At 62.2% G+C, this 56,437-nt stretch carries 52 protein-coding genes (2 of these 52 cut by a window edge); 29 read left to right on the top strand and 23 right to left on the bottom strand.

The features are described from left to right. The 3 genes from CK910_RS01170 to CK910_RS01160 form a co-directional block, all read right to left on the bottom strand. Window positions 1-275, bottom strand: the start of a protein-coding gene (locus CK910_RS01170) for an amino acid ABC transporter permease (RefSeq protein ID WP_043142248.1). Its footprint begins 388 nt before the window's first position; only the first 275 of its 663 coding nucleotides appear in the window; it begins with the start codon at window positions 273-275; its stop codon lies off the left edge, out of view. 92 nt (window positions 276-367) lie between these two features. Continuing rightward, window positions 368-1,033 (bottom strand): amino acid ABC transporter permease, encoded by a 666-nt coding sequence (locus CK910_RS01165; RefSeq protein ID WP_098980725.1) that lies wholly within the window; start codon window positions 1,031-1,033, stop codon window positions 368-370. Beyond that, window positions 1,030-2,241, bottom strand: a complete 1,212-nt coding sequence (locus CK910_RS01160) for a threonine synthase (protein WP_098980724.1) — start codon at window positions 2,239-2,241, stop codon at window positions 1,030-1,032. The genes CK910_RS01165 and CK910_RS01160 overlap by 4 nt, the downstream gene beginning before the upstream one ends. 239 nt (window positions 2,242-2,480) lie before the next feature. Between CK910_RS01160 and CK910_RS01155 the strand changes: the two genes are divergently transcribed. The 4 genes from CK910_RS01155 (at window position 2,481) to CK910_RS01135 (ending at window position 8,475) form a co-directional block, all read left to right on the top strand. After that, window positions 2,481-4,628, top strand: coding sequence for a prolyl oligopeptidase family serine peptidase (locus tag CK910_RS01155; protein ID WP_098980723.1), 2,148 nt, complete (start codon window positions 2,481-2,483; stop codon window positions 4,626-4,628). Between the two features lie 191 nt (window positions 4,629-4,819). Then, complete coding sequence (locus CK910_RS01145; protein WP_098980721.1) at window positions 4,820-6,973, top strand: AsmA family protein; 2,154 nt, start codon at window positions 4,820-4,822, stop codon at window positions 6,971-6,973. 195 nt (window positions 6,974-7,168) lie between these two features. After that, window positions 7,169-7,708 carry a GNAT family N-acetyltransferase gene (locus CK910_RS01140; protein ID WP_098980720.1) on the top strand — a complete coding sequence of 180 codons (540 nt, stop codon included), beginning with the start codon at window positions 7,169-7,171 and terminating at the stop codon, window positions 7,706-7,708. A 32-nt stretch (window positions 7,709-7,740) separates the two neighbouring features. Further along, complete coding sequence (locus CK910_RS01135) at window positions 7,741-8,475, top strand: SDR family oxidoreductase (RefSeq protein WP_098980719.1); 735 nt, start codon at window positions 7,741-7,743, stop codon at window positions 8,473-8,475. Between the two features lie 56 nt (window positions 8,476-8,531). Here the strand turns inward: CK910_RS01135 and CK910_RS01130 are convergent, their stop codons facing one another. From CK910_RS01130 to CK910_RS01115, 4 genes are all read right to left on the bottom strand, one after another. After that, a complete protein-coding gene (locus CK910_RS01130; protein ID WP_098980718.1) occupies window positions 8,532-9,626 on the bottom strand; it encodes a type I restriction endonuclease in 1,095 nt (364 codons plus the stop codon). Window positions 9,627-9,899: 273 nt separating this feature from the next. Continuing rightward, window positions 9,900-12,782 (bottom strand): bifunctional [glutamate--ammonia ligase]-adenylyl-L-tyrosine phosphorylase/[glutamate--ammonia-ligase] adenylyltransferase, encoded by a 2,883-nt coding sequence (gene glnE, locus CK910_RS01125; protein WP_098980717.1) that lies wholly within the window; start codon window positions 12,780-12,782, stop codon window positions 9,900-9,902. Between the two features lie 191 nt (window positions 12,783-12,973). Further along, window positions 12,974-13,420: a GNAT family N-acetyltransferase gene (locus CK910_RS01120; RefSeq protein WP_043142230.1), complete on the bottom strand. Its 447-nt coding sequence runs from the start codon at window positions 13,418-13,420 to the stop codon at window positions 12,974-12,976. Between the two features lie 246 nt (window positions 13,421-13,666). Beyond that, on the bottom strand, window positions 13,667-14,917 hold the full coding sequence (locus CK910_RS01115) for a methyl-accepting chemotaxis protein (protein ID WP_098980716.1): 1,251 nt from the start codon (window positions 14,915-14,917) through the stop codon (window positions 13,667-13,669). Window positions 14,918-14,948: 31 nt separating this feature from the next. Here CK910_RS01115 and CK910_RS01110 point away from each other — a divergent pair, with 31 nt between their 5' ends. From CK910_RS01110 to CK910_RS01065, 10 genes are all read left to right on the top strand, one after another. Next, window positions 14,949-15,770: a potassium channel family protein gene (locus tag CK910_RS01110; RefSeq protein ID WP_098984950.1), complete on the top strand. Its 822-nt coding sequence runs from the start codon at window positions 14,949-14,951 to the stop codon at window positions 15,768-15,770. A 153-nt stretch (window positions 15,771-15,923) separates the two neighbouring features. Next, window positions 15,924-16,529 (top strand): TIGR04211 family SH3 domain-containing protein, encoded by a 606-nt coding sequence (locus tag CK910_RS01105; RefSeq protein WP_043554990.1) that lies wholly within the window; start codon window positions 15,924-15,926, stop codon window positions 16,527-16,529. A gap of 318 nt (window positions 16,530-16,847) precedes the next feature. After that, entirely contained in the window at window positions 16,848-20,012 is a 3,165-nt protein-coding gene (gene putA / locus CK910_RS01100) for a bifunctional proline dehydrogenase/L-glutamate gamma-semialdehyde dehydrogenase PutA (RefSeq protein ID WP_098980715.1), read from the top strand. 208 nt (window positions 20,013-20,220) lie between these two features. Next, window positions 20,221-21,000, top strand: a complete 780-nt coding sequence (nudC, locus tag CK910_RS01095; RefSeq protein WP_098980714.1) for an NAD(+) diphosphatase — start codon at window positions 20,221-20,223, stop codon at window positions 20,998-21,000. A 156-nt stretch (window positions 21,001-21,156) separates the two neighbouring features. Next, a complete protein-coding gene (gene hemE / locus CK910_RS01090; protein WP_098980713.1) occupies window positions 21,157-22,224 on the top strand; it encodes a uroporphyrinogen decarboxylase in 1,068 nt (355 codons plus the stop codon). Between the two features lie 204 nt (window positions 22,225-22,428). Beyond that, window positions 22,429-23,358: an ROK family protein gene (locus tag CK910_RS01085; protein WP_098980712.1), complete on the top strand. Its 930-nt coding sequence runs from the start codon at window positions 22,429-22,431 to the stop codon at window positions 23,356-23,358. 46 nt (window positions 23,359-23,404) lie between these two features. Next, window positions 23,405-24,415: an erythrose-4-phosphate dehydrogenase gene (gene epd / locus CK910_RS01080; RefSeq protein WP_043142216.1), complete on the top strand. Its 1,011-nt coding sequence runs from the start codon at window positions 23,405-23,407 to the stop codon at window positions 24,413-24,415. A gap of 62 nt (window positions 24,416-24,477) precedes the next feature. Beyond that, window positions 24,478-25,641 carry a phosphoglycerate kinase gene (locus CK910_RS01075; protein ID WP_005318809.1) on the top strand — a complete coding sequence of 388 codons (1,164 nt, stop codon included), beginning with the start codon at window positions 24,478-24,480 and terminating at the stop codon, window positions 25,639-25,641. 116 nt (window positions 25,642-25,757) lie between these two features. After that, window positions 25,758-26,837 carry a class II fructose-bisphosphate aldolase gene (gene fbaA / locus CK910_RS01070; protein WP_042872748.1) on the top strand — a complete coding sequence of 360 codons (1,080 nt, stop codon included), beginning with the start codon at window positions 25,758-25,760 and terminating at the stop codon, window positions 26,835-26,837. Between the two features lie 287 nt (window positions 26,838-27,124). Next, on the top strand, window positions 27,125-28,429 hold the full coding sequence (locus CK910_RS01065) for an NAD(P)/FAD-dependent oxidoreductase (protein ID WP_098980711.1): 1,305 nt from the start codon (window positions 27,125-27,127) through the stop codon (window positions 28,427-28,429). Window positions 28,430-28,480: 51 nt separating this feature from the next. On the opposite strand, the gene CK910_RS01060 is transcribed toward CK910_RS01065, so the two are convergent. The 3 genes from CK910_RS01060 to cutA all read right to left on the bottom strand — a co-directional run bounded on the left by CK910_RS01060 (window position 28,481) and on the right by cutA (window position 31,123). Beyond that, on the bottom strand, window positions 28,481-28,894 hold the full coding sequence (locus CK910_RS01060; RefSeq protein WP_043142210.1) for a hypothetical protein: 414 nt from the start codon (window positions 28,892-28,894) through the stop codon (window positions 28,481-28,483). A 121-nt stretch (window positions 28,895-29,015) separates the two neighbouring features. Further along, entirely contained in the window at window positions 29,016-30,809 is a 1,794-nt protein-coding gene (locus CK910_RS01055) for a protein-disulfide reductase DsbD (RefSeq protein WP_098980710.1), read from the bottom strand. Beyond that, window positions 30,806-31,123, bottom strand: a complete 318-nt coding sequence (gene cutA, locus CK910_RS01050) for a divalent-cation tolerance protein CutA (protein WP_146047143.1) — start codon at window positions 31,121-31,123, stop codon at window positions 30,806-30,808. The genes CK910_RS01055 and cutA overlap by 4 nt, the downstream gene beginning before the upstream one ends. A 193-nt stretch (window positions 31,124-31,316) precedes the next feature. Here cutA and CK910_RS01045 point away from each other — a divergent pair, with 193 nt between their 5' ends. Next, window positions 31,317-31,658 carry a hypothetical protein gene (locus CK910_RS01045; protein ID WP_042872738.1) on the top strand — a complete coding sequence of 114 codons (342 nt, stop codon included), beginning with the start codon at window positions 31,317-31,319 and terminating at the stop codon, window positions 31,656-31,658. Window positions 31,659-31,753: 95 nt separating this feature from the next. Here the strand turns inward: CK910_RS01045 and CK910_RS01040 are convergent, their stop codons facing one another. Next, complete coding sequence (locus CK910_RS01040; RefSeq protein ID WP_043142200.1) at window positions 31,754-32,191, bottom strand: PACE efflux transporter; 438 nt, start codon at window positions 32,189-32,191, stop codon at window positions 31,754-31,756. Window positions 32,192-32,329: 138 nt separating this feature from the next. Between CK910_RS01040 and CK910_RS01035 the strand changes: the two genes are divergently transcribed. Then, window positions 32,330-33,217: a LysR family transcriptional regulator gene (locus CK910_RS01035; protein ID WP_098980707.1), complete on the top strand. Its 888-nt coding sequence runs from the start codon at window positions 32,330-32,332 to the stop codon at window positions 33,215-33,217. 21 nt (window positions 33,218-33,238) lie between these two features. Here CK910_RS01035 and ygfZ read toward each other — a convergent pair whose 3' ends face one another. Continuing rightward, complete coding sequence (ygfZ, locus tag CK910_RS01030; protein ID WP_172955195.1) at window positions 33,239-34,150, bottom strand: tRNA-modifying protein YgfZ; 912 nt, start codon at window positions 34,148-34,150, stop codon at window positions 33,239-33,241. 113 nt (window positions 34,151-34,263) lie between these two features. Between ygfZ and sdhE the strand changes: the two genes are divergently transcribed. Together sdhE and CK910_RS01020 are read left to right on the top strand one after the other, a co-directional pair. Continuing rightward, window positions 34,264-34,533, top strand: coding sequence for an FAD assembly factor SdhE (sdhE, locus tag CK910_RS01025; RefSeq protein ID WP_042033786.1), 270 nt, complete (start codon window positions 34,264-34,266; stop codon window positions 34,531-34,533). Window positions 34,534-34,551: 18 nt separating this feature from the next. Beyond that, window positions 34,552-34,929, top strand: a complete 378-nt coding sequence (locus CK910_RS01020; protein WP_172955194.1) for a protein YgfX — start codon at window positions 34,552-34,554, stop codon at window positions 34,927-34,929. 274 nt (window positions 34,930-35,203) lie between these two features. Here CK910_RS01020 and nadB read toward each other — a convergent pair whose 3' ends face one another. Next, window positions 35,204-36,811, bottom strand: a complete 1,608-nt coding sequence (gene nadB / locus CK910_RS01015) for an L-aspartate oxidase (RefSeq protein WP_043142188.1) — start codon at window positions 36,809-36,811, stop codon at window positions 35,204-35,206. 182 nt (window positions 36,812-36,993) lie between these two features. Here nadB and rpoE point away from each other — a divergent pair, with 182 nt between their 5' ends. The 10 genes from rpoE (at window position 36,994) to pdxJ (ending at window position 45,742) form a co-directional block, all read left to right on the top strand. Then, on the top strand, window positions 36,994-37,575 hold the full coding sequence (gene rpoE / locus CK910_RS01010) for an RNA polymerase sigma factor RpoE (protein ID WP_042033782.1): 582 nt from the start codon (window positions 36,994-36,996) through the stop codon (window positions 37,573-37,575). A gap of 22 nt (window positions 37,576-37,597) precedes the next feature. Beyond that, window positions 37,598-38,191, top strand: coding sequence for an RseA family anti-sigma factor (locus CK910_RS01005; protein ID WP_043142185.1), 594 nt, complete (start codon window positions 37,598-37,600; stop codon window positions 38,189-38,191). A gap of 21 nt (window positions 38,192-38,212) precedes the next feature. Next, window positions 38,213-39,193: a MucB/RseB C-terminal domain-containing protein gene (locus CK910_RS01000; RefSeq protein WP_098980705.1), complete on the top strand. Its 981-nt coding sequence runs from the start codon at window positions 38,213-38,215 to the stop codon at window positions 39,191-39,193. Between the two features lie 93 nt (window positions 39,194-39,286). Then, the gene (locus CK910_RS00995; protein WP_098980704.1) at window positions 39,287-39,748 is read left to right on the top strand and encodes a SoxR reducing system RseC family protein; all 462 of its coding nucleotides are present in this window, start codon (window positions 39,287-39,289) and stop codon (window positions 39,746-39,748) included. 118 nt (window positions 39,749-39,866) lie between these two features. After that, on the top strand, window positions 39,867-41,660 hold the full coding sequence (gene lepA, locus CK910_RS00990; RefSeq protein ID WP_043142180.1) for a translation elongation factor 4: 1,794 nt from the start codon (window positions 39,867-39,869) through the stop codon (window positions 41,658-41,660). 3 nt (window positions 41,661-41,663) lie between these two features. Further along, window positions 41,664-42,587 carry a signal peptidase I gene (gene lepB, locus CK910_RS00985; RefSeq protein WP_043142178.1) on the top strand — a complete coding sequence of 308 codons (924 nt, stop codon included), beginning with the start codon at window positions 41,664-41,666 and terminating at the stop codon, window positions 42,585-42,587. Next, entirely contained in the window at window positions 42,588-43,259 is a 672-nt protein-coding gene (rnc, locus tag CK910_RS00980) for a ribonuclease III (protein ID WP_043142176.1), read from the top strand. A gap of 58 nt (window positions 43,260-43,317) precedes the next feature. Continuing rightward, window positions 43,318-44,223 carry a GTPase Era gene (era, locus tag CK910_RS00975; protein WP_065401350.1) on the top strand — a complete coding sequence of 302 codons (906 nt, stop codon included), beginning with the start codon at window positions 43,318-43,320 and terminating at the stop codon, window positions 44,221-44,223. Further along, window positions 44,224-44,931 carry a DNA repair protein RecO gene (recO, locus tag CK910_RS00970; RefSeq protein WP_042872706.1) on the top strand — a complete coding sequence of 236 codons (708 nt, stop codon included), beginning with the start codon at window positions 44,224-44,226 and terminating at the stop codon, window positions 44,929-44,931. Between the two features lie 73 nt (window positions 44,932-45,004). After that, window positions 45,005-45,742: a pyridoxine 5'-phosphate synthase gene (gene pdxJ / locus CK910_RS00965; protein WP_042872703.1), complete on the top strand. Its 738-nt coding sequence runs from the start codon at window positions 45,005-45,007 to the stop codon at window positions 45,740-45,742. A gap of 84 nt (window positions 45,743-45,826) precedes the next feature. Here the strand turns inward: pdxJ and CK910_RS00960 are convergent, their stop codons facing one another. The 9 genes from CK910_RS00960 to kbaZ all read right to left on the bottom strand — a co-directional run bounded on the left by CK910_RS00960 (window position 45,827) and on the right by kbaZ (window position 54,998). After that, window positions 45,827-47,716, bottom strand: a complete 1,890-nt coding sequence (locus tag CK910_RS00960; protein ID WP_098980703.1) for an enterotoxin — start codon at window positions 47,714-47,716, stop codon at window positions 45,827-45,829. Window positions 47,717-47,840: 124 nt separating this feature from the next. After that, window positions 47,841-48,695 (bottom strand): tagatose bisphosphate family class II aldolase, encoded by an 855-nt coding sequence (locus CK910_RS00955; RefSeq protein ID WP_043554968.1) that lies wholly within the window; start codon window positions 48,693-48,695, stop codon window positions 47,841-47,843. Continuing rightward, window positions 48,686-49,885 (bottom strand): N-acetylglucosamine-6-phosphate deacetylase, encoded by a 1,200-nt coding sequence (nagA, locus tag CK910_RS00950; RefSeq protein WP_098980702.1) that lies wholly within the window; start codon window positions 49,883-49,885, stop codon window positions 48,686-48,688. Before nagA ends, CK910_RS00955 begins: the two co-directional genes overlap by 10 nt. Then, on the bottom strand, window positions 49,886-50,320 hold the full coding sequence (gene agaF, locus CK910_RS00945; RefSeq protein ID WP_043142160.1) for a PTS galactosamine/N-acetylgalactosamine transporter subunit IIA: 435 nt from the start codon (window positions 50,318-50,320) through the stop codon (window positions 49,886-49,888). A gap of 49 nt (window positions 50,321-50,369) precedes the next feature. After that, window positions 50,370-51,248: a PTS N-acetylgalactosamine transporter subunit IID gene (gene agaE, locus CK910_RS00940; RefSeq protein WP_043142157.1), complete on the bottom strand. Its 879-nt coding sequence runs from the start codon at window positions 51,246-51,248 to the stop codon at window positions 50,370-50,372. Beyond that, the gene (agaW, locus tag CK910_RS00935; RefSeq protein WP_043142155.1) at window positions 51,238-52,014 is read right to left on the bottom strand and encodes a PTS N-acetylgalactosamine transporter subunit IIC; all 777 of its coding nucleotides are present in this window, start codon (window positions 52,012-52,014) and stop codon (window positions 51,238-51,240) included. The genes agaE and agaW overlap by 11 nt, the downstream gene beginning before the upstream one ends. A 15-nt stretch (window positions 52,015-52,029) precedes the next feature. Then, the gene (gene agaV / locus CK910_RS00930) at window positions 52,030-52,503 is read right to left on the bottom strand and encodes a PTS N-acetylgalactosamine transporter subunit IIB (RefSeq protein ID WP_042872688.1); all 474 of its coding nucleotides are present in this window, start codon (window positions 52,501-52,503) and stop codon (window positions 52,030-52,032) included. Further along, window positions 52,503-53,672 carry an SIS domain-containing protein gene (locus tag CK910_RS00925; protein ID WP_043142149.1) on the bottom strand — a complete coding sequence of 390 codons (1,170 nt, stop codon included), beginning with the start codon at window positions 53,670-53,672 and terminating at the stop codon, window positions 52,503-52,505. Before CK910_RS00925 ends, agaV begins: the two co-directional genes overlap by 1 nt. A gap of 12 nt (window positions 53,673-53,684) precedes the next feature. Further along, on the bottom strand, window positions 53,685-54,998 hold the full coding sequence (kbaZ, locus tag CK910_RS00920) for a tagatose-bisphosphate aldolase subunit KbaZ (RefSeq protein WP_098980700.1): 1,314 nt from the start codon (window positions 54,996-54,998) through the stop codon (window positions 53,685-53,687). A 282-nt stretch (window positions 54,999-55,280) separates the two neighbouring features. Between kbaZ and CK910_RS00915 the strand changes: the two genes are divergently transcribed. Continuing rightward, window positions 55,281-56,078: a DeoR family transcriptional regulator gene (locus CK910_RS00915; RefSeq protein WP_043142143.1), complete on the top strand. Its 798-nt coding sequence runs from the start codon at window positions 55,281-55,283 to the stop codon at window positions 56,076-56,078. Between the two features lie 70 nt (window positions 56,079-56,148). Here CK910_RS00915 and CK910_RS00910 read toward each other — a convergent pair whose 3' ends face one another. Beyond that, on the bottom strand, window positions 56,149-56,437 hold the final stretch of the coding sequence (locus CK910_RS00910; RefSeq protein ID WP_098980699.1) for an N-acetylmuramoyl-L-alanine amidase. It continues 638 nt past the right edge of the window; the window shows 289 of its 927 coding nt (coding positions 639-927); its start codon lies off the right edge, out of view; the stop codon is at window positions 56,149-56,151.

The raw sequence follows: 56,437 nt of genomic DNA, 5'->3' as shown, positions 1-56,437 counted from the left end.
CACCAGAAGGCCGGAATATCGAGGCCGAAGAAGATAGGCAGCCCGAAGAAGAAGAGGTAGAGCCAGACCAGCACGGGCACCACCCTAAACAGCTCCAGATAAACCCGCAGCAGCCCCCGCACCAACCGGCCTCCCTGTTGCGCCAGCACGCCGTAAGCGACGCCGCCCAGGGTGGCGAACAGGATGGCGAGCAGCGAAATGGCGAGGGTCTGGCCTGCGCCAATGGCCAGCAGAGGCAGCGCTTGCGTCAACAACTCAGTAACCGAACCGGCCATATTGAACCCTCCTTTCCAATCCACGCAGGGCGAGTGATGACGATGATGGGGTGCTCTGCTTTCTCATCAGGATCCAAGCCTGTACCAGCGACTCAGTGACCGAACTGACCATGTTGCAGCCTCCTTTCAACGACCCGCAGGGCGAGCGACAGCGGCAGGAAGATCAGCACGCACATCAGGGTCAGCACAGCCAGCATCTCGTAGGTCTTGTAGTAGAGAGCTATGTAGTTCTTGGTGGTGTAGAGCAGCTCCGGCACGGCCACCGCCGAGGCCACTGTCGTCTCTTTCAGCAGAAAGATGAAATTGGCAAACAGCGCCGGCAGGCTGGCGAGCCAGGCCTGGGGCAGCTGCACGTGGCGCAGCAACTGCCAGCGGGAGAGACCTATGGCCCGGCCCGCCTCCAGCTGGCTGGTGGGTACGGCCTGTACCCCGGCCCGCAGCGCCTCTGTCAGATAGCCACCGCCGAGGAAGGTCATGGCGATCACCGCAGTGGCAAAACCTGACAGCGACAGCCCCAGGGCCGGCAGCCCGAAGTAGAGAAAGAACAGCTGGATCAAGAGCGGCGTGTTGCGGGCCAGCTCCACATAGGCGCGGATCACCCTGTTCAGCCAGGGCCTGTGCAGGCTCAGCAGGGTCACGTTGAGCAAAGCCACAGCGAGCGAGGTGAGGATCACTATGGCGCCGAGCTGCAGCGTGACCCAGATCGATTGGCCGAACGCCGGCAGTGTGGTGAGGACAAAGGACCAGTCGAAGCTCATGCCGGTATCCTCCCGTCACGGCGCAGCCGCTGGGGCAGCACTGTGATGGCGTCCGGGTACTTGATGCCGGCCCCCGTGTTGAGCACCACCACCCGCTCGCCCTCCCGGATCCAGCCCGCTTCGCGCAGCTGACGGGCGGCGGCGAAGGCGGCCGCCCCCTCCGGGCAGACGAAGCTGCCCTCCTGGGAGGCGAGCTGGCGGATCTCGGCGGTAATTGCCCGCTCATCCACGGCGATGGCGCAACCCTCGGTGCGATAGAGGGCGTCCAGCACCAGAAAATCCCCCAGCGCCTTGGGCACATTGATGCCGAAGGCCAGGGTCTGGGAGTCGGGCCAGAAGCGCGACTCGCGATCCCCCTGCTGCCAGGCCTGCACTATGGGGGCGCAGCCGCTCGCCTGTACCGCCACCAGCCGGGGCAGGTCGCCCTTGATCCAGCCCAGTTCCTGCAACTCCAGCAGCGCCTTGTAGATGCCGATGAGGCCGACGCCGCCACCCGTGGGGTAGAGGATCACGTCCGGCAGCGTCCAGCCGAACTGCTCGGCTATTTCCAACCCCATGGTCTTCTTGCCCTCGATGCGATAGGGCTCCTTCAGGGTGGAGGCGTCGAACAACCCCTGCTCCGCCACCGCCTGGGCGACCTGGCGACCGGCGTCGCTGATGAGGCCATCCACCAGATAGAGGCGGGCACCGGCCAATGAGGTTTCCAGCCGGGTGATGGCGGGGGCCGCCTGTGGCATGACTATGGTGCTGCGCAGGCCGGCGCGGGCACCGTAGAGCGCCCAGGCTGCTCCGGCATTGCCGTTGGTGGGCATGGCGAAATGGGTGACGCCGAGTTCGCGGGCACGGGAGATGCCGACCGCGGCGCCGCGGGCCTTGAAGGATCCTGTGGGTATGATGCTCTCATCCTTCATCCAGAGATCCGGTATGCCGATCTGCTTGCCGAGGGTGGGCAGGGGCAAGAGCGGGGTGAGCCCTTCCCCCAGGGTGACGACGTGAGCGGGATCGCGTACCGGCAGCAGCTCGTGATAGCGCCACAGGCTGGCGGGGCGACCCAGCAGATCGGCCGGTCGCCAGGCCTGCTTCAGGGCCTCGAGATCGTAGCTTGCCAGCAAAGGCGCCTCTGCCCGGCTCAGTTGCTGGGGCTGGTCGGCATCATGGATCTCGCCTGTCTTGCTGCAACGCAGATGTGATAGGTAGCTGTACGGCATGCTTTATCCTGAATGAGTCGTCTGAGTCAGTTGCTTATTCCATCCTGTGACCCAAGTGCCGGATAACAAACAAAATAAAGTGGCAAACCTAAGCGAAAAAATTCATATGACTCCGTTCAGCCATGCCAGTGTCGGCTCAGAGGGAAGTGGCATCCGCCAGCCAAGCCTGTGGGGGGTTGGGCCATCCGGCACTCTTTGCTACCCTGCCTGTTTCACCGATACCGCAGGGAGCCGCATCGATGCGAGCCATTGTCAGCCTGCTGGCCCTGTCACTGCTGAGTGCCTGCAGCGGCCAGTCAACCAAAGAGGATGCCATGTCAGGGAAAGCGCGCCTTCACTACCCCGTTACCCGCCAGAGCGAGCAGGTGGATCACTACTTCGGCCAGGCCGTGGCCGATCCCTACCGCTGGCTGGAGGATGATCGCAGCCCGGAGACCGAAGCCTGGGTCAGGGCCCAGAACCGGGTGACCCAGGATTACCTGGCGCAGATCCCGTTTCGCGATGCCATCAAGGGCAAGCTGGCCGCCTCCTGGAACTACGCCAAGGAGGGGGCGCCGTTTCGCGAGGGGCGCTACCACTACTTCTTCAAGAACGACGGCCTGCAGAACCAGAACGTGCTGTGGCGCCAGCTGGCGGGCAAGCCGGCCGAGGTGTTCCTCGATCCCAACCTGCTCAGCCCCGATGGCACCACGGCGCTGGATCAGCTGAGCTTCTCCCGGGACGGCAAGACGCTTGCTTACTCATTGTCGCTGGCCGGCAGCGACTGGCGCGAGATCCACCTGATGGACGTGGAGAGCAAACAGCCGCTGGAGACACCCCTCAGGGACGTGAAGTTCAGCGGCATCAGCTGGCTTGGCAACGAGGGCTTCTTCTACTCGAGCTACGACAAGCCGGACGGCAGCGAGCTGTCGGCCAGGACAGATCAGCACAAGCTCTACTTCCACCGGCTCGGCACGGCGCAGGAGGAGGACCGCCTGGTGTTCGGCGCCATCCCGGCCCAGCAGCACCGCTACGTGGGGGCGACCGTGACTGAAGATGATCGCTACCTGCTCATCTCGGCGGCGGACTCCACCTCGGGCAACCGCCTCTATGTGAAGGACCTGACCCGTGAGGGTGCCCCGCTGCTGACGGTGCAGGGGGATCTGGCTGCAGATGTGAGCCTGGTGGACAACAAGGGCAGCACGCTTTACCTGCTGACCAACCGGGATGCCCCCAACCGCCGGCTGGTGACGGTGGAGGCCGGCAACCCGGGCCCGGCTCACTGGCGCGACCTTATCCCGGAGCGTCAGCAGGTGCTGACGGTGCACAGCGGCAGCGGCTACCTGTTCGCCGAATACATGGTGGATGCTACCGCCCGGGTCGAACAGTTCGACCATGACGGCAAGCGGGTGCGCGAGGTGGCGCTGCCGGGGCTCGGTAGCGTGAGCGGCTTCAACGGCAAGCAGGATGATCCCGCGCTCTACTTCGGCTTCGAAAACTATGCCCAGCCGCCCACCCTCTACAAGTTTGAGCCAAAGAGCGGGGCCATCAGCCTCTATCGCGCCTCGGCGGCACCGTTCAAACCGGAGGATTACGTCTCAGAACAGCGCTTCTACCAGAGCAAGGACGGCACCCGGGTACCGCTCATCATCAGCTACCGCAAGGGGCTGAAGCTTGATGGCAGCAACCCGACCATCCTCTACGGCTATGGTGGTTTTGACGTGAGCCTGACCCCAAGCTTCAGCGTCTCGGTCGCCAACTGGCTGGATCTGGGGGGCGTCTATGCGGTGGCCAACCTGCGTGGCGGTGGCGAGTATGGCCAGGCCTGGCACCTGGCGGGTACCCGGATGAACAAGCAGAACGTGTTCGACGACTTCATCGCCGCGGCCGAATACCTCAAGGCCGAGGGTTACACCCGCACCGACCGGCTGGCCATCAGAGGCGGTTCCAACGGCGGCCTGCTGGTGGGGGCCGTCATGACCCAGCGCCCGGATCTGATGCGGGTCGCCCTGCCGGCGGTGGGTGTGCTCGACATGCTGCGCTATCACACCTTCACCGCCGGGGCGGGCTGGGCCTACGACTATGGCACCAGTGCCGACAGCGAAGCCATGTTCGACTATCTGAAGGGCTACTCGCCGCTGCACAAGGTCCGGGCCGGGGTCAGCTACCCCTCGACTCTGGTGACCACGGCGGATCACGACGACCGTGTGGTGCCAGCTCACTCCTTCAAGTTTGCCGCCACCCTGCAGGCCGACAACACAGGGCCCAACCCCCAGCTCATTCGCATCGAGACCAATGCCGGGCACGGGGCTGGCACACCGGTGGCCAAGCTGATCGAGCAGAGTGCGGACATCTATGCCTTTACCCTCCATGAGATGGGCTACCTACAACTGCCGCGCCAACCTTGACCTATGCGAGATGGGTTACCGGCAACTGCCGGTTACCCTGTGAGATCAGGGCCCTGCGGGGCCCTTTTCGTTGTCTGCCCCCGGCTGCGACCATCCCTGTCTCGCCGCGATCCGGTTTCGGGCGACGGGGGCCATCCGCCACGCCCCCGGTGGTATAGTCAGTCACAGGATCAGCATTCAAGGAGTCCATCGTGAAGAAGATCATCTACATACTGCTGGGGCTTGCGCTGGCAGCCCTGGTATCCATAGTCGCTCTGGTGAGCCTGATCGACCCCAATCAGTTCAAGCCCCAGCTGGTGGATCAGGTGCGCAAGAGCACGGGCCGCGAGCTGGTGATACAAGGGGATATCGGCTGGCGTTTCTGGCCAAGCCTGGGTCTCTCCCTCGAGCAGGTGGCGCTTCGCAACCCGGCCGGTTTTGCCGAGCCGGATCTGGTGCGCTTCGAGCTGGGACAGGCCTCGGTAGCCCTGTTGCCTCTGCTCTCCCACCGGCTGGAGATTGGCGAGGTGACGCTGAACGGGGCGCACCTCTTCATCCAGACCAAAGCCGATGGCAGCTCCAACCTGAGCGATCTCATCAAGACGCCGGAGACGGCAAAGGGCAGTGAGCCCGCGCCAAATGGCCAGAGCCAGCCCCCTGCGAGCAATGGCCAGACTTGGCAGATCAGCTTGCAGGGTGTGGTGCTGGAGCAGGCCAGCGCCCTGTTGCAGGACGATCGCGACGGCACCATTTCCCGCCTCGAACAGCTCGACCTCAACCTGGGTCAGCTGGTGGTGGATCAGTGGGTGCCTGTGACCCTGGCCGCCAGGGGCTCGCGCGGGGATCTTGCCTTCGATATCAAGGGACAGACTCAGCTCAAGCTGGCCCGGGAGGAGACAGCCAGCGAACTCAAGGAGCTCAGCCTGAGCGGCAACCTGAGTGCGCCGACGCAGCGACTCGATGCTTTCTCCCTCAAGGCTGACCGGCTGGCACTGGGGCAGTGGAGCAGCCTTACTTTGAACCTGAGCGGCGCACAGGGGGCTGCGGACAAACCGACCCTGGCCGGCACCTTGGAGGGCACCCTCAAGGCGCGGCTCGATCAGGGGCAGCAACTGCTGGAGGTGTCGGATGCGGTATTGGCCGCCAAGCTGCAAGGCTCGGCCCTGCCGCGCCCGCAACTGGATCTCAAGCTGGCCGGCTTTGCCCGCGCCGAGCTCGACAAGCAGACCATCACCCTGAGCAAGCTGGTGCTGGATGCCGACAAGACGCTGCTGAGCGGAGAGGGGGTTGTGCGGCTTGGCGCCGTGCCCAGGGTCGCGTTAGACCTCAAAGGGGAGAAACTGGATCTTGACGCCTGGCTCGGCAAACCGGCAGCGACCCAGGCGGTAGCGTCGGCTCCTTCGTCTCCCGTGAAGGCGATGGACAAGAGTGCAGCCCCCGCCACTGTGGCCCGGGCACTCTCGGCGGTGGAGCCCGATCTGAGCGCCCTCAAGGCGTTTGATCTGGCCGGTCGGTTGCAACTGGGCAGCCTGCTGCTGAAGGGACTGGACTTGAGCGACGTGGATCTGCAGCTGGCGCTGGCGGGTGGTCAGCTCAGCCTCAAGCAGTTCAGCGCAGGGGTGGCCGGTGGTCAGGTGACGGCGAGCGGCGTGCTCGATGCCCGTCAGCAACCTGCCCGCTACCAGGTACACAAGCAGGTGCTGGGGGTGAATGTGCGCCCGTTGCTGCAAACTCTGGCCCAGAGCGATCTGCTGGAGGGCAAGGGGGATCTCGAAGTGCAGGTGCAGGGCTCGGGACTGTCTGAGCAGGCGCTGCGCAGCCAGATGCAGGGCAAGGTGAGCCTCAAGCTGAGCGATGGTGCCCTGCACGGCATCAACCTGGCGGAGATGATCCGCGAGGCGCGGGCCACCCTCACCGGCAAGGGGGTCGAGCAGGTCAAGGAGGCTCGCAAGACCGACTTCAGCGCCCTCACCGCCAGCTTCCAGATTGCCAACGGCGTGGCCCGCACCAACGACATCCAGCTGTTTGCTCCGGCCCTGCGGGTGAAAGGCGAGGGCCAGACAGCTCTGGTGCCGGAGACCCTGGATTTCCTGTTCCTCACCTCCATCGTCGAGAGCAGCAAGGGCCAGGGCGGCAAGGATGTGGATGAGCTCAACGAGATCACCATACCGGTGCGCATCGGCGGTCACTGGCAGGCTCCCAGCTACCGGCTCGACGTGAAAGCCTTGCTCGGCAACAACAAGCTGCTGGAGGAGAAGGCCCGCAAGGAGGCTGAGCGCGGCCTGAAAAAATTGCTGGGGGACAAGGCCGACAGCGAAGGCGTCAAGGGGGTGGCGGATCAGCTGCTCAAGGGGCTGTTCAAGTAGTTATCCCCCTTTTCATTGTCATTCAGAGCCCGCCCCGTGCGGGCTCTTTGCTGCCGCTCGTCCGTGTGTCTGGGCCTGGCTGCTCACTGTTGAGTGGGGCTGGCAGCAAGAAAGACCGGTTGCTTCTGGTTAAAAATAGGGAGGTAGCCTTGGCCCAAAGGTGATATCACTGTTGGTTTACCAAGGAGTAGATGAATGAGTCGAAGTGAAGTCGTGAGAGAGATATCCCATCCGGACTGGCCTCTGGTCTGGCAGATCTATGGCAGCAGCTTCCCGCGCTACGAGCAACGCCAGCCGCAGCATCAGCAGGTCAAGATGGCGGATCCTCACTTTCACTGTCAGCTCTTTTATCAGGGCGAGCAGCTGCTGGGCTTTATCTTCTGGTGGGCCTGCGGCGAGCAGATCTATATCGAGCATCTGGCCATCAATCCGGCCCTGCGCGGCCAGAACCATGGCTCCCGCCTGCTCGCTGCCTTCTGCGAGACGGCGGGGTGCACCGTCATCCTGGAGATAGACCCGCCAGAGGATGAGATTGCCATCCGGCGGCTGCGCTTCTACCAGTCGCTGGGCTTTTGCCTCAACGACCATGACCATGTGCACCCGCCCTATCATCCCGACTATCAGGGGCACGGGCTGCGGGTGCTGAGCTACCCAAATCCCATCAACCCCGCTGAGTACCAGCAGTTCAACCGGATGCTGGTGACGCGGGTGATGGATCATGGCTTGACTGCCTGACCGGCAGCCAGGTTGAAGAACAAGGAGGTTCAATGAACAGGAATGTGCTGATCACGGGTGGCAGCCAGGGGATTGGAGCCGCCACAGCCCGCCATCTGGCGGGGCAGGGTTATCACCTCTGCATCAACTATCGGCGTGATCGGCAGGCTGCCGAGGCGCTGGTGGCCGAGATCCGGGCGCAACATCCGGTCGACTGCATAGCGGTGCAGGCGGATATCAGCGTCGAGGCCGAGGTGGTGCGCCTGTTCGAGGAGATGGACGCGCGGCTCGGGGTGATCACCCATCTGGTCAACAACGCCGGCATCTTGCAGCCCCAGATGAAGGTGCTGGAGATGAGCGCCGAGCGCATCAACAAGACCCTGACCACCAATGTGACCGGCTATTTTCTCTGCTGCCGGGAGGCGGTGCGGCGCATGACCCGTGGCGGCGCCATCGTCAACGTCTCCTCGGCCGCCGCTCGCCTCGGCGCGGCGGGTGAATACGTGGACTATGCCGCCTCCAAGGGGGCCATAGACGTGCTGACCAGAGGCTTGTCGCTGGAGGTGGCGGCGCAGGGGATCCGGGTCAACGGGGTGCGTCCGGGTTTTATCCACACTGAGATGCATGCCGACGGCGGTGAACCCGATCGGGTGGAGAGAGTGAAAAGCCAGATCCCGCTGCAGCGAGGCGGCCAGCCGGCCGAGGTGGCCGCCGCCATCGCCTGGCTGCTGTCGGATGAAGCCTCCTACGCCACCGGCACCTTTATCGACCTTGCCGGAGGGCGATAGGCATCTGGCGCAGACTTGGTTGAAGGGGGCTGAATTAATCCGCCCCCAAACCAAGATTATTCGTAGACGGCAGTGGCTGTCAGTAACTGGTCGGCAAAGGTGAATATTTCATCGATTGAGCCGATGGGATGCCGGGTTTCTTTTTTATCGGCATCAAATAATCCAAGATATTTCTGCTTCGAATTGAAATGTAACCGGCAAAGCGGCTTGCGGTTATTATCGTCGAGCAGGATGCCAAAATAACTCTGGGTGTCTCTTGCCGCGATCCTGGTTACATCAAATTGTTGTCTCAGGATAGCTTTGACGACGTTGAAGCCTTCTACTTCCTCAATGCTGGTATCTATCTTAGATTTTTCTTCATTATTCGTCTCAGGCTCATTGTTATCGCTTGATGTGGCACTATCAAATGCAGGTGGAATGGCCGAGGCGCTGACACTGCTACCAATCGCAGATTTCAATCTGGCATTGATGCTGTCATTGAGGAATTGGCTGAGAGCCTTCTTGGTGATATCGGTAAATGACTGTTTTACCCTTGCGGTAAGTACGCCGTCATAGATCCGGGATGCAAAGAACTTAACAAAATCCTCTTCTGGCGAGCCAAACTGCTCGGCTAGCAGTTTCTTGATCTGGCTGAGGTATTTTAGCTCTCCTGCTGCATCGACCACAGATTCAACATCGAAGGAGGTCTTGGTCAGCTTCAATACCTCAGGCACTATGTGTTCATCGATATCTTCCAGATCCAGCGTTAAAAATGGTTTTTCATCCATTTTGTTTGGCGCATCAAGATCTGTATAGAACTCATATTGTGCACCATTGGTCAGAATGCCGATCCGAGCATTGGTGACTGAAAAATAGCGAAAGAGTTGACCCGAGTGCTTGGCTGACAGCTTTTCACTATATTTTTTACACTCAACCAGGATTTGTACTTGCCCATCTTTGAGAATGGCGTAGTCAACTTTCTCTCCTTTTTTGATCCCCGTATCTGCGGTGAATTCCGGAATCACCTCCGTGGGATCAAACACATCATAACCGAGTACACGGTTGAGAAATGGCATGACAAACGCGTTCTTGGTTGCTTCTTCAGTGGTGATCATCGATGACTGTTGAGCAATCTTTTTGGCGAGACTCTGTAGCTGTTCTGAAAAATCCATTTTTTCCTCTCTGCATGGAGACTGGGGCTGGCACTGTTGAGTCGATATTCATCCCCGTCATATCGGGGCAGAAACAGGGTGATGACATAGACACAGGTTGTCTCTGCTTATATTCAGCAAAGTGCCATACGATGCCAAGGTTGGCATGCCTGAAACAGGATCCAGCTCACCGCTATTGAGTGTTATATGAAAGAAAGCTGGGCCAGGGGCTGACATTCATAATGAATAGGGGCGCCGCAGCGCCCCTTTTCATTGCTCCAGCCGAGCCTTGCTTCACTCTCCCAACAGCAGTTGCCAGACTGCCAGCACATGGCCGCGCTCGGGCTGCAGTTGGTCGTCGCCCACCTTGCGGGAGATCTCCGAGAGGTTGAGGCGATGGCCCCGGTTGCGGATCTCCAGATAGGCCTGTTTCAGCCCCTCCACCTGCTCCAGGGTCAGTACCCCCACCATGACGCACTCATCGAAGATGCGTACGTTATCGGACCAGCGGGTGAGGGCCTCTGGCTCGCCGCAGGCATGGGCCAGCACCAGATATTGGGCGATGAACTCTATATCCACCATGCCGCCGGGGGACTGCTTGAGGTCGAACTCCCCGGCGCCCGCCTTGAGCAGATGATCCCGCATCTTGTGGCGCATCTCGCGCACCTCGCGGGCGAGCGTCGGCAGGTCGCGCTCCTTGGCCAGCACGGCGCGGCGGATGCGGGCAAATTCGGCGATGACCGCTTCGTCCCCGTAGATGGGGCGGGCCCGCACCAGCGCCTGATGCTCCCAGGTCCAGGCCTCGTGTTGCTGGTACTGCTCATAGGCCGACAGCGACGAGACCAGCAGACCCGAATCGCCGGAGGGGCGCAGCCGCATGTCGATCTCGTAGAGGATCCCGGATGGGGTGCGGGTGCTGAACAGGTGCAGGATCCGCTGGGCCAGGCGCAGGTAGAACTGGCGGCTGTCGATGGGCTTGCGGCCATCGGTATAGCTGTTGGGATCGCCGCCGTGCAGGAAGACGAGATCCAGATCCGAGCCGTAGCCCAGTTCTATGCCGCCGAGCTTGCCGTAGGCCACCACGGCGAAGCCGCGCTGGCCGCTCACAGCCACTTCGGGCGGCACCCCGTAGCGTTCGCTCATCTGGGCCCAGGCCTGATTGACCACCTCCTCGGTGATCGCCTCCGCCAGCCAGGTGAGGTGGTCGCTCACCTTCATCAGCGGCAGGGCGCCGGCGATGTCGGCCGCGACTATGCGCAGCAGCTGCACCTGCTTGAACTGGCGCAGTGCCTCCATCTGCTGCTCCACGTCCTCCTCGGGGATGCGCAGCAGGAACTGGCGCAGCTGGGGCTTGTACTGATCGAGTGGGGTGGGGTGGTAGAGGTGCTGGGGATCCAGCAACTCGTCCAGCAGTATGGGATAGCGGGCCAGCTGCTCGCTCACCAGATGGCTGGCGTCGCACAGCCGTACCAGCTGGCGCAGGGCGGCGGGGTTCTCCGCCAGCAGCTGCAGATAGGCGCTGCGGGTGAAGATGCGGGTCAGCAGCTCGCACACCCGCTCGAACAGGCGGGCGGGTTGCTCACTGGCCACCACCAGACGCAGCAGCTCCGGCATCAGCCAGTCCAGCGCGATGCGCCCCTGCGGCCCCACCTGGCGGCGTTTGTACTCCTCCTTGAAACGCAGCAGGGCACCGCAGAGTGGAACCGGATCCTTGACGCCCTGCGCTATGAGCAATTTCTCCAGCTCGGCGGCATCGAGCTCGGTGCGCCAGAGATCGAGCCAGAGCTGCTCCAGATGGGCGGGCGCCTCCTTCTCTTCGCCCACCACGGCGGCAAACTCCTGATGGACGGCCGCCATCTCCTCGTCCAGATGAGTCATGAAGGCAGCCCAGTCGGTAAAGCCGAGGGCAGCGATGAGCCGCTGGCGATCCCGCTCCTCGGTGGGCAGGGTCTGGGTCTGCTGATCGCCTATCTCCTGCAATATGTTCTCGACCCGGCGCAGGAAGCGATATGCCACCAGCAAGCGGTCGCAATGGGCGGATTCGAGGGCGCCGCACAGGGCTATGGCGGCCAGCGCCTCGGGCAGGTGGCGCACCCGCAGGGCGGGCTCGCGACCGCCGCGAATCAGCTGCAGCGCCTGGGCGATAAACTCCACCTCGCGAATGCCGCCAGCCCCCAGCTTGATGTTGCCCTCCAGCCCCTTGCGGCGCACCTCGGCGGCTATCATCGCCTTCATCTGGCGCAGGCCGTCGATGACGCCGAAGTCGATGTAGCGGCGAAACACGAAGGGGCGCAGCATCTCGGCGAGTTCAACGGCGTGCTCGCACTGGGGCCCCAGTACCCGCGCCTTGACCATGGCGTAGCGCTCCCAGTTACGGCCGTGATGCTGGTAGTAATCCTCCATGGCGGCAAAGGAGATGGCGAGCGGGCCCGCGTCGCCGAAGGGGCGCAGCCGCATGTCGACCCGGAACACCTGACCATCCTGGGTGGGCTGGTGGAGGGCGTTGATCAGCCGCTGCCCCAGCTTGATGAAGAAGGGCTGGTTGGCCAGCTCGCGCCGTCCGCCGACCGTGTAGCCGTTCTCGGGGAAGGTGAAGATGAGATCGATATCCGAGGAAAAATTGAGCTCGCCGCCGCCGAGCTTGCCCATGCCGAGGATGAGCAGCGGCTGCGGGTTGCCATCCCCGTCCATGGGGGTGCCCAGCTCGCCGCACTGCTTCTCGTAGAGCCAGTCGCGGGCGGAGCAGATCAGGGCATCCGCCAGCTTGGTGAGGTGGATAAAGCTCTCCTCTACCGCGGCGTGCCCCAGCAGCTCGCGCCAGGCGATCACCAGCATGCGGCTACGTCTGAACTGGCGCAGGGTGCGCTTGAGTGCCTCTTCATCACTCACCTCGGCAAGCAATGCGGTCAGATCGCGCTGATAGGCGGGCCAGCGTTCGGACTGTTCGAGATCCCCGGAGGCGAGGATCTGCGTCAGCAGCTCGGGCTGCTTGATGAGCGAGTCGGAGACGAAGTCGGAGAGGCCGAGCAGGGTCAGCAGGGTCTGGCGAATCGCATCGGGCAGGGCATCATAGTCGGGCGCCAGCTCGACCAGCCGCTGCCACTGGCGTTGGGCCTGATCCTGCAGCAAGGGTGGAAGAGAGGAGGGGAGGAAGGGAGAAGCTGAATGCTGGGCCACGGTTGCCGTCCTTGTGGTTAACGGATCTGCAGGGTGAATGAAAATGCTGGCAGCCAATCTAGCACTGTCGAGCGGCTCGGCACAGTGCGACGGGCGAGTCGCTCGCAGGTACTCTCATCAGGCTCAGTCTCGCCCCTGCGCCACAGCGTAGGGGCGAGCTGCATGAATCGGCGAGTGCTGCGTGGTCCTGTTCAGGGGCGCAGATAGATCTCGGGATCGTATTTTTCCATCAGGCTGGCCGGTTTGCGCGGCGGCGCGAAACCAAAGTCGGCGTAGAGGCCGTGGGCATCCGAGGTCGCCAGGCTGAGGCGGCGCAGCCCCTGCAACTGCGGGTGAGCCAGGATGGCCGCCACCAGCGCCTTGCTGTGACCCCGGCCGCGATGGGCGGGCAGCACGAACACATCGGCCAGATAGCCGAAAGTCGCTCTGTCCGTGATGACCCGGGCGAAGGCCACCTGCTGACCGGCGACATAGCCGCCGAAACAGAGGGAGTGGTTGATGGCTCTCTGTACCGTCGCCAGCGGAATGCCGAGGCACCAGTAGGCCTCCTCGGACAAAAATCGGTGGATCAAGGGCACGTCGAGCCGCCCCTTGTCGTCGCTTATCTCAAGTTGGGAGTGATCTTGTGGGTGCTGCATCCTGGCTCCTTGCCGTGACATGAATAAGAAAGGCCCCTCGCGGGGCCTTCCAGTTTACTCAAATCACGGTCTCAGGCCAGTTTGAAAGCCTGGATGATGAACGCTGCCCAGGGTCTGGCTGTGGTGCGCCATCCGCTCCTGTGTCCTAACACCCGTCAGGCCAGCTTGAAAGCCTGGATATGGGTATCCAGGGTCTGGCTGTGGTACGCCATCCGCTCCTGTGTCCTGTCTGCGAGGTGACACCCGTCAGGCCAGCTTGAAAGCCTGGATGTGGGTATCCAGGGTCTGGCTGTGGTGCTCCACCAGCTCGGAGGCTTCCTGCAGCTCTCGCAGGACGACCACGGATCCTTCCACCACCTGCTTGACCTGCTCCAGGTTGCCGCTCATCTCCTCGGCCACCGAGCTCTGCTGCTCGGAGGCGGCGGCGATCTGGCGGTTCATGTCGGCCACCCCCTGTACCCGCTGCACTATGGTGGCAAGTTGGTCGCCGGCCTGGGTCACCTGCTCCACCCCCTTGTCGGCCTGCTGCACGCTCTTGGCCATCAGTTCGGCGGCCTGGCGGGCGTTGCACTGCAGTTGCTCGATCATCTTCTGGATCTCGACTGTGGCGGCCTGGGCCCGGTTGGCCAGTTCGCGCACCTCGGACGCCACCACGGCAAAGCCGCGACCCGCCTCACCGGCGCGGGCGGCCTCGATGGCGGCGTTCAGCGCCAGCAGGTTGGTCTGCTCCGAGATGCCGCGAATGGTATCCACGACGGATCCAATCTGCTCGACCCCCTGTTCCACCTGATTGACCACTGTGGAGGAGCGCTGAATGTTGCCGGAGAGGGTGTCTATGGTGTTGACGGTGGCGGCCACGCAGCGGCTGCCCTCCTCGGCCAGCAGACTGGTCTCGGCGGTGGCGTGGGAGGCCTGCTCCGCATGGGCGGCCACCTCGCGAATGGCGCCCACCATCTGGCTCATGGCGCTGGCCAGCTGCTCTATCTGGGTGAACTCCTCACTGATGGCCTCGTTGGCCTCCTCCATGCAAAGGGTGACCTGGGAGGCGATGTCGTTGAGCTCTTTGCAGGCGACGCGCTGGGTGCCGAACACCTGCTTGAGGTTCTCCTGGGAGTGGGCCACCGCCTTGGCGATGTCGCCGAACTCGTCGCGGGACTTGAGCAGCACCTTGTGGCTCAGATCCTTGCGGGCGAAGCGTTCAAGCAGGCCCACCAGGTAGTGCACCTGCTTGACCATGAGGCGGGAGCCGGTCAGCAGCAGCACCACGAAGATGACCCCCATCACGGCGGTTTCCATCACCCCGGTCCAGAGCAGGCGATCGGCAATGGCATTGGCCTTGTCGGCATCTATGCCCTCGCTCAGCAGGGTGGTTTCCAGATTGCTGGCGTCAAACCAGAGTTTGATCAGCAACAAAACAGTACTGAACACCATGAGCAGTACCACTTTGGGTACCAGCCGGATATTGCTCATTCGCCGCTCCAGCGGGTTTAACTGCATAATATTTCTCCTTTTAATGGCCGGTTTTCCTTTGTCCTCAGGACTATCGGCATTATCTTCTTTTTTATTAATTCGCACCGTGCCTAAAGTAGGAAAATGTATGCGACATCACTTAACTCACCTGCGCGCCATGGATCTGCTGATGGCGTTTCTGTCGGTGATCTCCGTTGCGCTGGTCTGCGCCCGCTGGTGGGGCCACTCGGACTGGACCCCCCAGACACTGCAGCTCTTCTATGACGTCGACAGTCTGATCTGCTACTTCTTCCTCGCCCACTTCGCCTATGGCTGGGTACGCGCCCGCGACAAGCGTGCCTTCTTCAAGGCGAACTGGTTCTATCTGCCGGGCAGCCTGCCCATGGTGGAACAGCTGCGCTGGGCGCGCCTGATCCAGCTGTGGCGTGTCTATCAGCTGCTGCGGGATCAGCCGGATCTGCTCGGCATGTTCCGCCGCGAGCGCAACGAGACCACCCTCTCGGGGATACTGTTCCTGTTCTTCCTGTTGCTGGGAGTGGGCTCGGGCGTCATGTATCTGATCGAATCGGGCCAGCCCGGCAGCCAGATCCAGACCCCTTACGATGCCTTCTGGTGGACGCTGGTGACCCTGTCGACCGTGGGTTACGGCGATCTGGTGCCCAAGACGGAGGAGGGGCGCTTCGTCGCCAGCCTGCTGATCCTGTTCGGGGTCGGTCTGTTCGGTGCCATCAGCGGCTTCATGGCCAGCCTGTTTCTGCAGCCGGGGCGGGGGGATGGCGAACTGGAGAAGTGGCGGCATCACCAGAGTGCCCAGCAGGATCTGCTGCTGCAGGAGCTGCGAGCCCTGCGTGCCGAGGTGAAGGCGCTGAAACAGAAGTAGCCTGCGGCGTCTGGAATGGTCGCGTGGGGGAGGGGACAAGTTGCGAGCCAGCTCTCAGCTCGGGGGGAGGCGCTTTTCTTTGCTTGTCCTTTGACCCGCTGGCGGCTTAACATTCGGCCAGTCACCTAACCAAATGAAGAGAATCGATCGACCATGCGCGCCCTTCTCGGGATCCTGATCTGCTTGTGTGCCCAACAGGCACTGGCCGATACCCGTTATGTCTCAGACAACATCTTTACTTTTATCCACAATGGTCCGGGTACCCAGTACCGGATCCTCGGCAGCGTCAAGGCTGGTGAACCGCTGGAAGTAAAGGCGGTGAACAACGAGGCCGGCTTCACCCAGGTGGTGGACGGTCGTGGCCGCGATGGCTGGATCAAGAACAGCGAGCTGCAGGGCGAGATCAGCCTGCGCGAGCGGCTGCCCCAGGTCCAGAAGGAGCTGGAGGAGCTCAAGGCTCGCCTGCAGAACCTCAACGGTGACAACGAGAAACGCTTCACCGAGAAGGATGGCAAGATCGCCGAGCAGAGCAAGGAGATCGCCAGCCTGAAGGCCCAGCTTGCCAGCCAGAGCGAGGAGATGGGGAACCTCAAGGAGCAGAACGACGCCCTGACCCAGAGCTATGACAACCAGGAGCACGACATGCAGATGGACTGGTTCATCCGCGGTGGTGCCATGGTGGGCGGCGGTATACTGCTCGGTATCCTGCTCCCCATGCTGCCCCGTCGTCGCAGCCGCGGCGAGCGCTGGATGAACTGATCCAGGTTCTGCCCCGCTGTCGCAGTCGTGGTGAATGCAGGACAAACGGACCGTTTCTGTCGGTCGGATGAAGAAGGGTCGCAATAGCGACCCTTCTTTTTTGCTCCGCATAAAATTGTATACAAAATAAGGCGATGAAATTGCCCACCTCGCCAGCTCCCGGCTTTAATGTGCGTCAAATGAGCCAATCAGCGATATTTGTTAATATCAGGCAACAATTTCATTTCATCTATGGGTCGATATTGTATACATTGTCGGCGTTTCGGCGGCACGGCCGCCTTCGTCGATATAGCCTGCGGGCGTACAGGAAGACCCCATATGTTCAAAGCCACTCAAGTTCTTGCAGCTGACTACCTTCCCTCCGATCTGGCCGCCCTGCGCGAAGCCATCACCCAGAATTACGTGGTGGATGAAAACGCCTATCTGGCGGAGCTCTCTGCCATGTTGCCGGGGGATGGCGCCTCGCTGGAGCGGGTGACCCAGCGTGCCCGTACCCTGGTGACCAAGGTACGCAAGGAGAGTGGCTCCGGCGACGGCATAGACGCCTTCCTGCAGGAGTACAGCCTGGACACCCAGGAGGGGATCATACTGATGTGCCTGGCTGAGGCACTGCTGCGCATTCCCGATGCCGAGACCGCCGACGCCCTGATCAAGGACAAGCTCTCCGGCGCCAACTGGTCGTCCCATTTTCGCAAGAGCGACTCCACCCTGGTCAACGCCTCCACCTGGGGCCTGATGCTGACCGGCAAGATCATCAAGCTGGACAAGAAGCTGGACGGCAATCCGGCCAACATGCTGGGCCGCATGGTCAACAAGCTGGGCGAGCCAGTAGTGCGCTCCGCCATGTACGCCGCCATGAAGATCATGGGCAAGCAGTTCGTGCTGGGGCGCGACATGAAGGAGGCGCTGAAGGCGAGCCGCAAGTCCCGGGAGAAGGGTTACACCCACACCTATGACATGCTGGGGGAGTCCGCCCTGACCCTGGCCGATGCGGACAAGTATTTCGGCGACTACCAGCGCGCCATCGAGGCGGTCGGCAATGAGCGCATCAGCGACGGCGGCCCGGCCCCCTCCATCTCCATCAAGCTGTCGGCGCTGCATCCGCGCTATGACGTGGCGAACCGCGAGCGGGTGCTCGGCGAGATGAGCGAGCGACTGGTGGGGCTGGTGCGTCTGGCCCGTGACAAGGACGTGGCCATCAGCATAGATGCCGAGGAGATGGACCGCCTCGAGCTCTCCCTCGATCTGTTCGAGCAGCTTTACCGCTCCGAGGCCAACCGTGGCTGGGGCAAGCTCGGCATGGTGGTGCAGGCCTACTCCAAGCGTGCCCTGCCGGTGCTCTGCTGGTTGACGGGGCTGGCCCGCGAGCAGGGGGATCTGATCCCGGTGCGGCTGGTGAAAGGAGCTTACTGGGACAGCGAGCTGAAATATGCCCAGCAGGCCGGTCTGCCCGGCTACCCGCTGTTTACCCGCAAGGCGGGTACCGACATCTCCTACCTCGCCTGTGCCCGCTACCTGCTGAGCGAGCCGACCCGCGGCTTCATCTCGCCCCAGTTTGCCACCCACAACGCCAATACAGTGGTCAGCATCCTGGAGATGGCCGGCGATCGCCAGTTCGAGTTCCAGCGCCTGCACGGCATGGGGGAGGAGCTGCACAACGCCGTGCTCAGCGAATGTCCCGGCCTGCACTGCCGCATCTATGCGCCGGTGGGTGCCCACAAGGATCTGCTGCCCTACCTGGTGCGCCGCCTGCTGGAGAACGGAGCCAACACCTCCTTCGTCCACAAGCTGGTGGATCCCAACACCCCGGTGGACAGCCTGGCCGAGCACCCGCTGCGCACCCTGAAGCGCTATGGCAGCCTGGCCAACGACCGCATTCCGCAGCCGGTGAACCTGTTCAGCGACCGCAAGAACTCCAGCGGCGTCAACATGAACATAGTCTCCATCCAGCGCCCCTTCTTCGCCAAGCTGAAGGAGCTGGAGAGCAAGCAGTGGCTGGCCGGCCCCATAGTCGATGGGGAGACCCTCAAGCGCAGCGAGGCCCGTACCGTGCTGAGCCCGCAGGACGTGAGCCAGCTAGTGGGCAAGATCCACTGGGCCGACGAGCAGGCGGTGGAGCAGGCGCTGGCCTCGGCCCATGCCGCCTTCCCGCGCTGGCGCGAGACGCCGGTGAGCGAGCGCGTCGCCGCGCTGGAGAAGCTGGCGGATCTGCTGGAAGCGAACCGCGAGCAGTTCACCTCCTTGTGTACCCGCGAGGCGGGCAAGCTGCTGCAGGACGGTATCGACGAGGTGCGCGAGGCGGTGGACTTCTGCCGCTACTACGCGGTGCAGGCCCGTGGCCTGATGGGGCAGGCGACCCTGCTGCCCGGCTACACCGGCGAGCAGAACGAGCTGTTCCTGCAGGGCCGTGGCGTCTTTGTCTGCATCAGCCCGTGGAACTTCCCGCTGGCCATCTTCCTCGGTCAAATCGCCGCTGCGCTGGCCACCGGCAACACAGTCATCGCCAAACCGGCGGAGCAGACCGGCCTCATCGCCCATCTGGCGGTGACCCTGGCCCATCAGGCCGGCATCCCGGGCGATGTGCTGCAACTGCTGCCGGGCGATGGCGCCACAGTGGGTGCCAAACTGACGGCGGATGCCCGCATCGGCGGCGTCTGCTTCACCGGTTCCACCGAGACCGCAAAGCTGATCAACATGACCCTGGCCCAGCGTGATGGCGCCATACTGCCGCTCATCGCCGAGACCGGTGGTCAGAACGCCATGATTGTCGACTCCACCGCCCTGCCTGAGCAGGTGGTGCGCGACGTGGTGAGCGCCGCCTTCCAGAGCGCCGGCCAGCGCTGCTCCGCCCTGCGGGTGCTCTACCTGCAGGAAGAGATAGCTCCGCGGGTGCTGGAGATCCTGACCGGTGCGCTGCAGGAGCTGAAAGTGGGCAACCCGGCCGAACACAATACCGATGTGGGCCCGGTCATCGACGCCGAGGCCAAGGCAGGGCTGGATGCGCACCTGGTGCACATGATCCCGCGTGCCCGCCTGATCGCCCAGGCACCGATGCCGGCCGTGACCCTGGGGGGCCACTTCGTGCAGCCGACCGCGCTGGAAATCGGCTCCATCCGCGAGCTGGTGAAGGAGCAATTCGGCCCCATCCTGCACGTGGTGCGCTACGCCGCCAAGGAGCTGGACACTGTGATCGCGGATATCAACGGCACCGGCTACGGCCTGACGCTGGGGATCCACAGCCGCAACGAATCCCATGCCGAGGAGCTGGCAAGCCGCATCAACGTGGGCAACGTCTACATCAACCGCAACCAGATAGGCGCCATGGTCGGGGTGCAGCCGTTCGGCGGGCAGGGCCTCTCCGGCACAGGCCCCAAGGCGGGCGGCCCCCATTACCTGAGCCGCTTTGTGACCGAGAAGACCCGCACCATCAACACCACTGCGGTGGGCGGCAACGCCTCCCTGCTGGCGATGGGCGATGCCTGATCGGCATTGCGATTCCCAAAACCAAGGCCGCCTGCGGGCGGCCTTTCTATTGGCACTACCTTGCCCTCTGGGCAGCCATCTTGGGGTCGCCAGCGGGCCCGCGCGGTCGTAATATGGTCGCGACTCGTCACTTTTCACCGGGCCGCGTCCGGTGCATCATGCCGGACAAGCCATTCTCATCTGACGTCGCAACAAGAGTGTTCATCTGATGCCATTAACCGAACAGGCCCACTGGTTCGTGCTGGGGGGCGATCACCTCGTCCTGCTGGATGAACAGGGACGCATTCCACAAGGCCCCCGCGCCAGCTTGCCAGCCCATCTGCAATCCGCCACCTTTGAGCATTTTGATGAGTGGGACGGTCTGCCCTGTTATCTGCTGGATCTGGGGGCCGAGGCCGACCCAGGTCGGCTCATGCCGCTGCGCCAGCTGATGGTGGCTGGCGATGAAGAGGGTTTTCGCCTTGGGGGCCGTGCCTGGCAGCTGGCCACCTTTCGCCGCAGCCATCGCTTCTGCGGCGAGTGTGGCGCCCCCATGGCCCCCAAGAGCGGGGAGTGGGCACAGATGTGCCGGCAGGGTCACGTCGTCTACCCGCGCATCTCCCCCTGCATCATAGTGGCGGTGCGCAAGGGGCCGGCCGTCCTGCTGGCAGCCCATCGCCGTCACTATCAGGCGGACGATCCCATGTATACCGTGCTGGCTGGCTTCGTGGAGGCGGGTGAAAACCTGGAGCAGTGCGTGGCGCGGGAGGTGTTCGAGGAGAGCGGCATCCGGGTGCGCAACGTGCGCTACGTGGCGAGCCAGCCCTGGCCCTTTCCCCATAGCCTGATGATGGGCTTCACCGCCGACTACGAGAGCGGCGAGATCCGGGTGCAGGATGAAGAGCTGGTGGCCGCCGACTTCTTCGAGGCAGACCGGCTGCCAAGGCTGCCCCCCCACGGCACCATAGCGCGGCGCCTGATCGAGCAGAGTCTGGACGAGGCTGGCTGAGGTCGGGTTGAGCCCGGCAAAAAACGGGGCGCTTGTTTGCGCCCCTTCACATCTTTGCACTCCGGCGGCCCTGCGGCGCGTTTGGGCCGCCCGCCGCCGCTCACAAAGTGGTATCATATCCGCCATTTTATGCTGGATATGAACTCAGGAACTGGGATGAAAGAGCTGAAGAACGATCGATACCTGCGTGCCCTGCTGCGCCAGGAAGTGGACATGACCCCGGTATGGATGATGCGCCAGGCTGGCCGCTACCTGCCGGAATACAAGGCGACCCGCGCCGTCGCGGGGGACTTCATGTCCCTGTGCCGCAACGCCGAGCTGGCCTGTGAAGTCACCCTGCAGCCGCTGCGCCGCTATCCCCTCGATGCCGCCATCCTCTTCTCCGACATCCTGACAGTGCCCGACGCCATGGGGCTGGGCCTCTACTTCGAACACGGCGAAGGCCCGCGCTTCGAGCGCCCCATCAAATCCATGGCCGACGTGCAGGCGCTGCCCATCCCGGATCCGGAAGACGAGCTGGGTTACGTGATGAACGCGGTGCGCACCATACGCCGCGAGCTCAAGGGCGAGGTGCCGCTGATCGGCTTCTCCGGCAGCCCCTGGACCCTGGCCACCTACATGGTGGAGGGGGGCAGCTCCAAGGCCTTCACCAAGATCAAGCAGATGATGTATGCAGAGCCCATGACACTGCACCTGCTGCTGGACAAGCTGGCGGACAGCGTGATCAGTTATCTGAATGCCCAGATCAAGGCCGGCGCCCAGTCTGTCATGGTGTTCGACACCTGGGGCGGCGTGCTGACCCCGCGGGATTACCGCGACTTCTCCCTGCAGTACATGCACAAGATCGTCGATGGTCTGATCCGTGAAAATGAGGGCCGCCGCGTGCCGGTCACCCTGTTCACCAAGAACGGCGGCCAGTGGCTTGAGCAGATCGCCGCCACAGGTTGCGATGCGCTGGGACTGGACTGGACCATAGACATAGCGGATGCCAAGCGCCGGGTCGGTGATCAGGTGGCACTGCAGGGCAACATGGATCCCTCCATGCTCTATGCCGCGCCAGCGCGCATTCGCGAAGAGGTCGCCACCATCTTGGCGGGCTTTGGCAGCGGCAATGGCCACGTCTTCAACCTGGGCCACGGCATCCATCAGGACGTGGATCCCGAGCACGCAGGCGTCTTCGTCAATGCGGTGCACGAGCTGTCAGCTCAGTACCACGGTCGCTGAGACCGGTGAAAAGCACAGTGAGAACGGGGCCTGCGGGCCCCGTTTTGTTATCCGGCCCGCCCTGGTTTGGGGCTGCATCCCGGCCCCGGCTCGGGTTACACTGCGCCACACTCGCGGATAAATGAAGAGCAAGATGGGCGGTCGCAGCTGAGGCGGAAACGTAGCGTCCTCGCGGCAGCATCCTTGGTCATGGCAGGAGGCAAGATGAGCAAGAAGTCACTGGATTGGGGCATAGATCTCGGTGGTACCAAGTGTGAATGCGTGGTGCTCGATGGCGACGAGGTGCTGCTGCGCCATCGCATCCCCACCGAGCGCCAGGGCGGCTATCAGCACATGATCGGCCAGATCGCCAAACTGGTGGACGAGTGCGCCGCCAGGCTGGGTCAGCGGCCGACCGTGCTGGGCATGGGCACGCCGGGGGCGCGGGATCCCCAGACCGGGCTGATGAAGAACTGCAACACCACAGAACTCAACGGCAAGCCGTTCAAGGAAGATCTGGAGCGCAAGCTGGGCGTGCCCGTGCTGATCGCCAACGACGCCAACTGCTTCGCCTTGGCGGAGACCCACCTGGGGGCTGTGCGCCAGCACCATCCCTCTGCACGCGTGGTGTTCGGCATCATAATGGGTACCGGGGTCGGTTCCGGCATCGTCATCAATGGCCAGATCCTCAACGGCCACCACGGCATCGCCGGGGAGTGGGGCCACAACGTGCTCTCCCCCGACGGGCCCGAGTGCTACTGCGGCAAGCGCGGCTGCGTCGAGACCTTCATCAGCGGCCCCGCGCTGGAAGCCTGGTATCAGGCCAAGGCCAAGCGGCACCTGTCGCTCGCCAAGATAGCGGCGGCCAGCGCCCACGACCATGTGGCCAAACTCACCATAGACAGACTGCACCTGCTGTTTGGCCAGGCCCTGGCCAACGTGGTCAACATTCTGGATCCGGATGTCATCGTCATCGGCGGCGGGGTCGGCAACGTACAGAGTCTCTACAGCGCCGGGCGGCAGACAATTTTGCCCTTCCTCTTTAATCCCCGCTTCGCGACCCCCATTATTGCTCCAGCCCTGGGGGACAGTGCCGGGGTGTTCGGGGCCGCCCTGCTGGCCCGTGGCGTATTCCAGGATGCCCTGTTGTCGTGAGCCATCCATCTGCCCTCTTTGCCGTCGCTAAGGACACACTTTTTCCATGATCAAGATTGCCATCAATGGTTACGGGCGGATCGGCCGCAACGTGTTGCGCGCCCTCTATGAAAGCGGGCGCGATCAGACCATCAAGATAGTTGCCATCAACGAACTGGCGGCGCCCGAAGCCATGGTGCACCTCACCCGTTTCGACACCAGCCACGGCCGCTTCCGGTATCCGGTGCAGCTGGCCGGCAGCAGCATGCTGGTGGGGGAGGATCTCATCTCCCTGTTCGCCGAGCGGGATCCTGCCAACCTGCCGTGGCGGGCGCTGGGGGTGGATGTGGTGCTGGACTGCACCGGGGTATTCGGCTCGCGGGCCGATGCCGAGCGTCACCTGGGGGCGGGGGCGGGCAAGGTCTTGTTCTCCCATCCGGCGGATGCGGACGTGGATGCGACCATAGTCTACGGGGTGAACCATCAGGTGCTGACGGGAAGGGAGCGGATCGTCTCCAACGCCTCCTGTACCACCAACTGCGTGGTGCCCGTCATAGAAACATTGCATCGAGAATTCGAGATAAATTGTGGTACTATTACGACAATTCATTCGGCCATGCATGATCAGCAAGTCATCGATGCCTACCACAGTGACTTGCGTCGAACCCGTGCTGCCAGCCAGTCCATCATCCCGGTGGATACCAAGCTGGCAAAGGGGTTGGAGCGAATCCTCCCCCACTTCGCCGGCAAGTTCGAGGCGATCGCGGTACGGGTGCCGACCATCAACGTAACCGCAATGGATCTCAGTATTACTGTTCGTAAAAAAGTGACGGTTACTGACGTAAATCAAGCCCTGCAACGGGCATCCAGAGGTACATTAAGCGGTATTCTGGATTACACGGAAGAGCCATTGGTCTCCGTAGACTTTAATCATGATGCACACTCCTGCATCATTGATGGTACCCAGACCCGGGTCAGCGATGCCAACCTCGTCAAGATGTTGATGTGGTGCGATAACGAATGGGGCTTCGCCAACCGTATGCTGGATACCACCCGGGCCATGATGGCCGCAGGCTGAAAGCCTGCACCGGGCGCAAGGTTACTGTTTTTAACATTACCTGAAAATATAGAGGACTGAATATGTCTGTTATCAAGATGACCGACCTGGATCTGGCGGGTAAACGCGTACTGATCCGTGCTGACCTGAACGTGCCGGTAAAAGACGGCAAGGTCACTTCCGACGCACGTATCGTGGCGACGCTGCCGACCATCAAGCTGGCTCTGGAAAAGGGCGCCAAGCTGATGATCACCTCCCACCTGGGTCGCCCGACCGAGGGTGAATACAACGAAGAGTTCTCCCTGGCTCCGGTTGTCAACTATCTGAAAGACGCTCTGTCCTGCCCGGTCCGCCTGGCCAAGGATTACCTGGATGGCGTAGATGTCGCCGCCGGTGAGCTGGTTGTGCTGGAAAACTGCCGTTTCAACAAAGGCGAGAAGAAAAACACCGAAGAGCTGGCCAAAAAATACGCCGCCCTGTGTGACGTCTTTGTAATGGATGCATTCGGTACTGCTCACCGCGCCGAAGGTTCTACCTACGGTGTGGCTCAATTTGCCCCGATCGCCTGTGCTGGCCCCCTGCTGGCCGGTGAACTGGAAGCCCTGGGCAAAGCCATGCTCAAGCCCGAGCGCCCCATGGTTGCCATCGTGGGCGGTTCCAAGGTCTCCACCAAGCTGACCGTACTGGAATCCCTCTCCAAGATCGCTGACCAGCTGGTGGTCGGTGGTGGCATCGCCAACACCTTCATCGCGGCTGCCGGTCACAACGTCGGCAAGTCCCTGTGTGAACACGACCTGCTCGACACCGCCAAGAAACTGGCCGCCGAGACCAACATTCCGGTCACCACTGACGTGGTCGTGGGTACCGAGTTCTCCGAGTCCACTCCGGCCACCATCAAGTCCGTCTCCGACGTGACCGACGGCGACATGATCTTCGACATCGGCCCTGATTCTGCCAAGGCCCTGGCCGACATCATCATGAACGCCAAGACCATTCTGTGGAACGGCCCGGTCGGCGTGTTCGAGTTCGACCAGTTCTCCGCAGGCACCAAGGTGATCGCCGAAGCCATCGCTGCTTCCCCGGCCTTCTCCATCGCTGGTGGTGGTGACACCCTGGCCGCCATCGACAAGTTCGGCATCGCCGACAAAGTCTCCTACATCTCCACCGGCGGCGGCGCCTTCCTGGAGTTCGTGGAAGGCAAGGTACTGCCGGCTGTTGCGATGCTGGAACAGCGCGCCAAAGCCTAATTGACCCGAGACGGGGGGCAAAAGCCTCCCGTTTCGTTTATCATGTGGCCGCTGTGCCGGTTCATGATGAACCCCCCATTTTTTATTAACGGCATACGAGAACAGGACGATTAAACATGTCTAAGAAAATTTTCGACTTCGTAAAACCCGGCGTGATCACTGGTGATGACGTTCAGAAAGTATTCGCCATCGCCAAAGAGAACGGCTTCGCTCTGCCGGCCGTCAACTGCGTTGGTACCGACTCCGTTAACGCCGTGCTGGAAGCTGCCGCCAAGGTCAAAGCGCCGGTTATCGTTCAGTTCTCCAACGGTGGTGCCGTATTCACCGCCGGCAAGGGTCTGAAGCTGGAAGGCCAGAAAGCCGCCATCCTGGGTGCCATCTCCGGCGCCAAGCACGTTCACGCCGTTGCCGAAGCCTATGGCATCCCGGTTATCCTGCACACCGACCACGCTGCCAAGAAGCTGCTGCCGTGGATCGACGGTCTGCTGGAAGCGGGCGAGAAGCACTTTGCCGAAACCGGCAAGCCGCTGTTCTCCTCCCACATGCTGGATCTGTCCGAAGAGTCTCTGGAAGAGAACATCGACATCTGCTGCGAGTACCTGACCCGCATGGCCAAGATGAACATGACTCTGGAGCTGGAACTGGGTTGCACCGGTGGCGAAGAAGACGGTGTGGACAACAGCCACATGGATCAATCCGCCCTGTACACCCAGCCGGAAGACGTGGCTTACGCCTACGAGCGTCTGTCCAAGATCAGCCCGCGTTTCACCATCGCTGCCTCCTTCGGCAACGTGCACGGTGTTTACAAGCCGGGTAACGTCAAGCTGACCCCGTCCATCCTGGACGCTTCCCAGAAGTTCGTTTCCGAGAAGTTCGGTCTGCCTGCCAAGTCCCTGGACTTCGTGTTCCACGGTGGTTCAGGTTCCACTCTGGAAGAGATCCGCGAGTCCATCTCCTACGGCGTCGTGAAGATGAACATCGACACCGACACCCAGTGGGCTACCTGGGAAGGTCTGTTGCACTTCTACAAGACCAACGAAGCTTACCTGCAAGGTCAGCTGGGCAACCCGGAAGGCGCTGACAAGCCGAACAAGAAGTTCTACGATCCGCGCGTATGGCTGCGTGCCGGTCAGACTTCCATGATCGCCCGTCTGGAGAAAGCCTTCTCCGACCTGAACGCCATCAACGTACTGTAATTCGTTACCGTATCTTGATTGCTGCAAAGGCGCCCCTCGGGGCGCCTTTCGTGTTGGTGGGGGCCAGCGCCAGACCCTGATCGCAGCAAAGACCTCCTGCTGTATCCGGGGAAATGGGTCTGTCGATGGCCAGCCTCAAGCCACAAAAACAGCAAAAGGTGTCCTTTGGGACGCCTTTTGCATTTCTGTGATCCACGGAGGCTGGATTGGTGGCGGGGGGCTGGGTATTATCGATGACAGGTTGTTTATTTTAGTAAACGCATGGCTACCAAGGCAGGACGCTGAGTATGCAGGCAGGAAAGCACAACGGACATCAGGAACACGTGGCCTCCTATTACGCGGCCACCCGCAATGACAATCAGCAGTGGCCCGAGCTCAGCGGTGAGCTCAATGCCGACGTCTGCATCATAGGTGGCGGCTTCACCGGCCTCAACACCGCCATCAACCTGGCACAGGCGGGCTACAAGGTGGCCCTGCTGGAGGCCAATCGCATCGGCTGGGGGGCGTCCGGCCGCAACGGCGGCCAGCTCATTCGCGGCATAGGCCACGACACCGGCCAGTTTGCCCGCTGGATCGGCGAGCAGGGGGTGCGCGAGCTGGATCTGATGGGGCTGGAGGCGGTACAGCTGGTGCGAGAGCGCATCGAGCACTTCAACATCGACTGCGACCTCACCTGGGGCTATTGCGATCTCGCGACCCGCCAGCGCCATCTGGCCGGGTTTGAAGAGGAGGCGGCGCATCTGGCCAGCCTGGGCTATCAGCACGAGATCAAGCTGGTGCCACGGGAAGAGATCCACTCTGTGGTGGGGTCTGATCGCTATATCGGTGGCATGATCGACATGGGGTCGGGCCACCTGCATCCCCTCAACCTGGCCCTCGGCGAGGCGCGTGCCGCCGCCAGCCTGGGGGTCGCCCTGTTCGAACAGTCCAGGGTGGCGCATATCGATTATGGCGATCGGGTGCAGATCACCACGGCCCACGGTCGGGTCTGCAGCGATTATCTGGTGATCGGCTGCAACGCCTATCTCAACGATCTCAATCCCGAACTGGGGGGGCGGGTGCTGCCGGCCGGCTCCTATATTCTCGCCACCGAAGTGCTGGAGAAGCGGCTGCGCCAGCGGCTACTGCCGCAAAACATGGCGGTGTGCGATCAGAACGTGGCGCTCGACTACTACCGCCTCTCCGCCGACGGACGCCTGCTGTTTGGCGGCGCCTGCAACTATTCAGGAAGAGATCCGAGGGATATCAAGGCCTTTATGCAGCCCAAGCTGCAGCGGGTGTTTCCCGAGCTGGCGGACGTGGCCATCGAGTTCCAGTGGGGCGGCATGATAGGGATAGGGGCCAACCGCCTGCCACAGATTGGCCGCTTGCAGGATCATCCCAACGTCTTCTATGCCCAGGCCTATTCCGGTCACGGCCTCAACGCCACGCACATGGCGGCCAAGCTGGTGGCAGAGGCGATCAAGGGGGAGAGCCGGGGTTTCGATCTGTTCAGCAGCGTGCCCCACATGACCTTCCCCGGTGGCCCGGCGCTGCGCTCGCCCCTGCTGGCGCTCGGCATGCTGTGGCACCGGATGAAGGATCTGATGTAAGGGGCGAGAAAAACAGCCGAAGGGGTGCGGCTTTGGCCGGCGGGGAGGCGTTTACTGAGGGGGCTCGGCCAGGCGCCAGCCTTGCTCGGTTTTCATCATCCAGACGTCGGCCTGTTGCGGCAGCACCTGGCCCGCCTCGAACTCGCCGTATTTGCGCTCCAGCTCCATCAGTCCCATCTCCTGCTGGAAGGGGCCGACCCTGTCATAGACCAGGTCCTCGTCGTGCTGCACCCGCAACTGATCCAGCCCCTGCTTGAAATGGAGTTGGTAGCTCACCTTGATCAGATAGACCCCCTCCATCCGTTCCTCCTTGTCGATAAGGGTGAAGTCGCTGATCTCGAACAGATGGGTATCTGTCTCTGCCTGCAGCTTGGCGGTTACCTGGGTCTGGATCGCCTCTTCACCGGGACCTGCGTAACAGCCATATAGCCAGAGGGCCAGCAGGGGGATGAACCACTTTTTCATCAAAACTCCGGACGAACGAGACGGGAAAGGGCAAATTTTGCCACGGTGCCTGTCATATACAAGGGATTGCCAGAAAAATCAGCGGTTAACGGGCCCAGACGTCAGACCGGGCCTGCTGCCTTCAACGCAACTTGTCGAGCTGACCCAAAAACTCGGCGGGGCCCATGAAGCCGGTCACCCGCTGGCCGCTCACCTCGTTGCCGGTGCGGTCGAAAAAGATCAGGGTCGGCAGCCCCAGCACGTTGAGGCCGTTGAGCAGCTCCACATCGGCATCGTCGTTGGCGGTGACGTCAGCCTGCAGCAATACCATCTGGCCGAAGCGCTCGCGCACGGCGGGATCGCTGAAGGTCTTGTGCTCGAACTCCTTGCAGGCCACGCACCAGTCGGCATAGAGATCCAGCAGCACCGGCTTGCCGCGGGCTGCGGCCAGCTGCATCTTGAGATCATCCAGCGTCTTGATGCGGATAAACTGCGGCGACTCGCGCTGAGTGCTCGCGCTGGCATCCTGGCTTGGCAGCAGCAGATCCTTGCCCACCACAACTGCGCTGATCATCGCCAGCAGCAGCACGAAGCCGCGCAGGCTGCGAGCCACCGAGTGGCTCTGATGCTGGTTGTGATGGTAGAGGTAGCCGCACAGCACCAATCCCCAACCCAGCCAGGCCAGGGTGGCCATCTGATCGCTCCACAGCCGTGACAGCAGCAGTATGGGCACCGCCAGCAGCGCAAAACCAAAGAGTTGCTTGATCACATCCATCCAGGCGCCGGCCCTGGGCAGCAGCTTGCCGCCCGAGGTGCCAAGCAGCAGCAGCGGCAGCCCCATCCCCAAGGAGAGGGCATAGAGGGCCGCGCCGCCGAGCCAGAGGTCGCCGCTCTGGGCCACGTAGATCAGCGCGCCGGAGAGCGGAGCCGTGGTGCAGGGGGAGCAGACCAGGCCGGAGATCATCCCCATGATGCCGACTCCGAGCACAGAGCCGCCCTGCTGGCGGTTGGAGAGGCCGGACAGCCGGGTCTGCAGGCTGCTCGGCAGCTGCAGGGTGTAGAGCCCGAACATGGAGAGCGCCAGCAGCACGAACATGACGGAGAGCCCGATCAGCACATAGGGGTGCTGCAACGCCGCCTGGAATTTCAGGCCCGCCGACGCCACCACCAGCCCGAGCAGGGTATAGGTCACTGCCATCCCCTGCACGTAGACGAAGGAGAGCAGGAAGGCGCGGCGGGTGGAGAGGCTATGACCCGCCCCGGCTATGATGCCGGTCAGTATGGGGTACATGGGGAAGACGCAGGGGGTGAAGGCAAGCCCCAGCCCCAGCGCGAAGAAGGCGGCTATGCTGAGCCAGAATCCCTGGCTGCCGAGGGCGGCGGCCAGCTGATCCTGCTGGCTACTGGCCGGGGCACCGGCGGCTTCATCCATGCTGGCCTGCACGACATCGCTGGTGCTGGTCACCATGGGCTGCACCGCAATCTGTTTGTCGGTGGGCGGGTAGCAGAGGCCGTCGGTACAGCCCTGATAGCTGACGGTGAGGCTGGCCTGCTGGCCCGCCTCGGTCAGGGTGACGGGGATCTGCACCTCCCGGTAGTAGACCCGGGTCTTGCCGAAGAAGTCATCCTGATGCTCGTCACCTGCGGGCAAGACGGGTTCGCTGAAGGCGAGGTTCTCGCCCTTGAAACGGAAGCTGTGGCGGTAGAGGTAGTAGTCATCGGCGATGCGCAGGGTCAGCAGCAACTGCTTGCCCTGCTGTTCACTCTCGAGCACGAAGGCGTCGTCGACTTTCAGAAACTTGGGCTGGGCGTTGGCCTCGATGCCGAGAGCGCTCAGCAGACTGTCACTGCCGGCCTGAACCGGCGTCGCACTCAGGGTGGACAGCAGCAGAGCGGAGAGCACAAGCAGGGGGGAGAGCAGGCGAGACAGCGTCATGAGGTTTCCTGTGTTAACCAGTCGAGATAGGGCTGATGGCCCTGGCTTGTCGGGAGTGCCAGGATCTCCGGCACCTCATAGGGGTGATGGCTGAGGATGCATTGGCGCAAGAGTTCGAACAGGGAGGCCCGCGACTTGATGATGAGCTGGATCTCCCGCGCCCGCTCGATCTTCCCCTGCCAGCGATAGACGGAGGTGAGACCGGGCACTTGATTGATGCAGGCCGCCAGCCGCTGGTTCAGCAGTTGTTCGCTGATGAGGTCGGCACTGGCCTCATCCGGGCAGGTGCAGAGCACCAGAATGGCATCTGTCATGGTGAAATTTCTCGTCCGTGCGGGGCGGCCAGGCGCCCGTAAACCAGTGGCTACTATACCTAGCGACGGGGCAAATAGCATCTGGCGGCCTTTATCGGCTCGACATGAAAATAAGTGGGGGGCATGAGATAGACGCTGTCAAAGGGACAGGGCAGAATGAGCGGGCTTGTTCCCATTCGACGTAAGGAAATGTATGACCCAACAGAATGAGCAGCAGAGAAACCGCATGTTGAGCCTGTTGCGCGAAGGTGAGCGCCGTATGTTGGTACAACTGGCCGGTCTGCTGCGTACCAGTGCCGATGAAATCAATGCCGAACTGGAAAAAGAGGAGCTGCTGGCTGCCCTGGAGCAACCCGTCACGGTGGAGTATCTCAACGGCGTGGTGCAACACCATCTGTTCGAGCGTCTGCACAAGGGTGACATGGTGGCGGCCCAGCGTCTGCTGAACCAGTACCAGAGCGACCTTGAGGCCATGCTGACCCAGGAGTCGGCCGAGGCGGATGCCCCGACCGAAGAGCTGAAGGCGCAAGCCTGAAGGCTGCGGCAGGCCCGACTGGCTTGCCCTCCTCCAGCACCATCATGCCAGTCGCATGATGGTGCCTCCTTGTTCCTGCCCTGTTTTCCTGTCGTTTAACCCAGAGCGTTCTGCTGCACCTGACCCGGTATCGGGAACACCTTGTCATAGCTCCAGTTGTAGATGAAGGCGTAGACCAGGTAGAACAGCACGAAGCCGAGATCCAGCACCAGTGCCTCCAGCATGCTGATCTCGAGCCACCAGGCCATCACCGGCAGGGCGACAAACAGCAGGCCCCCTTCAAAGCCCATGGCATGCCATACCCGCTGCCACATCGTCTTGTGGGTGTGGCCCTGATACTTGAGCAGCAGTTTGTCCACGCCGATGTTGTAGACGTAGTTCCAGACGGTGGCGAGCACCGAGAAGAACAACGCCAGCGGCCCCATATGGTTGAGTCCTACGCCAGTGATCCAGCTTGCCAGGGGGGCGGCGATCAGCAGGCCAATCAGTTCGAAGCCAATGGCGTGGCGCAGGCGGTCACGGGTATTACGCATGGTCTGTCTCTCTCTATCTATCTGTGTCTGAGTGTTTATGGCGGCTAATTTACCGCGAATCTCTGATAGGTTCACGTTGGTATCTATCGCTAAAATAGATAGATTGGCGTGCTGCCAGGTCATGACAGGAGCAATCGAATGAACCCTTCACTGGAACAACTCAAGGCGCTGCTGGCGGCGGCAGAGACCGGCTCCTTCTCGGCGGCGGCCCGCAAGCTGGGCAAGGCGCAGTCGGTGGTCAGCACCGCCATCGCCAACCTGGAGATAGATCTCGGGCTGGAGCTGTTTGATCGCTCGGCCCGCTATCCCGTGCTGACGGAGGCGGGCACCCGCATCCACCAGGAAGCCTGCATCTTGCTGGCCCAAAGCGAGCGATTGCAGGCGATCGCCGGGGAGCTGGCCGCAGGCATAGAGTCGCGGCTCACCCTGGCCATCGACGACGACTCCCACCTGCCCTGGCTCGGCTCTTTGCTGGAGGAGTTTGCCACTCGTTACCCGGGGGTCGAACTGGAGCTGCTGTTTCCCCTGATGGAGGATGTGACCGAACTGCTCAAGAGCGGTCGGGCCCAGCTTGGCATCAGCTACCAGAAGGAGCTGCCGGAGCGGGAGATAGCCTCTCGTTCGCTGGGCTCCGTCGGCATGCCGCTGGTAGTCTCCCCCGATCATCCGCTGGCCCACAGGACGCCGCTGCGAGAGAGCGATCTGCAAGGGGCCCGCCAGCTGATGGTGACGGGGCGGCGGGAGGGCACGGAGCGCCACCGCTTCCGCCTCTCGCCCCAGGTGTGGTGGATCGAGGGGGATCTCGGCATTCTGGAGCTGGTCAAATTGGGACTGGGGTGGGCGGCGATCCCCGATTTTCTGCTGCATCGGCCGCTGGCGCGGGGGGAGGTGGTGGTGCTCAAGCCGGATTTCATCGCCAAGGCCGCGCTGGAGCTGGAGCTGGAATTGCAGTGGCATCGCGCCCGCCCGCTCGGGCAGGCGGGGCGCTGGCTCAAGGAGGCACTGCTGGCGCGGGTGCCTCGCTAGTGCCTCTTGTTGCCGTTCGGGTCAGTCGTTCAGAGGGTAGGGCAGGGCTTGCAGAGCGAGGCTGGAGGCCTCCTCCTGCTTGAAACGAAAACGGGCATCGGCCTCTGTATCCTTGGGCAGCACGGCCGTGATCCACACCTGACCAGCCTGTTGCCAGGCGTTGAGCACCATGCCGCTGCGCCGCCAGTTGTCACCGAGCTGGATCTCCAGGGCATCGCCACAGGCGACGGGCTCGCTGGCGGTGCCGGCCAGCACGAACAGGGCGCGATTGTTGGCACCGCGATACTTGGCGCGGGCGACTGTCTCCTGCCCCATGTAGCAGCCCTTGGTGAAGCTGATGCCATCCAGTGCCTGCAGGTTCAACATCTGGGGTATGTACTCCCCCTGATGCACGGCTTCCAGATGAGGGATGCCGGCCTTGATATCCAGCCCCCACCAGAGTGATTCGCTGCCGGCAGGCAGGTCCAGCTCCAGCGGTTGCTCGCTCACCAGCAGCCAGCGATCCGCTTCGACCCGTACCGCCATGCCCCCCTCGATGAGCCCGCTCTCGGTCAGGCCGAAGCGGGTGGCGATCCAGCCATCCGACCCCTGACCGGCCACGCCGACTGCCTGACCATGGTTCTCGCCTATCTCGACCTTGGCAAATACCGCAAACTTCTTGAGCTCGGGCAACTGACGCGTCAGCACTGAGGGCTTGGTCAGCAACAGCAGGCGATCGTTCAGGCAGAGCAGACGGAAGTCGCTCCACAGCTTGCCCTTGGCATCGCAGTGGCCGCCCAGCGTGCTTTGACCCGGCTGCAGGGCAGTGACGTCACAGGTGACCTGGCCTTGCAGATACTTGACGCGATCCGCACCGGTCAGGCTGGTGATGGCCAGGTCGGTCAGGGAGAAAAGGGTTGGCTCGGCAGGAAAAACAGGCGTTTGCAGGCTCACGATGGTATTCCAGAGACAGAAAGTATGTGACCTGCATGGTAAAGACGTAAGGAATGTTTGTCAGCCGGAAAATCCAGCTGTTACCATCCCCGGGTCTTTGTAAGGAGAGTTCCATGTTGAGCCCAATTGAAAAATCCCGCCTGAAGTGGGCCTGCCGTCGTGGCATGCTCGAGCTGGATGTGATCTTTATGCCGTTCTTTGAACACGAGTTCGACAGCCTGAGCGATGAGCAGCAGCAGACCTTCATCCGTTTGCTGGAGAGCGATGACCCTGACCTGTTCAAGTGGTGCATGGGCCACGGCGTTCCGGCTGACCCCGCTTTTGCCGCCATGATCCCGCTGATCCTGGAGCGCAATCAGGCGCGCCACGACAGCCTGAGCTGATCCCGGATGCGGGTGGTTATGCCCGTCATTCCCTCCCGGCAGCAGCGCGTCCTGCTGCTGATCCTGTTTCTGCTGTTGTGGTGGCCGGTTGCCAGTCTGATCCATGGCTGGCAGTGGGCTCTGTGGTTGCCCTGCTGGCTGATAGGGGGCTGGCTGGCCTGGCGCAGCACCCGTCACAGTGCCGGTTCGCTGGCGTGGGATGGGCAATGGCTGGAATGGCAGGGCCATCGCTACCAGCTAGGCGCGCGCAGCCGCATCCTGCCAGGGGCACTCTGGTTGCAACTGGTGACAGGGGATGGGCTCTATGCTCGTCTCTGGCTCTTCTCCGATGCGCTCGCGCCGGAACACTACAGGGCACTGGCCCGTGCCATCCGGCTCGCTCCGCCCGCCCGTTAATCGTGTCGCCTGTTTCTCCCCTTCTCCCTCATAACAAATGACCCCGCCGGTGCGAGGTCATCTGGGTGACGGCTAGCGGGCCATTACTCCCGCTCCGGGGTCAGCACCGTCGGCTTGGAGTCCGGCTGCATGTCCGGGTAGTCCGGGATATGGGGTGCAGGATCACTCCCGCTCCGGGGTCAGTACCGTCGGCTTGGAGTCCGGCTGCATGTCCGAGTAGTCCGGGATATGGGGTGCAGGTTGCGAATCTCCCTTGGCTCATCACTGGTGCAGATCACTCCCGCTCCGGGGTCAGCACCGTCGGCTTGGAGTCCGGCTGCATGTCCGGATAATCCAGGTTGTAGTGCAGACCGCGGGACTCCTTGCGCTGCAGTGCGCAGTTGACGATGAGCTCGGCCACCTGCAGCAGGTTGCGCAGCTCCAGCAGGTTGTTGGAGACGCGGAAGTGGGCGTAGTACTCCTGCACCTCCTGCTTGAGCAGATCGATGCGGCGCTTGGCGCGGGCCAGGCGTTTGTTGGTACGCACTATCCCCACATAGTCCCACATCATCAGCCGCAGCTCGTGCCAGTTGTGCTGGATCACGACCTGTTCGTCCGAGTCGTCCACCTTGCTCTCATCCCAGGCGGGCAGATGGGGCGGCTCCACGCTCATGGGCAGCTTGGCCATGATGTCGGCTCCCGCCTGATGGGCATAGACCACGCACTCGAGCAGGGAGTTGGAGGCCATGCGGTTGGCGCCGTGCAGCCCCGTATAGGTCACTTCACCTATGGCGTAGAGACCGGGTATGTCGGTCTGGCCGTTGTTGTCGATCATCACGCCGCCACAGGTGTAGTGGGCCGCCGGGACTATGGGCATCGGCTCCTTGGTGATGTCGATGCCGACCGCGAGGCAGCGCTCGTGGATGGTCGGGAAGTGCTTGATGATGAAGTCGGCCGGTTTGTGGCTGATGTCCAGATACATGCAGTCGGCACCGAGGCGTTTCATCTCGTGGTCGATGGCGCGGGCGACTATGTCCCGCGGGGCCAGCTCGGCCCGCTCGTCGAACTCCAGCATGAAGCGGCTGCCGTCGGGACGGCGCAGATAGGCCCCTTCCCCGCGCAGGGCTTCGGTCAGCAGGAAGTTGGGGTCATCGGGGTGGAACAGGCTGGTGGGGTGGAACTGGTTGAACTCCAGGTTCGCCACCCGGCAGCCGGCGCGCCATGCCATGGCGATGCCGTCGCCCGAACTCACGTCCGGGTTGGAGGTGTATTGATACACCTTGGAGGCGCCGCCGGTGGCCAGCGCCACGAAGCGGGCGCGGATCACCTCGACCTGCTCGGCGTTGCGGTTCCAGACGTAGGCGCCCAGCACCTTGTTGCCCGGCAGATTCAGCTTGCGGGTGGTGATGAGGTCGACTGCGTTGAAGCGCTCCATCAGCTGGATATTGGGGTGGGAGCGCACCTGATCGATCAGGGTGAGCTGCACCGCCTTGCCGGTGGCATCGGCCGCGTGGAAGATGCGGCGATGGCTGTGGCCCCCTTCGCGGGTCAGGTGATAGTGGGATTCGCCCTCGGCGTCCTCCTCCTGATCGAAGGGAACCCCCTGCTGGATCAGCCACTGGATGGATTCGCGGGCGTTGCGGGCGGTGAACTCTACCACGGCCGGGTCACACAACCCGGCCCCGGCGTTGAGCGTGTCGCTCACGTGGGATTCGATGCTGTCGGTTTCGTCGAAAACGGCAGCGATGCCTCCTTGCGCATAGAGAGTGGCCCCCTCACTGATGGGCCCCTTGCTCAGAACCAGGACTTTGGCCTGGTCTGCCAACCGCAACGCGAGGGACAGACCAGCGGCACCGCTGCCAATGATCAGTACATCGCAAAGGTATTCAACACTTGCTTTCATAAGTATCATTGGCCTGGATTAAGAACTGGCACCATGGTAGCCCAAGCGAGGGCGGTGATGCAGCCTGCGTCACATTTTTTTCAATGCAACCGAACTTTCCCTGATTCCTCCTGTCTGAACTTGTGCGCTTAGGAAGGGCCGGAAAAGAAAAACGATAACCTGATGGGGGTTTTACGGCTCTGATGAGCGACCAGAATCTACTGGACGAACAGCTGGTTGAACGGGTCCAGCGTGGCGATAAAAATGCATTCAACCTGTTGGTAAAAAAATACCAGCATAAAGTGGTCAACCTGGTTGCCAGGTATGTCAACAATCCGGGCGATGTGCCGGATGTGGCGCAGGAGGCATTTATCAAAGCCTACCGGGCGTTGCCGACATTCCGTGGCGAGAGCGCGTTTTACACCTGGTTGTACCGAATCGCCGTGAATACGGCCAAAAATTATCTGACCTCTCAGGGGCGCAGGCCGCCCAGCAGTGATGTAGAGGCGGACGAGGCAGAATACTATGGTGGTGGCGAAGCCTTGCAAGAGGTCGCAACACCGGAAAACCTGGCGCTGACCGACGAGATCAAGCGCACCGTGTTTTCCGCCATAGAAGCTTTGCCTGAAGACTTGAGGACAGCCATCACCCTTCGTGAACTGGAAGGGCTGAGCTATGAAGAGATTGCCGAAATCATGGATTGCCCTGTGGGTACGGTGAGATCCCGTATTTTCCGGGCGAGGGAAGCAATCGATAAAAAGCTGAAACCTCTGATCGAGAATTAACTGGGGAAAGACAGGTTAACTTATGGCAACTAAAGAGCAACTCTCGGCCCTGATGGATGGTGACTTGAGCGATGTTGAGGTTCTGAGCGAGCTGGGAATGGATCCGGCGCTGCAAGATACCTGGTCTCGTTACCACCTGATCGGTGATGCCATGCGGGGGGACCTGCCGGTCAATCTGCAGCTGGATCTCAGTGACAGCATAATGGCTGCGCTGGAAGATGAGCCCACCATACTGGCGCCCAAGCCGGTGGAGAGCAAGCCAGCTGCACCGCAGGTTCATACTGGCGCCAAGGTGGTTCCGCTGTTTCGTCGGGTCGGTCAACAGGTGGGGCAATACGCCATCGCCGCGTCGGTCGCCGCCGCCGTCATCTTCGGGGTGCAGCAGTATCAGGGCCATGACGGCATACCGACCAACCCTGTGCTCAACACCATTCCTGTCGGTGGCAGTGCCTCGCCGGTGAGCGTGCACTACCCGCAGGATGGCAACCGGGCGACCGCCCGCCAGCAAGGGTTGAGTGAGCAACAGATGCAGGAGCAGCGTGAGCGCATCAATGCCTTCCTGCGTGACCATCAGTTGCAACAGCGTCTGCTGCAAGACAAGCAGATTCAGGAATAACGCATTTTTAGGGATCAGATCGTGCGCCAGTCCAGCCGTATTTTGCTGGCCTCTCTCCTGCTGATTTGTGCCAAGGCCTCGGCCGACGATAAGTCGGCCGAGGCCTTGTTGCAGCAGATGCAGAGTGCCGTATCACAACAGAATTTCGAATTATCCATGGTCAAGGCCCGTCAGGGGCGCCTCGAACCCATGCGTTTCAGTCATGGGGTGATCGATGGCAAGGAGGTGGCCCACCTGAGTTACCTGGACGGCAAGACCATAGAGTACCTGCAGCGTCAGGACGAGTTCACCTTCTTCGAAAATACCCACGAACCCTACACCCTCAAGGGCGCCCGTTTCCCCGGTGTCTGGGCCACTCTGGTGAAGATGCCGCTGCCTCGTGTGCTGGAAAGCTATGACCCCGTGCTGGCCGGTCGCAGCCGGGTAGCCGGTCTGGTGGCGCAGGTGGTCAGGCTGGTGCCCAAAGAGGCGGACAAGTATGGCTTCGTGCTCTGGGTCGATGAGCAGAGCCAGCTGTTGCTGCGGGTGGACATGGTGGATCGGGAAGGCAACCTGGTCGAGCAGGTGCTGGGCGTGGATCTGGACAGGCAGAATGCCCCCGCGCCCTGGCTGGTGAAATTGGCCGGCAGCAAGCTGCCCCAGGCACTGGCGCTGGAGGATGCCTACCCGGCGCCGCAGCAGACGCTGAACTGGCATCTCACCTGGTTGCCGGATGGTTTCAAGGTATTGTCTCAGGACAGGCACCAGCTGGTGACCACCAGCCTGCCGGTGGATTACATGATGCTCTCCGATGGTCTGGTGGATCTCTCCGTCTATGTGGCCAGGGTCGATCCCAAGCAGGCGGTGCGCCAGCAGTTGATCCGCCAGGGGGCGACCTCGCTGGTGAGCTACGTCAACGACGTGGGGGTCGAGATTACCGTGGTGGGCGAAGTGCCGGCCGAAACGGCAAAACGCATCGCCGAGTCGGTGCAGCCTCTGGCCCGCAATGAGACTGTACAGTAGTCGTATTTGCACTCCCGCTTGCTCAAGCGGGGCAGTCATGTTCAGATTGGGTCAATCTGTCCCTCGTTATTGTGGAAACGTCTTGTGAGTGAAATGAGCGAAGAGCTGGCGACCGTGGTGGCCATTGATGGACAACATGCCTGGGTGGAGTGCGAACGGCGCTCCGCCTGCAGCGGTTGTCATCAACAGTCCAACTGCGGTACCGGCACGGTTGCCAAGGCGTTTCCGATGAAGCAGCAACGGCTGCGGGTTGCCCTTACCGCCGAGGTGAGCGTCGGTCAGCAGATCCGGCTCGGCATTCCCCAGGCGAGCATACTGCGGGGCGCCGCCCTGGTTTATGTGTTGCCACTGTTCTGTCTGCTGGCGGGCGCCCTGCTTGGTCAGCTCTGGTTGGCACCCTTGTTGGCGGGCGGGGAGGGGATCACCATCCTCAGCTGCCTGCTGGGTGGCCTAGTCGGATTTTCACTGGTTCGTTACTTTTCCACTCGACTCGATCAGGGGGCATATGGCCCTCGCATGCTGGGTGTGGTACTCCATACCCGCAACCTCTCCTGACCGTGCAGGCCTGTATTTCTGGTGCTCCGTCGACTAAAGATTGGCCGTCGACCGGGTTATCCAGTAAAATCCTGCCTCCATATCCGGCCCTAACCTAATTTTGAGTGATTCTTGCTCGATGAAACACATTCGTAACTTTTCGATTATTGCGCACATCGACCACGGTAAATCGACCCTGTCGGACCGTCTGATCCAGACTTGCGGCGGCCTGTCCTCCCGCGAGATGCAGGCTCAGGTGCTTGACTCCATGGACCTGGAGCGCGAGCGCGGCATTACCATCAAAGCACAGAGTGTGACCCTGAACTACCAGGCACAAGACGGTAACACCTACCAGCTGAACTTTATCGACACCCCGGGCCACGTAGATTTCTCCTACGAAGTCTCCCGCTCATTGGCGGCCTGTGAAGGGGCGCTGCTGGTGGTAGATGCCGGCCAGGGGGTTGAGGCACAGACTCTGGCCAACTGCTACACCGCCATGGAAATGGAGCTGGAAGTGGTGCCGGTGCTGAACAAGATTGACCTGCCGGCCGCAGAACCCGAGCGGGTTGCCGAGGAGATCGAAGACATAGTCGGCATCGACGCCATCGATGCGGTGCGCTGCTCCGCCAAGACTGGCCTGGGTGTCGATCTCGTGCTGGAAGAGATAGTGGCTCGCATCCCGGCGCCGGTCGGTGATCCCGATGCACCGCTGCAGGCGCTGATCATCGACTCCTGGTTCGACTCCTATCTGGGCGTCGTCTCTCTGGTGCGGATCAAAAACGGTTCGCTCAAGAAGAACGACAAGATCAAGGTAATGAGCACCGGTCAGGTGTGGGGTGTCGATCGTATCGGTATCTTCACGCCCAAGCAGGTGGATACTCAGGGCCTGGGTTGTGGCGAGGTAGGTTGGGTCGTCTGCGGCATCAAGGACATCCACGGCGCCCCTGTGGGCGATACCCTGACGCAAGCCAAGAACGGCGCCGAAAAAGCGCTGGCGGGTTTCAAGAAGGTGAAGCCGCAGGTGTATGCGGGTCTGTTCCCCATCTCCAGCGATGACTACGAGTCGTTCCGTGATGCCCTCGACAAACTGTCCCTGAACGATGCTTCCCTGTTCTTCGAACCTGAGAGTTCCACCGCGCTGGGCTTCGGCTTCCGTTGTGGCTTCCTTGGCATGCTGCACATGGAGATCATCCAGGAGCGTCTGGAGCGGGAATACGATCTGGATCTCATCACCACGGCGCCGACCGTGGTCTATGAAATCGAGCTGAACAATGGCGACACCATCCACATCGACAGCCCGTCCGCCATGCCTCCGGTGAACAACATCAAGGAGATGCGTGAGCCCATCGCCGAGTGCAACATTCTGTTGCCGCAGGAGTACATGGGCAACGTCATCACCCTCTGCATCGAGAAGCGTGGCGTGCAGACCAACATGGTCTATCACGGCAACCAGGTCGCACTGACCTATGAAATCCCGATGGCGGAAGTGGTGCTCGACTTCTTCGATCGCCTCAAATCCACCAGCCGTGGTTACGCCTCGCTGGATTATGGTTTCAAGCGCTTTGAAACCTCCGAAATGGTGCGTCTGGACATCATGATCAACGGTGAGCGCGTCGATGCGCTGGCCATCATCACCCACAAGGAGAACGCCCAGTATCGCGGTCGCCAGGTGGTGGAGAAGATGCGTGAGCTGATCCCGCGCCAGATGTTTGATATCGCCATTCAGGCTTCTATCGGCAACCAGATTATCGCCCGCAGCACCGTCAAGGCGCTGCGCAAGGACGTGACCGCCAAGTGCTACGGTGGTGACGTGAGCCGGAAGAAGAAGCTGCTGAACAAGCAGAAAGAAGGCAAGAAGCGGATGAAGTCCCTGGGCCGTGTCGACGTGCCGCAGGAGGCGTTCCTCGCAATTCTCCATGTAGGAAAGGATTAATCGATGGCAAGCACGTTTTCCCTGATCCTGGTGGTGGTCTGCGCGATCACCGGTGTTATCTGGTGTCTGGACAAGATGATCTGGTCCAAGCAGCGGGCCGCCAAGATTGCCGTGGCCCGTGCCCATGGCGGCGCCCATCTGGATGAGAAAACCCTGGCCAAGGTTGCCCCCATGCCGGTCTGGATCGAACAGACCGCGGGTGTCTTCCCGGTCATCACGCTCGTGCTGATCTTGCGTTCGTTCATCTTCGAACCGTTCCAGATCCCGTCTGGCTCCATGATGCCCACCCTGCTGGTGGGCGATTTCATCCTGGTGCAGAAGTTTGCCTATGGCCTCAAGGATCCGGTGACCAACACCAAGTTCCTCGAGACTGGCGAACCCAAACGCGGCGATGTGGTGGTGTTCAAGTATCCGCTGGATACCCGGGTGGACTACATCAAGCGGGTGGTCGGCATGCCGGGTGATCGGGTCATCTATCGCAACAAGGAGCTGATGATCCGGCCCAAGTGCGAGGAGCAGGAAGGGAAAACGTGCCCGGGCTTCCAGAAGCTCGACGTCAAGTTTGAACAAAGGGGTGAATTTACCCAGATGGGGATCCCGCTTGACCGCTATACCGAGCAGCTGGGTGAGGTGTCTCACGAGACTCTTCGCAACCCGCTGATGCCCGATATGGTCGGCCGTTATTATCGCCAGCCCGGCACCTACCCCGACGAGTGGGTGGTGCCGGAAGGTCAGTACTTCGTGATGGGTGATAACCGTGACAACAGTACCGACAGCCGTTTCTGGGGCTTTGTGCCCGAACAGAACCTGGTCGGCAAGGCGGTCGCCATCTGGATAAGTTTTGAATTCGAGCGCGAAGAAGGCTCCCTGCTGCCAAGTTGGGTACCGACAGGTGTGCGCTTCAACCGCATTGGCGGAATCAAGTAAATGAATATCAAAATGAACAGACTGCAGTCCCGTCTCGGGCATGTCTTTCGCGATCAGGAATTGTTGACCCGGGCGCTGACTCACCGTAGCGCCGGTTCCCGTCACAATGAGCGACTGGAATTTTTGGGAGACTCCATTTTGAGTCTGGTGATTGCCGATGCTCTGTTCCACCGCTTCCCGCAAGCGGCGGAAGGGGATCTCAGCCGGATGCGCGCCACCCTGGTGCGCGAGAAGACCCTGGCCGAACTGGGCCGGGAGTTTGACCTCGGGGATCACCTGATCCTCGGGCCCGGCGAACTCAAGAGCGGCGGTTTCCGCCGCGAATCCATTTTGGCCGATACGGTCGAGGCGGTGATCGGCGCCGTCTATCTGGATACTGATCTTGAGGCGGTGCGGGTGCTGCTGCTGAGCTGGTATGCCAGCCGTCTGGACGAAATCAAACCAGGCATAGAGCAGAAGGATCCCAAGACCCGCCTGCAAGAAATTTTGCAGGGAAGCCGCAAATCCCTGCCGACCTACACAGTGACCAACGTCAAGGGCGAGGCCCACAACCAGGAGTTCACAGTCCAGTGCGACGTAGAAGGCCTGGATGGTCCGCTGGTCGGGGTCGGTACCAGTCGTCGCAAGGCCGAACAGGCGGCGGCGCAGCAAGCATTGGAAAGACTGTCATGACTGCTATTGATGCAAGAGGCCGCGGTCTTTCAACACAACAGGCATTGGAAAAACTGTCATGACAGATACAGATACCACCTATTGCGGCTTTGTCGCCATCGTGGGCCGCCCCAACGTGGGCAAGTCCACCCTGCTCAACAAGCTGCTCGGCCAGAAGGTCAGCATCACCTCGAAGAAACCCCAGACTACCCGTCACCGGATTTTGGGGATCGACACCGAGGATAACCATCAGACCATCTATGTGGATACCCCGGGTCTGCACATCGAAGAGAAGCGGGCCATCAACCGCCTGATGAACCGCGCCGCCACCAGTTCGCTGGGGGATGTGGCCATGGTGGTGTTCGTGGTTGACGGTACCCACTGGACCAAGGATGACGAGATGGTGCTCGGCAAGTTGCGCCATCTGCCTTGTCCCGTGGTGCTGGCGGTCAACAAGATCGACAACGTCAAGGACAAGGAAGACCTGCTGCCCCACCTGGAATGGCTGGGCCAGCAGATGAAGTTCTCCCATATCCTGCCCATCAGTGCCGAGAAGGGCACCAACGTGGAGAAGATCCGCGAGTGGTCCAAGGATCTGCTGCCGGAGAACAACTTCTTCTTCCCGGAAGACTACGTGACCGACCGCTCTTCCCGCTTCATGGCCTCCGAGATCATCCGCGAGAAGCTGATGCGTTTCACCGGTGAGGAGCTGCCTTACTCCGTGACCGTGGAGATCGAGCGCTTCAAGGTGGAAGAGAGCGGCATCTATCACATCAACGCCCTGATCCTGGTGGAGCGCGATGGCCAGAAGAAGATGGTCATCGGCAACAAGGGCGAGAAGATCAAGACCATAGGCACAGAGGCTCGCATCGACATGGAGCGCCTGTTCCAGAACAAGGTGTTCCTTGAGCTGTGGGTCAAGGTCAAGGCAGGCTGGGCCGATGACGAGCGCGCCCTGCGCAGTCTCGGCTATGGCGATGACTGATTGCTGAGTCCGGCTTTCGTCATCCACAGTCGGCCCTATCGGGAGACCAGTCAGCTGGTCGAGGTGTTTACCCAGGATAGTGGCCGATTTACCCTGGTGGCTCGCGGTTCTCGCGGGCCACGCTCCCCTCTGAAGGGGCTGCTTCAACCTTTTTCCCTGCTCACCATCAGCTGGCGTGGCAAGGGGGATCTCAAGAATCTCGCCCAGGTCGAATGTCCGGATCACTCCTTGCGACTCGGTGGCGATCGCCTCTTCTACGGCCTCTACCTCAACGAGCTGGTCTACTACCTGCTGGAAGCCCACACTCCCTTTCCCGAGGTGTTTGACGCCTATGCCCGTGCCCTGATGGCGCTGGCTGATGGCGAGACGCCTGAGCTGCCGCTGCGCCGCTTCGAGTTCCTCTTGCTGCAGGCGCTCGGCTATGCGGTGGACTTCGAATACGCCGCCGACGACGAGTCCGCGATCCAGCCCGAGCTGCTCTATGGCTTCGAGCGCGAATTGGGCTTTGTTGCTTGCGAGCGGGCGCCGGATCCCCGTACCCTGTTTCTCGGTGCCCACCTGCTGGCCTTTGCCGAGGGGCGATTCGATACGCCTCCCTTGCTGCAGGCGGCCAAGCGTTTCAGCCGGCTGGCGCTGCAGCCCTATCTGGGAAAACGCCAGTTGAAGAGCCGGGAGCTGTTCTTGAAGCGCAAAGCCAGCACACAGTGACATATGGATATCCGCGCTGACGCCAAGGCGGCAGCCGCACAGTTAACAGATGAAGTGTTTCAAGGAGTCATCAATGAGCGAAATCTATCTGGGTGTGAACATCGATCATATCGCCACCCTGCGCAATGCCCGTGGCACTCAGTATCCTGATCCGGTGCAGGCCGCCTTCGTGGCCGAGCAGGCCGGTGCCGACGGCATTACCATCCACCTGCGGGAAGACCGCCGCCACATCACTGACCGTGATGTCGAGGTGCTGCGCCAGACCATACAGACCAGGATGAACCTGGAGATGGCGGTGACCGAGGAGATGATCGGCATTGCCTGTCGCATCAAGCCTCACTTCGTCTGCCTGGTGCCAGAGAAGCGCACCGAGGTGACCACAGAGGGCGGTCTGGACGTGGCCGGTCAGCTTGACAAAATTACGGATGCGGTGACGCGTCTCTCGGCCATCGGCGCCCAGGTGTCGCTGTTTATCGATGCCGATCCGCACCAGATCGATGCGGCCGCCGAGAGTGGCGCCCCCTTCATCGAGATCCACACCGGCCGTTACGCCGATGCCAGCACGGATGCCGAGCGCAACGCCGAGTTCAAGCGCATCGCCGCCGGCGCCTCCTATGCCGCCGGCAAGGGGCTCAAGGTCAATGCCGGTCACGGCCTGCACTACCACAACGTCAAGGCCATCGCCGCCATCCCCGAGCTCTATGAGCTCAACATCGGCCACGCCATCATAGGCCGCGCCGCCTTCGACGGCCTGACCAAGGCAGTCAGCGACATGCGCCTGCTGATGCAGGAAGCCCGTCAGGGGATCTGACCGACCTGGTTGATGAGAGATGAAAAAGGGACGCCGCGGCGTCCCTTTTGTATGGCATCAGCCACCGGCTGATTGGATCCATGCTTATTTGATGGGCGTCAGCTCCAGGGTGATGAGCTCCAGTGGCGCCAGCTTGATGACCATCCCATCGCTGATTGACGTCGGCACGGTTTTGTTGTCGCCATATAGCGGTTTGATATTAAAGCCTTTCGCCTCTGTGGTGGGCACTTCAAGCTGGCGAGTCGGTTCCAGGAAGAACTGTTGAGGCTGGCTCGAAGGGTTGCGCAGGGTAATGAAAGACTTTGCTGGGCTCCACGCCGCCCAGCCATAGACGGTCAGCAGGGTGGGGTCGCCGCCAATCCAGTGGCTGTCAAACAGCACGGCCTGGTTCTGCTGCGACCAGAGCGCCGCCTTGGCCAGCAGATCCCAGTTCTCGCCGCTCAGCAGCTCCGGGGTGATATAGAGCTCCTGCAGCTGGGTGCCGGTGGCAAAGTAGCTCCAGGCCTGATCGGCAAAATCTTGTGGCGACTGCTGATCCAGATGTTTGGCCTGCTTGGCATAGACAAGCCCGTGCAGCATCAGGGAGTTGAGCGGAAACAGCGGGCCTTGCTTGACGATGGAGCGGTAGGTCTCCGCATCCCGGTAGGTGATCCACTGCTGGACCCTGGAGCCGGGGCCATAGAAGTTGATGTCATCGCCACCGCGCCAGATGGAGTCGGCGAAGAAGAGCCAGGAGGGGGAGGCCGTGGTGCCCGTGGTCAGGTTGATGAAGACCTCCTTGTTGGCGGTGCGGGCATCCGAGATCAGGTGGATGGCGGCATCGAAGTCGCTGGTGAACTGGCTGCCCTTGATCTGCTTGTTGGCGTTGCCTGTGCCGTCGAACTTGAAATGGGTGACGCCCTGATCCTGGATGAGCGACATCACCTTCTGATGGAAATTTTTGTAGTAGACGGGGCCCGAGAGGGCGAACTTGCCATCGCTCAGCTCGTAGCCGAATTCGGCGGCATGGGAGACCCGTTCATCCCTCGGCTTGTTGTAGCCACCCCAGGGAGAGAACCAGATGCCGAGCTGGGCGTGATACTGCTCGGCCGCGGTTTTGAGCTTGCGAAAGCCGTCCGGGAAGTCCTCGCTGAAGCCCCAGTTGCCCTTGCGATCGTCCCAGCCATCGTCGAACAGGAAGCCGCTCATGGTCACGCCGCGCCGGGTGACCAGTGCCTCGCCAAACTGCTTGATGCGGGTCAGGGCGTCGGCTTCGGTGTAGGGGTTGAAGAAGCCGATGTCGAGCCAGGAGTTGTAGTGCAGATAGGGGGCGTAGGGTCTGTCGCGGGCGTCGTTGATGAACTCGTTGAAGTCACGTCTGAGCTGACCCTCGTCGAAGGTGCCGACATAGGTGCGATAGGTGAGCGGCTTGCCCTGCTCCAGCGGCAGCGTGAGCGGGATCAGCTGGCTGACGCCCCCCTCGTAGGCGCGGGTGTTGACCAGTGGATTCTGTGGCGTGATGAAGAAGCTGTCGCTGACGATGGGCGAGCTGTTGATGGCGCCGTAGACAAAGGGTGCCTGGGAGTGGAACGGCAGCATGGAGAAGCCGTTGATCCGCTTGCCATTCTTGAGGGTGTCAAGGGAGAAGTCGATGCTGGCGTAGCGCTTGTCTTTGGCCAGCCGGATCTCGCTCTTGATCAGGAAGTCGGCGTTGCTCAGTGCGATGTCAATGTGGTCCTGCTCTTTGGCAAACGCATCTACAGTGAAGTCGGCCGACGAGGTCAGCCTGTCATCCAGCCCCTTGATATCGAACAGGGTATTCGAGCGGATGACATCCCCGTTCGCCCTGTTGGTGAAGGTGATCTCCTGGAATTTTCCGGCATCCGTTTTGACGCTGATCTGGTACTGGTTGCCCTGCAGCGACATCACCTCGGCCCGGGCGAGGGCGGGCAGGGTCAGCAGGACCAGCAGCGTCATGGCGGTACGTGCGTTCATATTTATCTCCGTATAGATGATGAATGGCGGTGTGACTGGGGTGATGGGGCTTGGCGTCCTCCTGAGGCTGGTGGATTTGCGGGATCTGGTGCGGGCTCACCAGGCTGGCGAGCCCGCAGGCCGGTTACAGCTTGCCGTCGCTCATGCACATGCGGATCTTGGCGGCGACAACTTCCTCCATGGCGGCCATGGCGGGCACCAGATACTGGCGCGGATCGCTGGCATCCGGGTGGGTGGCGAGGAAGGCCTTCATGGCGTCGGAGAAGGCGATCTTCAGCTCGGTGGCCACGTTGACCTTGCACACCCCGAGCTCGATGCAGCGGCGCACGTCCCGGTCGGGAATGCCGGAGGCGCCGTGCAGCACCAGCGGAATGGAGACTCGGTCCCGGATGGCGGCGAGGCGATCGAAGTCGAGGCGCGGCTCCTCCTTGTAGAGACCGTGGGCCGTGCCGATGGCCACCGCGAGGGAGTCGATGCCGGTGCGCGCCACGAACTCGGCCGCCTTGTCCGGATCGGTCAGATGGGCGTTGGCGGCGTCCACTATCAGGTCATCCTCCTGTCCGCCGAGCTGGCCCAGCTCGGCCTCCACGCTCGCCCCCATGCGGTGGCAGAAGGTGACGACCCGCTGCACCTTGGCGACGTTCTCCTCGAATGGCAGGTGGGATGCGTCGATCATGGCGGAGTGGATGCCGGATTCGACCTTGAAGTGGATATCCTGTTCATCTTCGTGGTGGTCCAGGTGCAGCACCAGCGGTATGCGGTACTGGTGGGCCGCCGAGGCGCAGATGGAGACCAGGTATTCGACCCCGGCATGGCGATAGGTGCCCGGTGTGGCGGCCAGGATGACGGGGGAGCTCAGCTGGGCGGCGGTGCGGGCCACCACCTCGACGGTTTCCAGGTTGTGGATGTTGAAGGCCGGTACCGCGTAGCCGCGGCGCTGGGCATCTTTGAGCATTTCGTGGGACGAGATCAGATACATGAGGACTCCTTGGCGCCTTGAGTAGCGTCGGGTTCAGAGAAAGAGGCGGGGGCGCTGGCGGGAGTTATCTCCCTGCCGGCGACCCAGATATGTTGCTGGTAGAGGGCAGGTGTGAGGGCGAGCAGGTTGGCCCGCTTGCCGACGGCCAGCGAGCCGAGCTGGTCGTCGATGCCGAGCATGCGGGCGGGGGCCAGCGATGCCATCTGGATGGCTTCGGCAAGGGGCACTCCGGCCAGATGCACCATGTTGCGCACGGCCCCGAGCAGGGTGAGGGTGCTGCCCGCCAGGCCGCCGGTGGCGGTGCGCACCACTCCGTCCTTCATCTCCACCCGGTAGTCACCGAGCAGGTAGTGGCCGTCCGGCATGCCGGCGGCGCGCATGGCATCCGTTATGAGCAGCAGGCGATCCCCGGCGCAGCGATGGCACAGCTTGAGTACGGTTGGATGCACATGATGGCCATCGGCGATGAGCTCCAGCCAGGCGGTGGGATGCACCAGGCCGGCCCCTACCATGCCGGGTTCCCTGTGGTGCAGTCCGCGCATGCCGTTGAAACAGTGCACCAGACCGGTTGCGCCGGCCGTCAGTGCCGCCTGTGTGGTGTCGTGGCCGGCGGCGGAGTGACCCAGCATGACCCGGATGCCGGCCGCCTTGAGGTGGCAGATGGCCGCCAGGGCGTTGGCCTTCTCGGGGGCGAGGGCGACGACCTTCAGGGTGCCGCGTGCCTGGCGCTGCAACTGCGCCAGCTCGGCCAGGTCGAGTTCCCGGAACAGGGCAGGATCGTGGGCGCCCTTGTTGTCGGGGGTGAAGTAGGGGCCCTCCAGATAGCTGCCGAGCAGCTGGGCGCCCGGCATGCCGCTCTCCATGGCATCGGCGACCCGGCTCAGGGCGCGTGTGATGGCGGGTAGCGGTGCCGTGACAGTGGTGGCGAGGAAGGCACCGACCCCTTCCGCCGCCTTGGCGAGGGAAAGCCGGGCCAGCACGCCGGTCTCCTCGTCCATCACGTCGACGCCGGCCCCGCCGTGCACGTGGCCATCGATGAGGGCGGGCACCAGCAACTCGACCTCCCGCACCGGATCGTCGGCCGGGATGGGGGCGATGGCGGTGATGATGCCGTCCTCATGGGCAAGCATTTGATGTTCCAGCCAACCCTGCTCGGTCAGCAGGCGACGGGCCCGGATCCGTGTTGCCATCTAGATACCCTCCTCGACCCGCGATTCGGCCCGCTCGCGCGCCAGCTCGTCCACCAGGCTGGTGAGGCCGCGATGGCCGCAGCACAGGGCCTGCTCGCGAAACTGGGACGGGGTCAGCTCGCCGCGATCCATGGTCATCTCCAGCAGCAACTGCAGATTGGTGCCGGTCACGACTTCCCGGTCTGGCTGGCGCAGCGCCAGGGTGGAGGCGACCCGAAACGGGGTGCCACCCAGCAGGTCGGTCAGAAAGACCACGCCGTCGCCACGGTCGACCCGCGCCAGTGCCGCCTCGCACTGGCCCTGCAGCAGGGCCGTGGTGGAGGATTCCGGAAAGTCGATGGCGACCACCGCCTCCTGCTCGCCGAGGATCTGGTTCATGGCCTGCTCCATGCCGCTGGCGAAGCCGCCATGACCGCAAATGATGATGCCCAACATAAGGTGTTCCTTTACAGCAAAGGGGGGCCGGCCTGTCGCCGGCACCGGATTAGAGGAAGCCTGCAAACTTGCCGACGATACCGAGCGCGACCGTGATGACGATGAGGCGTAGCGGGCTCCAGCCGCGGCGGATCAGCGCATACATGGCCAGGGTGTAGAGCAGCGGCAGGAAGGCTGGCATCAGCTTGTCGAGCACGTCCGCCTGCAGCTTCACTACGGCATCACCGGCGGTGATCTCCAGGGTGGTGCCGAGCCGCACATAGGTGGCGACCAGGGCGCCGATCACCGTCATGCCGACGATGGAGGCGGCATGTCCCACCTTGCGGGTGTTGGCCTTGATGAGCGGAATGGCGGCGACCCCCATGCGGTAGGCGTAGTGCGCCAGCCCGAAGCGCAGGCCGAAGTGCACCACATTGAACAGCAGGAAGAAGAACACGGCGCCCATGATGGAGCCCTGCAGCGCCAGATCGGCGCCGATCCCGCCGCAGATGGGCAGCAGGGTGAGCCAGAACATGGCATCCCCGATCCCGCCGAGCGGCGCACCGACCGCGATCTTGGTGCTCTGTATGCTGTTGACGTTCTGCTTGGATCGCTCCATCGCCAGCACTATGCCCATCACGAAAGTGACCAGGAAAGGGTGGGTGTTGAAGAAGCCCATGTGCCCCTTCATGGCCCGGGAGAGATCCTTGGGGTTGGTGTGGATCTTCTGCAGCGCCGGCAGCAGGCCGTAGAGCCAGCCGGATGCCTGCATCCGCTCGTAGTTGAAGGAGGCCTGCAACAGCAGGGAGCGCCAGGCGAAGCGATTGATGTCCTGGCGGGTCAGCTCGGCCCCCAGTTGCTGATCTTCGTAGACGTCGTCGGAGACGGTGCGGGTCGGTTGCGGCTCGGCCGCCGGGGCGATCTGCCGGGCTGTATTGTTAGATACCATCTTCAGTTTCCTCCTGGGTGGGGCGGGCTTGCGGCGCCGGGTCCTTGCGCATGAAGTCGATCAGGGCCATGGCCAGAGCGGCCGCGGCTATGGCCAGCACCGGCAGCTTGAGCCAGGCGGCGGCGACGAAGCCGAGGATGAAGTAGGGGATGTAGACGTTCTTCATCATGATCTTGAGCAGCACAGCGAAGCCGATGGCGGGCATGATGCCGCCGGCGACCCCGAGGCCGTCGATGAGGCGGGCGGGCAGCACGTCGATGGCGGTCTTGGCGTGTTCTGCCCCGAAGTAGGTGGGCAGGAAGGCGCACAGGAAGTAGAAGGTGCCGAGCGCCAGCAGGGCTAGGTAGTTGACCCGCTCTATGCCGCGGGTATCGCCAGCTTCCGCCATCCGGTCACAGCGGGACATGACCCCCGACATCACCGAGAAGAGGAAGGTGATCCCCATCTGGACCGCCACCGCGAACGGCACCGCAACCCCGACCGCCACATCCGGCTTGACCCCGGTGGTGATGGCGAAGGTGGCGCCGACTATGGTGCCTATGATGACGTTGGGTGGTTGCGCCCCCGCCAGCGGTGCCAGCCCCATCCAGACCAGCTCCAGGGTGCCGCCCACCAGTATGCCGGTGGGCAGGTCGCCGAGGATCAGGCCCACCAGCGGACCCAGTACCACGGGCCTGTGGAAGTGAGTCAGGCCGTTGAACAGGTCAAGTCCGGCGAAGAACGCCAGAATGCCCAGCAAGAGCCCTTGCAATAAACTGATTTCCATCACAATTGTCCTTAATCAGATCAGGTTGAAAATGTCCTGTGCCGGTTCGGTCGGCACTCCCTGGACAAAGCACTCGACGTGGGCGTCCTGCAGGGCGCGAAACGCCGCTATGTCCGTCTCATCCACGGATACCGTCTTGTGGATCTGACGCTTGCCGTCGGCGTAGTGCATGTTGCCGACGTTGATGCGGGGGATGGGCACGCCCCCCGCGACCAGGGTGCGAAAATCCGTCGGGTTCTTGCACACCAGCAATATCTTCTGGCGATCGGCGGCCTTGCCTATGTTGTCGATCACCTTCTGCAGCGGCCAGAAGCGCACCGCTATCCCCTCCGCCAGCACCATCTCCATCAGGTTCTGCTGTATGGGGTCTTCCGCCACCTCGTCATTGGCCACCAGCACCAGGTTGGCGCCGGCAAACCCGACCCATTGCACCCCGACCTGACCGTGGATCAGGCGCTCGTCGATACGGCTCAGCACTATGTTGGGCATCAGACGCCTCCTTGCTGGTTGAACGGATAGATGTTGACGCCCTGCACGACCCGGTTGACCCGGCCGCTCGGGCAGGGATTGTCCGGGGTGATGCCCAGCGCCAGCGCCGTGTGGAAGGCGTAGTACTGGGCGTAGAGCAGGTAGCAGAACGCCAGTTCGGCATCGTCGCCGTTGAGGGGGGTGGGCAGGTAGATATGCTCGCCTTCCTCGATGGCGGGATGGTGCCGATCGGCCAGGGCGACGACCCGGGCGGCGTGGCCCTCCTGGCGCAGCTCGCCGAGCAGGTCCAGATCGTACTGGCGGGTGTAGGGATCGTTGGAGATCATCAGCACTATCAGGGTCTGGCGGTTGATGGCCGACTTGGGCCCGTGGCGAAAACCTGTGGGGGAGTCGTACATGGCCATCAGCTGACCCGAGGTGAGTTCAAGCAGCTTGAGCGCGGCCTCCTGGGCCACTCCTTGCAGGCTGCCGCTGCCGAGGTAGATGACCCGCTCCGGCAGCGGTTGATTCCACTCGGGCACGCTCAGTTCGGCCTGGGGCAGAATGGCGTCCCCCAGGGCGATGAGCGGCTGGCTGGCGGCGGGATTGAACTGGCGCGGCAGGAACACCGCCAGGCAGCTCAGCATCATGCTGGTCAGGCTGCTGGTCATGGCGAAGCTGCGGTCGTGGGTCTGGGGCGGCATCAGCAGCGCCAGGGAGCGGGCATCCTTCTGGCAGCGACGATAGAGTTCCCCCTCGCCGTTGCAGGTGAGCACCAGGTGGTGGCACTCGCTCAGCAGCTGGCTGGCCAGCTCGACCGCGGCCACGCTCTCCGGGCTGTTGCCGGAGCGGGCGAAGGAGATGAGCAGGGTCGGGCAATCCTGCGCCAGGTATTCGCCAGGGTCTGTGACTATGTCGGTGGTGGCGATCGCCTCGAAGCGGCCATTGAGTCTGGCGCAGAGGTAGGGTGCCAGGGCCCGGCCGGCAAAGGCGGAGGTGCCGGCGCCGGTCAGGATCACCCGCAGGTTGCCCCGGGACAGCAGGGGCAGCAGGAAGCGTTCTATGGTGGCGCGGCACTCTTCCACCATGGTGAGAGTCTCCCGCCAGGCGGCGGGTTGCTGGCGGATTTCGCGGGCGGTGGCCAGGCCGTTGGCCTTGCGCAGTGTCTCTTCTGGATAACCGAGGATCATCTCTACAACTCCTTATGCAACCGGGGTGAGCCGGGAATGACTGGCGGGGGTGGTGCCACAGGCATGGGCGTATTGGCGCAGCACCTCCTGCACCTGATCGAGAATGAGGTCGTGGGCCCTGGCCGACAGCGTGCCCTGGCGTACCTTGCGGTATTGCAGCGGCAGATGCTGGCTGAGCAGCGGCAGGGGAATGGGCTCGGCGGCCAGGTTGGCGAGCAGCCGGGCGTAGCAGTCGTCGACCCGGCTGTCGGGCCAGTAGTAGCGAATGCGGTCGGAATAGCTGTAACCGCGGGCCAGCCGGCACTCGTTGGCATTGCCCTGATAGTGGCTGCGCCAGAAGTCGGGGCGATCCAGCATTGTCTCCTCCAGCACCTGGCGCAGACCCGAGCAGGCGCGGGCTACCACCAGCTCCTCCTCGATGGCGGCGAGGGCGAACAGCGCCTCCCGCAGGGCGAAGGTGAGGGCCGGGCCGACCTTGAGGATGGCGAAGTGATCGCGCACCAGCTGGCAGTAGGCGTCCGGTGTCTGGTAGTCGGTGGAGTGCGCCTCGAACACCAGATGGGGATAGGCTTCGATCATCCGGCTGAGAGGGGCGGCCTTGTCGGATCGGTAGTCGATGACATGGGTGTGATCGAACTCCACCCCGGGTTGCACCACCAGACCGATCACCCTGGGCCAGATGGCGTCGAGCCCGACCCTGGCGAAGGCCTGCTGGTGGGTGTTCAAGGTATGGCGGGCGGCTTCCGGTGTGGTCGCGGCCAGCTCGGCCAGTTGCTCATGGGCGCCGCCCGGTACCGGCACCTCTGTGCCTATCACATAGACCAGATCGCAACAGCCAAACTCGGCCTGGCAGGTCTGCTCGGCGACCAGGGCCAGCCGGGCGGCCCGCTCGGCGACCAGCTCATCGGGGAGCGGCACAGGATCCCCCAGGCAGGACATGCTGCAATCGAGGTGGATCTTCTTGAAGCCGGCGGCGACATAGCTGGCGATCAGCACCTCGGCGTGTTCCATGGCCTGCTCGGCCGGCTCACTCTGCCAGCGGTTGGGGCCCAGGTGATCGCCTCCCAATACCAGTCGCTGCAAGGGAAAGTCGCACTCGGCGGCGAGCCGGTGCAGGCGATCGCGAAAATCCACTGGTGTCATGCCGGTATAGCCGCCGAATTGATCCACCTGATTGGAGGTGGCCTCGACCAGCAGCAGATCATCTCCTTGTGCCGCCAGCCGCAGGGCGGCCTCCAGCACCAGCGGGTGGGCAGAGCAGACGGCATGGATCCCGACCGGTTCCCCCTGCTTGTGTCGTGCGATCAGTGCCAGCATTGATTTCATTTCCCTCTTCCTCATGGCTGAATGCGATTTTAATCTTTCGATGTCTTTCTTTACCCTACCCCCCCCTAGGCGTCTCGCCCCTTTAACGAAACAAAAGCGTGCTCGCATCTTGAGCAAGATCACAAAAAGAAATGAATCGAAAGGTTTTTGACGTTCCGGAAGAGTCTCGTGAGGCTTTTTAAACCAATGAAAGCTTGATTTGGCATAAAGGCTGGGTGTTAATAGGCAAACGTAACGAAGTGAAAGCCCCGGTTTTCACCACAGCACTCCGGCAGAGAGACTATGCAAACAACCGAAAAAAGCGTGCTCGGCACCAGCGAGCGGCGGGAACGCATCATTCAGCAACTGCGCAGTAATGGCAGCGTCCAGGTCAACGAGCTGGCCAGTCACTATCAGGTATCCACAGTCACCATTCGCAACGATCTGGCGTTTCTGGAGAAGCAGGGGGTGGCGGTACGCGCCTATGGCGGCGCCCTCTTGTGCGAACCGAATCAGGCGGTGCCCGAGCGCACCATAGCCGACAAGAGCGTGCTCAATACCCCGGTCAAGCAGCGTATCGGTGCCATGGCGGCGAGCCTGGTGCAGGCGGGGAGTCGGCTCATTCTCGACTCGGGGACCACCACCCTGGAGGTGGCGCGTCATCTGCGCGAGCATCAGGAGATAGTGGTGATGACCAACGGCATGAACGTGGCCAATGCCCTGCTGGAGGCTGAGGGGGTGGAGCTGCTGATGACGGGGGGGCACCTGCGCCGCAAGTCGCTCTCTTTCTACGGCGCCCAGGCGGATTTGTCCCTGCAGAACTACCACTTCGACCTGCTGTTTCTCGGGGTGGATGGCATCGATCTGGAGCGCGGCGTCAGCACCCATCATGAGGATGAGGCGCGCCTCAACCGCTGCATGTGCCACGTGGCCGAGCGCATCATAGTGGTGACGGATTCCAGCAAGTTTGGGCGCTTGAGCCTGCACAAGATAGTCGACACCCGGCGCATCCACACCCTGATCACGGATGACGCCATTGCGGCCGAGACCCTGGCCGGGCTGCGCCAGGCGGGGATAGAGGTGCTGCTGGTGCCAGCCTGATCCGGGCCGCGAAAAGGGATTGAGAAAGAGGGACGCCATGGCGTCCCTCTTTCGTTGTCAGGAGAGGCGCTCAGCCCGGCTCGGGGAAGTAACGCTCCAGCAGGGCTGTGAGTATGGCCTGGCTCTGTTCATCGGGCTCGCCGCTGACCAGGGCGGGGCGGAAATGGAGCTGGAAGGCGCGCAGGGCGGCCCGGCTCTGCTCATCCCAGGCGCCGCTTGAGGCGACCCCATAGCCGTAACGGGCGAGCTGCTGTTGCCAGGTGAGGGCATCCCAGGCGGGGGCCGGTTGTTGGCGCAGGGCCGTGACTCTGGCCTCGTCTGGCCAGGCACCGACCCCGTAGTGCAGGGCGAGCTCGCGC

Origin of the sequence: Aeromonas sp. CA23, from assembly GCF_002587065.1 — a bacterium.
Lineage (GTDB): Bacteria > Pseudomonadota > Gammaproteobacteria > Enterobacterales > Aeromonadaceae > Aeromonas > Aeromonas bestiarum.
The sequence above is the reverse complement of the archived record's forward strand: the minus strand, read 5'-3'. Positions and strand labels throughout refer to the sequence as shown.

Excerpts from the sequence above, each read along its gene's own strand:
- CK910_RS01040 (WP_043142200.1), bottom strand. The coding sequence starts at position 32,191 with ATGCGTAATACCCGTGACCGCCTGCGCCACGCCATTGGCTTCGAACTG.
- sdhE (WP_042033786.1), top strand. The coding sequence starts at position 34,264 with ATGTTGAGCCCAATTGAAAAATCCCGCCTGAAGTGGGCCTGCCGTCGT.
- CK910_RS01155 (WP_098980723.1), top strand. The coding sequence starts at position 2,481 with ATGCGAGCCATTGTCAGCCTGCTGGCCCTGTCACTGCTGAGTGCCTGC.
- CK910_RS01085 (WP_098980712.1), top strand. The coding sequence starts at position 22,429 with ATGAGCAAGAAGTCACTGGATTGGGGCATAGATCTCGGTGGTACCAAG.
- hemE (WP_098980713.1), top strand. The coding sequence starts at position 21,157 with ATGAAAGAGCTGAAGAACGATCGATACCTGCGTGCCCTGCTGCGCCAG.
- CK910_RS00955 (WP_043554968.1), bottom strand. The coding sequence starts at position 48,695 with ATGTATCTGATCTCGTCCCACGAAATGCTCAAAGATGCCCAGCGCCGC.
- CK910_RS01130 (WP_098980718.1), bottom strand. The coding sequence starts at position 9,626 with ATGGATTTTTCAGAACAGCTACAGAGTCTCGCCAAAAAGATTGCTCAA.
- rnc (WP_043142176.1), top strand. The coding sequence starts at position 42,588 with ATGAATATCAAAATGAACAGACTGCAGTCCCGTCTCGGGCATGTCTTT.
- CK910_RS01160 (WP_098980724.1), bottom strand. The coding sequence starts at position 2,241 with ATGCCGTACAGCTACCTATCACATCTGCGTTGCAGCAAGACAGGCGAG.
- kbaZ (WP_098980700.1), bottom strand. The coding sequence starts at position 54,998 with ATGAAATCAATGCTGGCACTGATCGCACGACACAAGCAGGGGGAACCG.
- CK910_RS00925 (WP_043142149.1), bottom strand. The coding sequence starts at position 53,672 with ATGATCCTCGGTTATCCAGAAGAGACACTGCGCAAGGCCAACGGCCTG.
- fbaA (WP_042872748.1), top strand. The coding sequence starts at position 25,758 with ATGTCTAAGAAAATTTTCGACTTCGTAAAACCCGGCGTGATCACTGGT.
- CK910_RS00915 (WP_043142143.1), top strand. The coding sequence starts at position 55,281 with ATGCAAACAACCGAAAAAAGCGTGCTCGGCACCAGCGAGCGGCGGGAA.
- agaV (WP_042872688.1), bottom strand. The coding sequence starts at position 52,503 with ATGCCCAACATAGTGCTGAGCCGTATCGACGAGCGCCTGATCCACGGT.
- CK910_RS00995 (WP_098980704.1), top strand. The coding sequence starts at position 39,287 with ATGAGCGAAGAGCTGGCGACCGTGGTGGCCATTGATGGACAACATGCC.
- CK910_RS01045 (WP_042872738.1), top strand. The coding sequence starts at position 31,317 with ATGACCCAACAGAATGAGCAGCAGAGAAACCGCATGTTGAGCCTGTTG.
- pdxJ (WP_042872703.1), top strand. The coding sequence starts at position 45,005 with ATGAGCGAAATCTATCTGGGTGTGAACATCGATCATATCGCCACCCTG.
- epd (WP_043142216.1), top strand. The coding sequence starts at position 23,405 with ATGATCAAGATTGCCATCAATGGTTACGGGCGGATCGGCCGCAACGTG.
- CK910_RS01135 (WP_098980719.1), top strand. The coding sequence starts at position 7,741 with ATGAACAGGAATGTGCTGATCACGGGTGGCAGCCAGGGGATTGGAGCC.
- CK910_RS01075 (WP_005318809.1), top strand. The coding sequence starts at position 24,478 with ATGTCTGTTATCAAGATGACCGACCTGGATCTGGCGGGTAAACGCGTA.
- agaW (WP_043142155.1), bottom strand. The coding sequence starts at position 52,014 with ATGGAAATCAGTTTATTGCAAGGGCTCTTGCTGGGCATTCTGGCGTTC.
- nudC (WP_098980714.1), top strand. The coding sequence starts at position 20,221 with ATGCCATTAACCGAACAGGCCCACTGGTTCGTGCTGGGGGGCGATCAC.
- CK910_RS01115 (WP_098980716.1), bottom strand. The coding sequence starts at position 14,917 with ATGCAGTTAAACCCGCTGGAGCGGCGAATGAGCAATATCCGGCTGGTA.
- CK910_RS01005 (WP_043142185.1), top strand. The coding sequence starts at position 37,598 with ATGGCAACTAAAGAGCAACTCTCGGCCCTGATGGATGGTGACTTGAGC.
- era (WP_065401350.1), top strand. The coding sequence starts at position 43,318 with ATGACAGATACAGATACCACCTATTGCGGCTTTGTCGCCATCGTGGGC.
- nadB (WP_043142188.1), bottom strand. The coding sequence starts at position 36,811 with ATGAAAGCAAGTGTTGAATACCTTTGCGATGTACTGATCATTGGCAGC.
- CK910_RS01165 (WP_098980725.1), bottom strand. The coding sequence starts at position 1,033 with ATGAGCTTCGACTGGTCCTTTGTCCTCACCACACTGCCGGCGTTCGGC.
- agaF (WP_043142160.1), bottom strand. The coding sequence starts at position 50,320 with ATGTTGGGCATCATCATTTGCGGTCATGGCGGCTTCGCCAGCGGCATG.
- putA (WP_098980715.1), top strand. The coding sequence starts at position 16,848 with ATGTTCAAAGCCACTCAAGTTCTTGCAGCTGACTACCTTCCCTCCGAT.
- CK910_RS01020 (WP_172955194.1), top strand. The coding sequence starts at position 34,552 with ATGCCCGTCATTCCCTCCCGGCAGCAGCGCGTCCTGCTGCTGATCCTG.
- CK910_RS00960 (WP_098980703.1), bottom strand. The coding sequence starts at position 47,716 with ATGAACGCACGTACCGCCATGACGCTGCTGGTCCTGCTGACCCTGCCC.
- CK910_RS01055 (WP_098980710.1), bottom strand. The coding sequence starts at position 30,809 with ATGACGCTGTCTCGCCTGCTCTCCCCCCTGCTTGTGCTCTCCGCTCTG.
- lepA (WP_043142180.1), top strand. The coding sequence starts at position 39,867 with ATGAAACACATTCGTAACTTTTCGATTATTGCGCACATCGACCACGGT.
- agaE (WP_043142157.1), bottom strand. The coding sequence starts at position 51,248 with ATGGTATCTAACAATACAGCCCGGCAGATCGCCCCGGCGGCCGAGCCG.
- CK910_RS01065 (WP_098980711.1), top strand. The coding sequence starts at position 27,125 with ATGCAGGCAGGAAAGCACAACGGACATCAGGAACACGTGGCCTCCTAT.
- lepB (WP_043142178.1), top strand. The coding sequence starts at position 41,664 with ATGGCAAGCACGTTTTCCCTGATCCTGGTGGTGGTCTGCGCGATCACC.
- CK910_RS01060 (WP_043142210.1), bottom strand. The coding sequence starts at position 28,894 with ATGAAAAAGTGGTTCATCCCCCTGCTGGCCCTCTGGCTATATGGCTGT.
- cutA (WP_146047143.1), bottom strand. The coding sequence starts at position 31,123 with ATGACAGATGCCATTCTGGTGCTCTGCACCTGCCCGGATGAGGCCAGT.
- rpoE (WP_042033782.1), top strand. The coding sequence starts at position 36,994 with ATGAGCGACCAGAATCTACTGGACGAACAGCTGGTTGAACGGGTCCAG.
- CK910_RS01035 (WP_098980707.1), top strand. The coding sequence starts at position 32,330 with ATGAACCCTTCACTGGAACAACTCAAGGCGCTGCTGGCGGCGGCAGAG.
- nagA (WP_098980702.1), bottom strand. The coding sequence starts at position 49,885 with ATGGCAACACGGATCCGGGCCCGTCGCCTGCTGACCGAGCAGGGTTGG.
- CK910_RS01140 (WP_098980720.1), top strand. The coding sequence starts at position 7,169 with ATGAGTCGAAGTGAAGTCGTGAGAGAGATATCCCATCCGGACTGGCCT.
- CK910_RS01120 (WP_043142230.1), bottom strand. The coding sequence starts at position 13,420 with ATGCAGCACCCACAAGATCACTCCCAACTTGAGATAAGCGACGACAAG.
- CK910_RS01105 (WP_043554990.1), top strand. The coding sequence starts at position 15,924 with ATGCGCGCCCTTCTCGGGATCCTGATCTGCTTGTGTGCCCAACAGGCA.